53 protein-coding genes, 3 tRNA genes and 3 pseudogenes (2 of these 59 cut by a window edge) are annotated in these 55403 nt (G+C 64.9%); 20 read left to right on the top strand and 39 right to left on the bottom strand.

The window, feature by feature from the left end; genetic code table 11:
• Positions 1–1552 carry the start of a PAS domain S-box protein gene (locus tag CHINAEXTREME_RS11475; protein WP_007143688.1) on the bottom strand. 1634 nt of this gene lie to the left of the window's left edge, so the window shows 1552 of its 3186 coding nt (coding positions 1–1552); the start codon lies at positions 1550–1552; its stop codon lies off the left edge, out of view.
• Between the two features lie 283 nt (positions 1553–1835).
• Between CHINAEXTREME_RS11475 and CHINAEXTREME_RS11470 the strand changes: the two genes are divergently transcribed.
• Entirely contained in the window at positions 1836–2768 is a 933-nt protein-coding gene (locus CHINAEXTREME_RS11470) for an SDR family NAD(P)-dependent oxidoreductase (protein ID WP_007143687.1), read from the top strand.
• Positions 2769–2814: 46 nt separating this feature from the next.
• On the opposite strand, the gene CHINAEXTREME_RS11465 is transcribed toward CHINAEXTREME_RS11470, so the two are convergent.
• Together CHINAEXTREME_RS11465 and CHINAEXTREME_RS11460 are read right to left on the bottom strand one after the other, a co-directional pair.
• Complete coding sequence (locus CHINAEXTREME_RS11465) at positions 2815–3168, bottom strand: 4a-hydroxytetrahydrobiopterin dehydratase (protein WP_007143686.1); 354 nt, start codon at positions 3166–3168, stop codon at positions 2815–2817.
• Between the two features lie 313 nt (positions 3169–3481).
• Positions 3482–3883 (bottom strand): response regulator, encoded by a 402-nt coding sequence (locus CHINAEXTREME_RS11460; RefSeq protein WP_007143685.1) that lies wholly within the window; start codon positions 3881–3883, stop codon positions 3482–3484.
• A gap of 231 nt (positions 3884–4114) precedes the next feature.
• Between CHINAEXTREME_RS11460 and CHINAEXTREME_RS11455 the strand changes: the two genes are divergently transcribed.
• From CHINAEXTREME_RS11455 to CHINAEXTREME_RS11435, 5 genes and pseudogenes are all read left to right on the top strand, one after another.
• On the top strand, positions 4115–4717 hold the full coding sequence (locus CHINAEXTREME_RS11455; protein ID WP_007143684.1) for a class I SAM-dependent methyltransferase: 603 nt from the start codon (positions 4115–4117) through the stop codon (positions 4715–4717).
• 73 nt (positions 4718–4790) lie between these two features.
• A pseudogene (locus CHINAEXTREME_RS11450) lies at positions 4791–5846 on the top strand (sensor histidine kinase); the annotation flags it as partial.
• A 289-nt stretch (positions 5847–6135) separates the two neighbouring features.
• On the top strand, positions 6136–7176 hold the full coding sequence (locus CHINAEXTREME_RS11445) for a hypothetical protein (protein ID WP_007143682.1): 1041 nt from the start codon (positions 6136–6138) through the stop codon (positions 7174–7176).
• 191 nt (positions 7177–7367) lie between these two features.
• Entirely contained in the window at positions 7368–11018 is a 3651-nt protein-coding gene (locus CHINAEXTREME_RS11440) for an AAA family ATPase (protein ID WP_007143681.1), read from the top strand.
• Positions 11011–12357: a hypothetical protein gene (locus tag CHINAEXTREME_RS11435; protein ID WP_007143680.1), complete on the top strand. Its 1347-nt coding sequence runs from the start codon at positions 11011–11013 to the stop codon at positions 12355–12357. Before CHINAEXTREME_RS11440 ends, CHINAEXTREME_RS11435 begins: the two co-directional genes overlap by 8 nt.
• Positions 12358–12481: 124 nt before the next feature.
• Here CHINAEXTREME_RS11435 and CHINAEXTREME_RS22545 read toward each other — a convergent pair.
• The 3 genes and pseudogenes from CHINAEXTREME_RS22545 to CHINAEXTREME_RS11420 form a co-directional block, all read right to left on the bottom strand.
• Positions 12482–13590: pseudogene (locus tag CHINAEXTREME_RS22545) on the bottom strand (tyrosine-type recombinase/integrase).
• A gap of 157 nt (positions 13591–13747) precedes the next feature.
• Positions 13748–13822 (bottom strand) — tRNA-Glu (locus CHINAEXTREME_RS11425).
• 202 nt (positions 13823–14024) lie between these two features.
• On the bottom strand, positions 14025–15494 hold the full coding sequence (locus CHINAEXTREME_RS11420; RefSeq protein ID WP_007143679.1) for a helix-turn-helix transcriptional regulator: 1470 nt from the start codon (positions 15492–15494) through the stop codon (positions 14025–14027).
• Positions 15495–15672: 178 nt separating this feature from the next.
• Here CHINAEXTREME_RS11420 and CHINAEXTREME_RS11415 point away from each other — a divergent pair, with 178 nt between their 5' ends.
• Positions 15673–16251 carry an MBL fold metallo-hydrolase gene (locus tag CHINAEXTREME_RS11415; protein ID WP_007143678.1) on the top strand — a complete coding sequence of 193 codons (579 nt, stop codon included), beginning with the start codon at positions 15673–15675 and terminating at the stop codon, positions 16249–16251.
• A gap of 54 nt (positions 16252–16305) precedes the next feature.
• Here the strand turns inward: CHINAEXTREME_RS11415 and CHINAEXTREME_RS11410 are convergent, their stop codons facing one another.
• The 10 genes from CHINAEXTREME_RS11410 to CHINAEXTREME_RS11360 all read right to left on the bottom strand — a co-directional run bounded on the left by CHINAEXTREME_RS11410 (position 16306) and on the right by CHINAEXTREME_RS11360 (position 24986).
• Complete coding sequence (locus tag CHINAEXTREME_RS11410) at positions 16306–17139, bottom strand: hypothetical protein (RefSeq protein WP_007143677.1); 834 nt, start codon at positions 17137–17139, stop codon at positions 16306–16308.
• 1 nt (position 17140) lies between these two features.
• A complete protein-coding gene (locus CHINAEXTREME_RS11405) occupies positions 17141–17413 on the bottom strand; it encodes a DUF5827 family protein (RefSeq protein ID WP_007143676.1) in 273 nt (90 codons plus the stop codon).
• A gap of 95 nt (positions 17414–17508) precedes the next feature.
• Positions 17509–20709: an FAD-binding and (Fe-S)-binding domain-containing protein gene (locus tag CHINAEXTREME_RS11400; protein WP_007143675.1), complete on the bottom strand. Its 3201-nt coding sequence runs from the start codon at positions 20707–20709 to the stop codon at positions 17509–17511.
• Between the two features lie 186 nt (positions 20710–20895).
• Positions 20896–21498 carry a superoxide dismutase gene (sod, locus tag CHINAEXTREME_RS11395; RefSeq protein WP_007143674.1) on the bottom strand — a complete coding sequence of 201 codons (603 nt, stop codon included), beginning with the start codon at positions 21496–21498 and terminating at the stop codon, positions 20896–20898.
• A 202-nt stretch (positions 21499–21700) separates the two neighbouring features.
• Complete coding sequence (locus CHINAEXTREME_RS11390) at positions 21701–22099, bottom strand: DUF7344 domain-containing protein (RefSeq protein WP_007143673.1); 399 nt, start codon at positions 22097–22099, stop codon at positions 21701–21703.
• 309 nt (positions 22100–22408) lie between these two features.
• Positions 22409–22873 (bottom strand): nucleoside-diphosphate kinase, encoded by a 465-nt coding sequence (gene ndk / locus CHINAEXTREME_RS11385; RefSeq protein WP_007143672.1) that lies wholly within the window; start codon positions 22871–22873, stop codon positions 22409–22411.
• Complete coding sequence (locus CHINAEXTREME_RS11380) at positions 22873–23223, bottom strand: 50S ribosomal protein L24e (protein ID WP_007143671.1); 351 nt, start codon at positions 23221–23223, stop codon at positions 22873–22875. Before CHINAEXTREME_RS11380 ends, ndk begins: the two co-directional genes overlap by 1 nt.
• 3 nt (positions 23224–23226) lie before the next feature.
• Complete coding sequence (locus CHINAEXTREME_RS11375; RefSeq protein WP_007143670.1) at positions 23227–23451, bottom strand: 30S ribosomal protein S28e; 225 nt, start codon at positions 23449–23451, stop codon at positions 23227–23229.
• Between the two features lie 11 nt (positions 23452–23462).
• Complete coding sequence (gene rpl7ae, locus CHINAEXTREME_RS11370; protein ID WP_007143669.1) at positions 23463–23825, bottom strand: 50S ribosomal protein L7Ae; 363 nt, start codon at positions 23823–23825, stop codon at positions 23463–23465.
• Between the two features lie 249 nt (positions 23826–24074).
• The gene (locus CHINAEXTREME_RS11360; protein ID WP_007143668.1) at positions 24075–24986 is read right to left on the bottom strand and encodes a DUF7351 domain-containing protein; all 912 of its coding nucleotides are present in this window, start codon (positions 24984–24986) and stop codon (positions 24075–24077) included.
• Between the two features lie 185 nt (positions 24987–25171).
• On the opposite strand from CHINAEXTREME_RS11360, the gene CHINAEXTREME_RS11355 reads away from it, so the two are divergent.
• Entirely contained in the window at positions 25172–26143 is a 972-nt protein-coding gene (locus CHINAEXTREME_RS11355; RefSeq protein ID WP_007143667.1) for a CPBP family intramembrane glutamic endopeptidase, read from the top strand.
• A 65-nt stretch (positions 26144–26208) separates the two neighbouring features.
• Complete coding sequence (gene tmcA / locus CHINAEXTREME_RS11350; RefSeq protein ID WP_007143666.1) at positions 26209–28512, top strand: tRNA(Met) cytidine acetyltransferase TmcA; 2304 nt, start codon at positions 26209–26211, stop codon at positions 28510–28512.
• Positions 28513–28517: 5 nt separating this feature from the next.
• Here the strand turns inward: tmcA and CHINAEXTREME_RS11345 are convergent, their stop codons facing one another.
• Positions 28518–29255: an SDR family NAD(P)-dependent oxidoreductase gene (locus CHINAEXTREME_RS11345; RefSeq protein ID WP_007143665.1), complete on the bottom strand. Its 738-nt coding sequence runs from the start codon at positions 29253–29255 to the stop codon at positions 28518–28520.
• A 182-nt stretch (positions 29256–29437) separates the two neighbouring features.
• On the opposite strand from CHINAEXTREME_RS11345, the gene CHINAEXTREME_RS11340 reads away from it, so the two are divergent.
• Genes CHINAEXTREME_RS11340 through CHINAEXTREME_RS11330 form a run of 3 tightly spaced genes read left to right on the top strand, consistent with a single transcriptional unit; the run spans position 29438 to position 30761 of the window.
• On the top strand, positions 29438–29923 hold the full coding sequence (locus CHINAEXTREME_RS11340) for a DUF456 domain-containing protein (protein ID WP_007143664.1): 486 nt from the start codon (positions 29438–29440) through the stop codon (positions 29921–29923).
• Between the two features lie 58 nt (positions 29924–29981).
• Positions 29982–30161: a hypothetical protein gene (locus CHINAEXTREME_RS11335; protein WP_007143663.1), complete on the top strand. Its 180-nt coding sequence runs from the start codon at positions 29982–29984 to the stop codon at positions 30159–30161.
• Between the two features lie 30 nt (positions 30162–30191).
• Complete coding sequence (locus CHINAEXTREME_RS11330) at positions 30192–30761, top strand: GNAT family N-acetyltransferase (RefSeq protein ID WP_007143662.1); 570 nt, start codon at positions 30192–30194, stop codon at positions 30759–30761.
• 54 nt (positions 30762–30815) lie between these two features.
• Here the strand turns inward: CHINAEXTREME_RS11330 and CHINAEXTREME_RS11325 are convergent, their stop codons facing one another.
• Positions 30816–32579 (bottom strand): glutamate--tRNA ligase, encoded by a 1764-nt coding sequence (locus tag CHINAEXTREME_RS11325; protein WP_007143661.1) that lies wholly within the window; start codon positions 32577–32579, stop codon positions 30816–30818.
• 104 nt (positions 32580–32683) lie between these two features.
• The gene (locus CHINAEXTREME_RS11320) at positions 32684–33946 is read right to left on the bottom strand and encodes an NRAMP family divalent metal transporter (RefSeq protein ID WP_007143660.1); all 1263 of its coding nucleotides are present in this window, start codon (positions 33944–33946) and stop codon (positions 32684–32686) included.
• 428 nt (positions 33947–34374) lie between these two features.
• Between CHINAEXTREME_RS11320 and CHINAEXTREME_RS11315 the strand changes: the two genes are divergently transcribed.
• Complete coding sequence (locus CHINAEXTREME_RS11315; RefSeq protein WP_007143659.1) at positions 34375–35130, top strand: sulfite exporter TauE/SafE family protein; 756 nt, start codon at positions 34375–34377, stop codon at positions 35128–35130.
• Positions 35131–35226: 96 nt separating this feature from the next.
• On the opposite strand, the gene idsA3 is transcribed toward CHINAEXTREME_RS11315, so the two are convergent.
• The 5 genes from idsA3 to mvk all read right to left on the bottom strand — a co-directional run bounded on the left by idsA3 (position 35227) and on the right by mvk (position 40114).
• Positions 35227–36309, bottom strand: a complete 1083-nt coding sequence (idsA3, locus tag CHINAEXTREME_RS11310; protein WP_007143658.1) for a geranylfarnesyl diphosphate synthase — start codon at positions 36307–36309, stop codon at positions 35227–35229.
• Between the two features lie 17 nt (positions 36310–36326).
• Positions 36327–37676 (bottom strand): ribonuclease J, encoded by a 1350-nt coding sequence (locus CHINAEXTREME_RS11305; protein WP_007143657.1) that lies wholly within the window; start codon positions 37674–37676, stop codon positions 36327–36329.
• Positions 37677–37903: 227 nt separating this feature from the next.
• Complete coding sequence (locus tag CHINAEXTREME_RS11300; protein WP_007143656.1) at positions 37904–38380, bottom strand: nucleotidyltransferase domain-containing protein; 477 nt, start codon at positions 38378–38380, stop codon at positions 37904–37906.
• Position 38381: 1 nt separating this feature from the next.
• Positions 38382–39131: an isopentenyl phosphate kinase gene (locus tag CHINAEXTREME_RS11295; RefSeq protein ID WP_007143655.1), complete on the bottom strand. Its 750-nt coding sequence runs from the start codon at positions 39129–39131 to the stop codon at positions 38382–38384.
• Positions 39128–40114: a mevalonate kinase gene (mvk, locus tag CHINAEXTREME_RS11290; protein ID WP_007143654.1), complete on the bottom strand. Its 987-nt coding sequence runs from the start codon at positions 40112–40114 to the stop codon at positions 39128–39130. The genes CHINAEXTREME_RS11295 and mvk overlap by 4 nt, the downstream gene beginning before the upstream one ends.
• A gap of 136 nt (positions 40115–40250) precedes the next feature.
• On the opposite strand from mvk, the gene CHINAEXTREME_RS11285 reads away from it, so the two are divergent.
• Positions 40251–41174: a thiamine-phosphate synthase family protein gene (locus CHINAEXTREME_RS11285; RefSeq protein ID WP_007143653.1), complete on the top strand. Its 924-nt coding sequence runs from the start codon at positions 40251–40253 to the stop codon at positions 41172–41174.
• Positions 41175–41229: 55 nt separating this feature from the next.
• Here the strand turns inward: CHINAEXTREME_RS11285 and CHINAEXTREME_RS22435 are convergent, their stop codons facing one another.
• From CHINAEXTREME_RS22435 to CHINAEXTREME_RS11220, 14 genes are all read right to left on the bottom strand, one after another.
• A complete protein-coding gene (locus CHINAEXTREME_RS22435) occupies positions 41230–41355 on the bottom strand; it encodes a hypothetical protein (protein WP_007143652.1) in 126 nt (41 codons plus the stop codon).
• Positions 41356–41589: 234 nt separating this feature from the next.
• Entirely contained in the window at positions 41590–42390 is an 801-nt protein-coding gene (gene rpsB, locus CHINAEXTREME_RS11280) for a 30S ribosomal protein S2 (RefSeq protein ID WP_007143651.1), read from the bottom strand.
• Positions 42387–43592: a phosphopyruvate hydratase gene (gene eno / locus CHINAEXTREME_RS11275; protein WP_007143650.1), complete on the bottom strand. Its 1206-nt coding sequence runs from the start codon at positions 43590–43592 to the stop codon at positions 42387–42389. Before eno ends, rpsB begins: the two co-directional genes overlap by 4 nt.
• Positions 43589–43774, bottom strand: a complete 186-nt coding sequence (locus tag CHINAEXTREME_RS11270) for a DNA-directed RNA polymerase subunit K (RefSeq protein ID WP_007143649.1) — start codon at positions 43772–43774, stop codon at positions 43589–43591. Before CHINAEXTREME_RS11270 ends, eno begins: the two co-directional genes overlap by 4 nt.
• A 1-nt stretch (position 43775) precedes the next feature.
• Positions 43776–43970: a DNA-directed RNA polymerase subunit N gene (locus tag CHINAEXTREME_RS11265; protein ID WP_007143648.1), complete on the bottom strand. Its 195-nt coding sequence runs from the start codon at positions 43968–43970 to the stop codon at positions 43776–43778.
• A gap of 12 nt (positions 43971–43982) precedes the next feature.
• Entirely contained in the window at positions 43983–44381 is a 399-nt protein-coding gene (locus tag CHINAEXTREME_RS11260; RefSeq protein WP_007143647.1) for a 30S ribosomal protein S9, read from the bottom strand.
• On the bottom strand, positions 44375–44830 hold the full coding sequence (locus tag CHINAEXTREME_RS11255; RefSeq protein ID WP_007143646.1) for a 50S ribosomal protein L13: 456 nt from the start codon (positions 44828–44830) through the stop codon (positions 44375–44377). Before CHINAEXTREME_RS11255 ends, CHINAEXTREME_RS11260 begins: the two co-directional genes overlap by 7 nt.
• The gene (locus CHINAEXTREME_RS11250; RefSeq protein WP_007143645.1) at positions 44827–45180 is read right to left on the bottom strand and encodes a 50S ribosomal protein L18e; all 354 of its coding nucleotides are present in this window, start codon (positions 45178–45180) and stop codon (positions 44827–44829) included. Before CHINAEXTREME_RS11250 ends, CHINAEXTREME_RS11255 begins: the two co-directional genes overlap by 4 nt.
• A 231-nt stretch (positions 45181–45411) precedes the next feature.
• Positions 45412–45496: transfer RNA gene (locus CHINAEXTREME_RS11245), tRNA-Leu, on the bottom strand.
• 175 nt (positions 45497–45671) lie between these two features.
• Complete coding sequence (locus CHINAEXTREME_RS11240) at positions 45672–46421, bottom strand: DNA-directed RNA polymerase subunit D (RefSeq protein WP_007143644.1); 750 nt, start codon at positions 46419–46421, stop codon at positions 45672–45674.
• Between the two features lie 3 nt (positions 46422–46424).
• Positions 46425–46814, bottom strand: coding sequence for a 30S ribosomal protein S11 (locus CHINAEXTREME_RS11235; RefSeq protein WP_005579703.1), 390 nt, complete (start codon positions 46812–46814; stop codon positions 46425–46427).
• Between the two features lie 3 nt (positions 46815–46817).
• Positions 46818–47339: a 30S ribosomal protein S4 gene (locus tag CHINAEXTREME_RS11230; protein WP_007143643.1), complete on the bottom strand. Its 522-nt coding sequence runs from the start codon at positions 47337–47339 to the stop codon at positions 46818–46820.
• Positions 47340–47341: 2 nt separating this feature from the next.
• Entirely contained in the window at positions 47342–47857 is a 516-nt protein-coding gene (locus CHINAEXTREME_RS11225) for a 30S ribosomal protein S13 (RefSeq protein WP_007143642.1), read from the bottom strand.
• A 72-nt stretch (positions 47858–47929) separates the two neighbouring features.
• Positions 47930–48012, bottom strand: a tRNA-Ser gene (locus CHINAEXTREME_RS11220).
• 206 nt (positions 48013–48218) lie between these two features.
• Here CHINAEXTREME_RS11220 and CHINAEXTREME_RS11215 point away from each other — a divergent pair.
• The 4 genes and pseudogenes from CHINAEXTREME_RS11215 (at position 48219) to CHINAEXTREME_RS22615 (ending at position 51960) form a co-directional block, all read left to right on the top strand.
• Complete coding sequence (locus tag CHINAEXTREME_RS11215) at positions 48219–49205, top strand: DUF4129 domain-containing protein (protein WP_007143641.1); 987 nt, start codon at positions 48219–48221, stop codon at positions 49203–49205.
• Positions 49202–51226: a DUF58 domain-containing protein gene (locus tag CHINAEXTREME_RS11210; protein ID WP_076738728.1), complete on the top strand. Its 2025-nt coding sequence runs from the start codon at positions 49202–49204 to the stop codon at positions 51224–51226. Before CHINAEXTREME_RS11215 ends, CHINAEXTREME_RS11210 begins: the two co-directional genes overlap by 4 nt.
• A pseudogene (locus CHINAEXTREME_RS22620) lies at positions 51213–51563 on the top strand (hypothetical protein); the annotation flags it as partial. The gene CHINAEXTREME_RS11210 and the pseudogene CHINAEXTREME_RS22620, both read left to right, overlap by 14 nt.
• Positions 51532–51960 carry a DUF7519 family protein gene (locus CHINAEXTREME_RS22615; RefSeq protein WP_449289598.1) on the top strand — a complete coding sequence of 143 codons (429 nt, stop codon included), beginning with the start codon at positions 51532–51534 and terminating at the stop codon, positions 51958–51960. The pseudogene CHINAEXTREME_RS22620 and the gene CHINAEXTREME_RS22615, both read left to right, overlap by 32 nt.
• A 97-nt stretch (positions 51961–52057) precedes the next feature.
• Here the strand turns inward: CHINAEXTREME_RS22615 and moaA are convergent, their stop codons facing one another.
• Positions 52058–53050, bottom strand: a complete 993-nt coding sequence (moaA, locus tag CHINAEXTREME_RS11200; protein WP_007143638.1) for a GTP 3',8-cyclase MoaA — start codon at positions 53048–53050, stop codon at positions 52058–52060.
• A gap of 124 nt (positions 53051–53174) precedes the next feature.
• Between moaA and CHINAEXTREME_RS11195 the strand changes: the two genes are divergently transcribed.
• Together CHINAEXTREME_RS11195 and CHINAEXTREME_RS11190 are read left to right on the top strand one after the other, a co-directional pair.
• Entirely contained in the window at positions 53175–53426 is a 252-nt protein-coding gene (locus CHINAEXTREME_RS11195; RefSeq protein ID WP_076738727.1) for a hypothetical protein, read from the top strand.
• A gap of 729 nt (positions 53427–54155) precedes the next feature.
• On the top strand, positions 54156–55403 hold the 5' portion of the coding sequence (locus CHINAEXTREME_RS11190) for a Cdc6/Cdc18 family protein (protein ID WP_007143636.1). The gene runs 105 nt beyond the window's last position; 1248 of the gene's 1353 nt are visible here — the first part of the coding sequence; its start codon is at positions 54156–54158; the stop codon falls past the right edge of the window.

Below are 55403 nucleotides of genomic sequence, written 5' to 3'. Positions count from 1 at the left end.
TCCGCTCTGTGACGTCCCGGAAGTACACCGAAATACCGGATTCGGAGGGGTAAAGATTCGCTTCGATCCAGAAGTCGAGTGGCTCGTAGTAGAGTTCGTAACTGGTCGCTTTCTGTGAGTTCATCGCCGTGTGGAAGGCGTCCCACATTTCGTCGATCTCGGCGGCAGCGGGGAGGACATCCCAGAGGCGTTCCTCGAGGAGTTCCTCCTCGGAGCGCTGGAGGAGTTCCTCGGCACGCTCGTTAACCAGCGTGAATCGGAAGCCTTCGTCGACGGCGAAGAACGCGTCGGAGATTCGACCGAGGATCCGCTGGAGTTCGGTTTCCAGTTCCTGTTCGCGCCGCCGTCGGTCAGTCATGTCGCGGGTGACCTTGAGATACCCACGATGCGTTCCATCGTCGTCCCACACGGCGGTGATCGTCACGTTTGCCCAGAACTGCGTGCCGTCCTTGCGGACCCGCCACCCTTCGTCCTCGGTCGAACCGGTTTCGAGTGCCCGCTGGAGATTCCGTTCGGGAACACCCGCCGCTTGATCCTCGGCCGTATAGAACCTCGAGAAGTGTTCGCCCAGGATGTCCGATGCCTCGTAGCCTTTGATCTCCTTGGCGCCTTCGTTCCAGCTGATGACGTTCCCCTCGATATCGAGGCGGAAAATAGCGTACTCCTCGACGGCGTCGACCAGTGATTGGAAGCGCTCTTCCGTTTCGCGAAGGGCGTCTTCGGATCGTTTGCGCTCCGTGATATCGTAGTAGAGTTCGATGCGCCCACCGGCGTATTGGCCGGATTCGATCGGTTCACTGTAGTGCTCTAGCCAACGCTCCTGTCGGTCGTTGCCCGGAGAGATGCGGAATTCAAACCGTTCGACGTAGTCATTGTCATTGTAGGTCGACAGAATTCGATCGGCAAATTGTTCCGAGTCCACGATAGCCTCCTGTGCGATTTCGGTGACGACCTGTCGTTTGTTCCGGCCGATGAGGTCGTCCCGATCGAGATCGAAATGCCGGCAAGCAGTTTCGTCGACCCAGGCGACGTCGAACCCGTCGTCGAGGATGAAGACGCCGACGTTCGCTTCGTCGAGCACGTTCGTAATCGCGTCGTAGGAGGCGTGTGCTGACGCCAACGAGTCCAGTCGTTGCTTCGTCTCGGAGATGTCGCGAGCGACGCCGATAGTCCCCTGGAACTCCCCGTCTTCGATCAAGAGACTGATCCGCAGTTCGCACGGGACCGCCCCTCCGTCGGCAGTTTGTATGGCGAGTTCGAAGGTGGCGATCCCGCCCCTGTTCGATTCGAGTTGGCTCGTGATTCTCCGTTCGATTCGTTCGATGTCGCCATCGGCGAGGACGAGCGAAACGTGCTCGCCGAGAAGTTCGTCACGTGAGTAGCCGGTCGTTTCCGCGATCACGTCGTTGACGGCGACGAAGTGACCCTCGCGATCGAGCTGGTAGATTCCATCGTCGATGGTATTGACGAGCGTCCGGTAGCGTTGCAGGGCTACGTTTGCATCGGCATCCCCCCAGAACGCCTCTTCAGACGAGCCCGATCGTGTACTCATATCCCCATGCTTGCGATAGAGGCTGTTAAAGTGCCCGCTACACACGGACAGCAGACAGGGGAACAGCTTCTTGACTTCGTCTGGTGACAGTGAGACCTCTTCCGCGCAGTTTCTTGAACCAGTAACCGACGACGGCTGGCGTTGAATCCAACGACACCGAACTCCGATCGAAACTCGACGGAACGATCTTCGGAGGCGCGTTCACCAACTCGGTGTTCGGTTCGTCCTCGTGCTCGGTCCGGTTAGGGAGTGCCGTCTTGAGAACGGAACTCGTTGTCGCGGTATGAACGATCGTCCGGAGGGACTCGCAGGCGTGGGTCACGTAAATTGTAGCGGGCAAACCGCGCTGATTACGGGTTCGACGAACGGAATTGGGCGTGCTGCTGCCCTCGCGCTCGGCCGACTCGGCGCTGATGTAGTCGTTCACGGACGAGATGTAGACGCTGGCGAGTCCGTCGTCGATGAACTGGAGACGATCGGTGCCGAGGCGACGTTCGTCCCTGCTGATTTCACGGATATCGATGCCGTTCGGGAACTCGCCAGGACAGTTCGGGAGGAAACCGATGGTCTCGATTACCTGTTCAACAACGCTGGCGGGTATTTCCGTACGGGTCGACTCACTGATCAGGGTGTCGAGTACACGTTTCACATCAATCACATCGCACCGTATCAACTGACCGCGGACCTGATCGACCACCTCACCGACGATGCCTGTATCGTCACGACATCGTCGGCGGCACACCGCGGCGTATCGCTCGACCTGGATCGTGTCGAAACGGTCGAGTCGTACTCCTCGATGCGGGCTTACAGCCACTCGAAACTCGCGAATATTCTCTTTTCGAGGGAACTCGCCCGTCGGGTCGCTGCCCAAGGTCGATCGATCAGATCGAATAGCGTCCATCCAGGTGCGATTCCGGGAACCGACTTCAGCCGGTTCCTGCCACGACCGCTTCCGGCGCTCGTCTCCGCGCTCGACGTGGTTCCCGGTATCACGTCGGTTGCCGATGGCGCTGCTGAACTGCTGTATGCTGCTCTCTCGCCCGAAGCCACGGCCGTCACTGGCCAGTATTTTGCGAAGCAGTCGACCAGAACACCTTCGCGGGCGGCCAGGAACGACGACGCTGCACGCCGTCTGTGGGAACGAAGCGCGACCCTCCTCGACATCGACGAACCGCTTGCGGAGGTCGGAGAGAGTGTCAACCCGCCATCGGAATGACCGACTCGAGGGAGTATTGAGCTGTTGAGACGCTTCTCAGTCGGTTTCAATCTGGAGCGTACGCTTCGTGAATCCGATCCATGCGCGCCGCCATTACGAAGTCTGTCTTGTGCAGTCCGTCGATTTTGTGCGTCCACATTTCGACTCGCACCTCGCCCCACTGAAGATGAATGTCTGGGTGATGCCACTCTTTTTCCGCGAGTTCCCCGATCTCGTAAGTGAACTCGAGTGCGTCGCGGAAATTTTCGAACGGATACACTCCTTCGAGATGATGGTCGTTGACCACTTCCCAGACATCATCGTCGATTTCAGTTAGGTAGCCGGCATACTCTGCCTCTGTGAGTGGTTCGTCCTCTGATGTACAGGCCTCACATTCCTCGTCGGCAAGTGACGGTACCATGCCCGTACGTTCGACGGGTTCGGTACTTGTGTGTTTGTCTAGCACAGAAGTCTCCCCTACGGAGGACACAGTTCTATCGATCAGTTGGTTCGCGGTTTACTGCGTGTAAACTCGACAGTCACCGACTGCTGTACTCACACTCTCTGTTCAGTAGACGTCTTCAGACGGAACCTGAGTGGAACGTTCAGTTTCTACTGACTACGGGGCGGGAATGCGACATGGAATGAAAGTCAAGTTTCGAAGGTAGTGATCGTTCAGTACAGGTCAAGAAGTTGTCGTAGAGACCGTCTTCGTCAGTTATCCTGCATAACTGCTATAACCGGAACTGATCGAACGACCGAATTACCTCAGCGAACTCGCCGGGATCGACCGGCTTTTCGAGGACTGCATCTTCGTCCGTGTCGTGACAGAGATCGCGGGATTCAGTGAGGGTCTCGTCCACTCCGGTCAGGACGATCACTGGGACGTGTTCCAGTTCGGGATGGTGTTCGATTTCATGTAGAACGTCTTCACCGTCCACTCTCGGCAGGATCAGGTCGAGCAATCCGATGTCCGGTCCGGAAGCGTCCTCGTACTCGTTGCGTCGATAAACGAAGTCGAGGGCCGCTTGCGAGGGCCGCTTGACCCTCAGTGACCGTTGGAGTGTGTTTGCGATGTTGCCGTCCGAGAAGGATTCTTTTATGAGTTGAACGTCGCCGGGATTATCCTCTATCAATAGTATTGCCGCTTCTGATTCCCCTCACCCATTATCGTGGAGAGGAACCCCGGTGACCAATCGAAGGACGCCGACCTGAACAGCCCGGTTGCTTAACGCGGCTCATAGCCGGCTCCCGACTCGAGACGCGAACGAAGCTGTTACGGTGTCAGACGCTGAGTTTGTCCCTCGTCGAACACCTTCGTTCGACCGGGAGCAAAGACTGATGCAGTCTTCGCCACTAGTCGGTGTGTGGAGCGGGACCAAATCCGCCGCGCGTGGGACGAGATTGCCCGGACCTACGCCGAGCGTCGAAACCCGGATGGCTCCGACGCAGCGCTCATCGAGGACTTGCTTGTCGACTGTCCGCCGGAGCCGCTGGTTATCGATATCGGGTGCGGTGATGGAGCCAGAACCCTCGCCAATCTTCCGGCAGGGAGCGTCGGCGTTGATCTCTCCCGGGCAGGACTTCAGCTGGCGGCCGACACCGTCCCGTCGACGGCACTCGTGCAGGCGGATATGGCCAGCCTGCCGGTGGCGGAGAACACCGCCGATGGAATGACGGCCTACCACGCCGTCTTTCACGTGCCACGAAGCGACCATCCGACGGTGTACCGCGAGTTTGCTCGCGTACTGAAACCGGGCGGCAGACTACTGATGACGCTTCCGACCGGGCGCTTCGAAACCGTTCGCAATGGGTGGATGGGTGGGAAGATGTTCTTTTCAACGCCCGGTCGAAAACGGACCCTCGAGCAATTAGCCGAGGCCGGCTTCGAGATCATGGATACGAGAACGGTCACTGACCCACTGGGAACCGACAGCGAGTTCGTCTTTGCCGACAACACCTGCGGCTGAACCGTCACTGTCGTTCGCGGCGTCTCTTGACCAGCAGTTGACCTGCGCCGTGTGGATCACGTCGTTTGAAGCCCTCGAGGAGTCCGAGCGGCGCTACCGGACGCTCGTCGAGCACTTCCCGAACGGGTCGGTCGGCCTGTTCGACGAGGACCTGCGGTACACCGCCGCCGGCGGTCAGCTCTTCGATGACCTCGATTTCGATCTCGATCCGGAGGACCGAATCGGTGAGCAGTTTACCGAACTCCATCCGCCGGAGATCGTCGAAGAGGTACAGCCCTACTTCGAGGCCGCACTCGACGGCGAACCGAAATCTTTCGAGATAGAGTACGCCGACCGCCACCTCTATGGAAACACGCTGCCCGTCCGGGACGTCAACGACGAGGTGTTCGCGGGTATGCTCGTAATCCAGGACGTCACCGAGCGTCGGGAGTACGAGCGCATGCTGGAGGAATCCAACGAGCGTCTCGAACAGTTCGCCTACGCGGCCTCCCACGACTTGCAGGAACCGTTGCGGATGGTCTCGAGTTATCTCCAACTGCTCGAGAGCCGATACGCCGACGAATTGGATGAAGACGGCGAGGAGTTCATCGAGTTCGCAGTTGTCGGTGCCGACCGGATGCGCGACATGATCGACGGTCTGCTCGAGTACTCCCGCGTCGAGACGGAGGGCGACCCCTTCGAGCCCGTGGATCTCGATGCGGTGCTCGACGACGTGCTGACGGATCTCCAACTCCAAATCGAAGAGACGCATGCCCACATCACCGTCGACGACCTGCCCACCGTCCAGGGTGACGGCGAACAGCTCCGCCAGGTGTTCCAGAACCTGCTGGACAATGCAATCGAGTACAGTGGCGACGAGCCGCCGCGGATCCACGTGTCGGCCGACCACGAGGGGTCGAAGTGGTGCATCTCGGTGCGCGACGAGGGGATCGGCATCGATCCGGAGCAGCAGGACCGCATCTTCGAAGTATTCCAGCAGTTACACTCCCGCGAAGAACACGCCGGCACGGGGATCGGCCTGGCGCTCTGCCAGCGGATCGTCAAGCGTCATGGCGGCGAGATCCGGGTCAACTCCGAACCCGGCGAGGGGACGACGTTCTCGTTTACACTGCCGGCTATCGATACGTGAGCGCCCCGTGCTGCCTGCTCACTTCCCTCTCGAACTGAACATCGAGGCTACTGACTATGCGCTCTGTATTCAGCACAACTATTGAAAACTATCACTGGGTGAGAAATTCAACACACCGGATGATCTATTCTCGCCCTTCTCCCTGGGGTTGCACGTCGGCGGAATCAGGTTCCCGAATATGCATACGAACGCCTGCCAAAACGAGCCTGGAATTCTTCGCTTGAATCGATGTGCGAGAGAAGAATCCCAGTACCCAAAGTATATTTGACTAATAGATGATCTCCGTGTAATGTATCTCTATTCGCCGGACGAGATCGACCGGGAGCGAGCGAATCACCAGGCGGTGATTCAGGGTGCGGACGACATCGACGTGAAACGGATCGGGAATCTCGGTGAGCTCGCGTTCGAGCAGTTCTGTCGAGAGTACCTTCCAGTCGAGATGTGGGAATGGCAGAACGAAGCGGCAATTCGGCGGTGTAACCCAGAGAGTTTCTCTGGCCACGATTTCGAGGTGTTCGGGTACGATGTAGACGTGAAGACCTCGAGAGACGTCTCGGCGTTTCGGCCATCGAATCTGCTGGAGAACGATCCTGACGACGACATCATCGCGATGGTCTGGCATCGGGACAACGAGGATGCCCTGATCCTGTTGGGATGGGAACGCACTGAGACGCTCAAATCGAAGGTCAGTACCCAGGAGGCATATTCCGGCGAAGGGCCCGAGAAACTCGCCCACCTGGCTGCCCGGCCGATGAATGAGTTACACGACTTGGGCCCGAACACAGCTCATCTCAATCAAAAACCGGAGAACCCGTTCTCACCCGGCGATCGTGTCGTAAAGCAAGGAGACGGTGATGCTTCGGTCGCAGTGGTCGTTGAGGTATTGCCACCGGAGAAAAATACGACAGCTTACGGGCAAGAGATGGATGGGGAAGCCGTGAACGTCGCGTTTCCGAATATGCTCGATAACGGTCCTGGGAACTGGAGAGAGATCCATCCGGCGAAGCTAGCTTCGTATTGTGACGATCAAGATATCAAGCTCTATACCTACAAACACACGAATCTCGAGTATCCTGAGAACCCTTTCACCCCAGGAGACTACGTCATCAAACCAGATTACGACGACCCGGATCTAGCAGTGGTTCTCGAGGTTGCAGAGGAGTCCGACGATGACCGAGAGATCACTATCGCGTTTTGTAAGCATCTCGAAAAAGAACTCGGCGAACAGCACGACGTAAATCCGACCGACCTCAGTTCGCGTTGCGAAGAAGCGGGTATCAAATCCTACTCTTACACTCATGATGAGTTGCGGTTCGAACACCAATACTGACGGCATCTCGGTTCCCTCGTTGGCTGAGGCGTTTCACCGAGCTACGAACTCACTGTCGACGGCGAATTGAACATATCGATGTCGACTTCTTCGAAGAGGAGACTGTTATCATCAAACTGTATTGTAGAGGACGAAGTTGACATCGGTGTAAACAGGATTTATAATACGGTGCTGTGACGTGTTACGAAAGAATGACGGACGATCGTCGGATGTCTACCGCACGGTTCTACGGTGACCTCGCGGAGCGATCCGAGATTCTGGCTGATTTGCTCTCGTTTCTCGAGTCGGCTGGCGAAAACTCAGACGGCGTTCCTCGAGACGACGTCGTAGACTGGATCGCCGCCAGGACGAACGCTGAAGACCCTGACGCCATCGAACGACGACTGCAGTTCCTCGAGCAATTGGACCTGCTCGAGAGCACGGATGCTACATACAGCTGTACCCGAATTGGACGGTGCTATCTCGAGGAACAGGACCCAGCGGTCCTCTACAACGCCCTTCGAACCACGGTCAAAGGGTTCGACACGATCCTCGCTGCACTCACTACTGAACCGAAAACCGATGAGGAACTCATGGAGTTGCTCGTGGAGACCTTCGAGGAGTGTCAGATGGAAACGCCCGGCGTTGCGAGCCGCCATCGTGAGTGGCTGCAGACGACCGGCTACGTCGATCGAAGCGACGATCAGATCCATCTCACCGCAGCCGGTGAAGCAGTCGCCGAACAACTACACGGGGTTTCGAGTGTCGACCTCGAGTCTGACACTATCTACGAACGCCGCGAACTGCACTCGGCATATGGCGGCAGCATCCAGGGAGGAATCGCTCCCTCGAGGGACGAACCGGTCGTCTTTCTCTTTAGCGGTGGCACCGGCGAAGAACATGGCTACCAGGATAAACTCCGCTCGGATGGCACGATAGTCTACACGGGCGAAGGCCAGGTCGGCGACATGGAGATGGTCCGGGGCAACCGAGCGATTCGAGATCATCTCGAGGACGGCCGCGAGTTGCACTTTTTCGAGATGGAAGACGATGGCGTCCGCTACATCGGGCAATACCTCTATGCGGGTCACTTCTACGAAGGACTCCCAGACTCGGAGGGGAACACACGACGTGCAATTCGGTTCCTCCTTGCGCCAATTCGGGACGACGAACTCCCAGCCGAACGCGGGACTCGAGAGAGCACCGATTCTAGCTCCATTCAGACGGGTGCGAACTCGAACCTGCAGCAGTTTGCCGATCCCTCGGTGTACCAGGTCCCGATCAAGACGGGTGATGGCCCCATCCGGACGAATTTCGAGCGGACCATACTCGAGGACGTTCCCCGCGACCAAATCACCGATACCTACGAGCCGCCGATCGACGGGGACTCCGTTCGAGTCTGGGGGAACCAGGAAGACGAGCCGGCCGATGAGGGCGATTACCTCCTCTTCGCTGATCGAGAGGGACGCCGTGGCGGGTCGTATACACTCCTTGCGCAGATCACCCACGCCACAGTGTTAGATGACGATGTAGCAGCCCAGTTCACTAACGCAGTCGGCTGGGGCGATGTGACCGATCAGGTCTTCCCGCATGTAATGTTCCTCGAACCGATCTACGAAGCCAAGCTCGATCGAGCGCAGTTCTGGGATCTGCTCGGGTTCAAGGGCTGGCCCAACGATACGTTCAGTGCCATCAATTTCGATCGCGGTGGCTCAGGGTTCTACGAGGAGTACGATTCTGTCTCCCTGTTCATCGAGGTGATTCAGGGCGAACAGCTTTATCCTGACGGGGCTGCCGGGGAATACGACTCGTTAGACGCGGCCCTCGAGGATATTCGGTCTCGTCTCTCGGCAGAAGACAAGTCCTGGTTCCAGACTCGAGTCGGGGACTCCTTCATCGAAGAGTGGTCGGAGGCGCTCGAGGGGTTCAGGCCATCCGATACTGTCGACCGGTCGACCGCAACGAAACTCGATCAGCTTCGGATCGTCTACCGGACTCTCGAGGCGGATTTAGCCGAGAAAGCGTCTGCCCTCGGCAGTGGAACACTTGGTCGGTTTTCGCCCGCTCAGACCCTCTTCTTGGGCTGGGTGCGACTTCGCCAGGAGGAACTAGATCTCGGGGGTGGTCTCAACCAACCTCGACTCAACAGTGTGCTCAAAGATTCATACGAGGTTGGTGATCCATCCCGGGTCCAACCATCGGTTGAAATCGACCATCCACTAACGACGCACCTGCGAGACCAGGAACCGACTGTCTACAAGTTTACCGCGCCGCCAGAGTACTGGCTCACGGCCATCGAACACGGATCGCTCTCGTTCGAGCCGGAACATCGCAATCGCTGGGAACAGCTCGAGAAGGGTGACGTCGGGATTCTTCATTCACGAACCGAACCTGGAAAGGAGGAACTCGATTCCCAACCAAGCGGTGTAATCGGTGCAGTCGTCTTCGGCGAAACCACTGAGAAACCCGACCCATGGTGGTGGGAGGAATACGAGACCGATGCGGACTTCTCGATGATCGCCGGCTTCGATCGGCTCTTCCTTACCGGGGACGTCGACGCTATCGACTTCACAGAAGGGATCACTGCCAAAGAGACAGCACAAGTCAATCAAGAACTGGCTGCCCTGACGGCCAATTGCTTGTCGATCGAGGAGGCCAATCGACTCTGTGCGAATATCTCCGGAAAGGAGTTCCCCGCGCAATCGATGTATGGGACTTTCCGGACAGAGGACGGTGAAATCGATTACGAGCGTCCCGCTGCGTTGATCGAGGGGATGGCTGAGGACCTACAGGAGGTCTCACCGATCAATCCTCACCAGGACCTCGAGTGTACGCTTCCGACGGACATCCTCGAGGGGCTTCACTTCGAAGATGGACGCGGTGAGCAGATTCTCGAGCAGATCGCGACAGCGCTGCAATCCGGTAAGCACGTCTTCCTTACCGGCCCGCCGGGAACGGGGAAAACGGAGATCGCCGAACGGGTCTGTGAGTATCTCGTCGAGCATCACCCTCACTTGTACACGGATTTCGAGATGACGACAGCCACTGCTGACTGGTCGACGTTCGATACCGTCGGCGGGTATATGCCGAACGAATCCGGTGAGAACGGTGACGACCTCTCCTTTACACCCGGTATCGTCCTCAACCGGCTCAAAGATCTCGAGAGTGGGACGCAGTCGAATGAACTCCTCGTGATTGACGAACTCAACCGAGCGGATATCGACAAAGCGTTCGGGCAACTCTTCACGCTGTTGTCCGGCCAATCGGTGCAACTGCCGTACACGGTCGATGGGCGAGAAGTGGAACTCACGACGTATGCGGACCTCGAAGGACGTCCTGCTGCAAACCAGTACGTCGTTCCCAACTCGTGGCGGATCTTCGCTACGATGAACGCCTACGACAAGACGTCGCTGTACGAGATGAGTTACGCGTTCATGCGACGGTTCGCGTTCGTTCGCATCCCTGTGCCCGAACTTCCGGAGGGAACAGGACAAACAGAGGGTGGACGAACGGTCGAGGACGTCGTGCTCGAGTATGCCGATGCGTGGGAAATCGAAGCGTCCCGTCCCCAGGCGTGGGCAGTCGGCCGTGTCTGGCAAGCGACCAACCAGGCGATAGACGAACGAGCGATCGGGCCCGCAATCGTCGAAGACATCCTCCGATACATCACGCATCACCCGGAAGCGGACCTCGACCAGCACCTAACGCAGGCGGTCATCAGCTACATTTTCCCGCAGTTAGAGGGGGTGCCGAGACGTGAGAAGATCGTTCGAAGGCTCGCGGCTGTCGACGAAATCAATGGCGATCTGCTCGAATCGGCTGCCCAAGAGATGCTCCAGGTGACGCTTGCCACGAATGAATAGGGACGCCCTCCTCGAGCAGCTCACCGAGGACATCCTCGCCTACGCGAAGCATGGCTCCTTCCCGGAGCAGGAGTTGGCCCGGTCGATCAAGCCCGAGCAGTTAGACGAGCGGTTCGAGGAATACGAGTTGCTCCTGGATCTGCACTTCATTCTCCAGAGCGACGTCGTCGAGTTCTTCAGGGAACTGCCAGCGCATCTGCGTAGTATTCGGACCGAGACACAGACGACGTCTCGAACGCGGCGGGGAACGGTCGATGGGCGAATCAACTGGGGGAAGACGATCAAGAAACGGTATGCGGAGCATCCCCGCGACAGGTCGCTTTTTGTCTGCGAGAATCGATCCGAGGACTACGACATCCCCGAGAATATCGTTCTAAAGCGGTTGATTTCCGTCGTCCACGAGACGATTCGAGAAGCCGAGGAGTACCTCCGGGGCGATTACGAGTGGGTCACGGAGACATGGAAGGGGAGCGACGAACTGGTTGATGAACTCCAGCGTATCGTCGAGCGAAACGTACACGTCCGGCGGATCCGCGAGCCCGATACCTATGAGCCAACCGAGCGGATGCTGACGACGGCTGCCAATTCGCGCCACGAGGTGTATCGGGATGCGGCGTCGTTGCTTCGCTCTCGAGAGCGGTTGTTCCGAGGGGAGCCCAACGCGATCCGGCAGTTGCTCGAAGAGACCGCTATCGCACCCGACGATCAGGACACGTTGTTCGAGCTGTTCGTCCTCTTCCGGTTCGTGGCGACTCTCGAGGAGATGCGGGAGACCCAGCCCGAGTTCAAAACGATCGCCACGGATCGACAGGAACTGGCGCGGTTCAAGGGCGAGAAAGAGATCGTCCTCTACCACGATAACTCGGCCCGGGATCGTGAGCTATCGTTTGTGGCGGTCCCTGATGAGGACAAAGCGGAGTTATCTCGGACGGACAAGGTCCAGGTTGCCGCACAGGAGATTGCTGGCAACTACTTCGGAAAGGACTACCAGAATCACACGGGTCGGCCTGACGTGATCGTCCTCGAGGTCATTTCGGAGGACGAGAACGAGCACGAGTACCTGATCGTCGAGGTGAAAAATAGTACGCGGGAGGAGACGATTCGCCAGGGGATCAAGGAGACGCTCGAGTATCTCGCGTTTTTGCGGGTGAACGACGAGTTCGTGTTTGGCGAGGAAGACGGCGAGTACTTCGGATCGGGGTGGAACGGGATGCTGGTCGTGCAGGATCTTGATCGGGAGACGGCGTCTGTAGAGGGCCAAGGTGAGCAGGAGATTGCCATTCTGCAGGCTTCTGAGTTGGAAGCGGAGTTAGAGTCGGTTTTACATGGAGTGATATAAAGGAGTCAATCGAACGCGGAGCGCTTCCGATAAGGCAGCCTCTCGTCGTTACTCCCCCCGTCAGTGGAAGGAACGTAGGGTTTTGCGAAAATAACTAGTTCGGGGCAGCGATCGTTCGCGTTCGTTAGCCTATCCGGTCGAGGGCGTCTTGCCGGTCCTCGACGGGTACCTGATCGTACTTCATGGTCGTCTCCGGACTCTTGTGACGAAGCTGTGTCTGTGCGGCCGCAAGATCCTCTTCACGAGTCATGTACGTCCCCGTGGAGTGCCTGATGGTGTACCAGCTCATCTGTCGATCTTCGTAGTCGATGCCAGCGGTGTCGCACAGATCGTGGAGAATTCGTCGCAGGGCGGCAGCGCCGTACGGGTTTCCTTCTCGCGTCAATCACAACTCGCCTCGCCTCTCGTACACATCGTACGTCGCACGCTGATCGAGCCACCGCTCGAGCGTGGTGATCGTGCGACTACTGAGGCCGACTCGCCAGTTGTCCTCGTTCTTTGAGCTGTCCTCGATGGGGGTTCGCAAGATCCCGTTATCGAGATCGACCCACTGTACTACGGCTCGACCTCGATCGGGCGCAGTGCGGCGTCGAGACTGACGCTGACGAGACTGGGGATCTTCCAGTCGTTGGCCCGTTCCCAGTCCTGTTTCGTGATCTCGTCGACTGGTTTCTCGATTCGCTGAGCGAGGTACGCCGCGATCTTGCTCCGTTCACGGGGTGAGACGTTGTTGTACGACGGAACGCTCCCGTACTGGAGCGCGGCTTCTCGGACGAGTTGGCGCTCCTGGAGCGTGAGGTAGTCCCGGGGTGTCGTCGTTCTGCTATCGGAGGCGAACGTGATCGTCGGCTCCCACTCGTCGCCGCCCCGCTCGTGGGCGCGCCATTTGAACAGCATCCGAACGGCCTTCTGACACAGGTCGCGGTGCGTGTCGCTGCAGTCGGCGTAGGCCAACTCTTGCATCCACGCGTCGGCGTGTTCGTGGGTAACGGCGGTGGTGTACTGTTCTTCTTCGTCCCACGCGTACCGGTAGAACTGGTCCATTCGGTAGATGCGGTTCTTGACGGTACTCTCCGCGTATCCCTTGGCCTTCTCGGGGTCGATGCCGAACGTGAGCAACCACTTGATCGTCGCTTCCCGCTCGGACCGGTAATCCACCAGTTGACGCTCGCTGAGGCGGTTTGCGGTCGGCTCCGGGACGACGGCGAAGTCGCTCAGGTTCACGCCGACCACCGGTGGGTAAGTCCTGCGAATCGGATTGCAGGGTAAATCGTTCTAATCGCTGTACAGCGCCGGGGTGACCAGACCTTCTGAATCGAATTGCCTTCGAGCCACATGGGTACATGATGATAGCACGGGCTCGAAATCAGGAGACGGCGGCAGAAAGGAGTGCTCCGACGGGGATTCGAACCCCGGTCATTGCCTCGAGAGGGCAATATGATTGGCCGGACTACACTATCGGAGCGTTCCGCGAGTGCATCTTATCGTTACGCGGTACGATGTTTAAGCATTCCGTTTCGAACCGAACTTGGTTCGAGATAGCACAGGACTAAACGGGAGACGGGAGTCGACTCTCGGCGGACGACGAACAGCGAAACGGACTCGAGCAGAGATCGATAGTCCAGACGCGTATGGAAACGGTGGAAGCCGTACGCCACGAACCGGCGTTATTCCTCGAACGGCGATTTCGTCGCTTCCGGTTCGAAGCCCTCGAGGCTGATAATGTTCTCGCGGCCGACGCGGAGTTTGCTAATAGTATCTTCCTCCTCCATGTCGGAGAGCAGCATGCTGACCTTGGATTTGGACCAGCCGGTTTCTTCGACGATGTTGACCTGTTTCATCCGGCCACCGTTCTCCCGGATGAGTTTGACGACACGGTCCTCGTCGGTAAGGAGTTCGTCGTCGGGTAAGGGCTCTGTCGTCGCGTCGTCGCTCCCGCTCGAGGCGGATGCGGAACCGCCCGATTCCGTCGCAGCCGCCTGCGGCGGAGCGTCGCCAGCTTCCGACGTCCTCGTGGGGTCGGGGTCGGGGTCGGGGTCGGGGTCGGGGTCGGGTCCGCTGGTAGTCGAATCGGCACTCGACGGCGCGTCCGGGGCGTCCCCGTCGGAGCGACGTCGATACCAGACGATAGCGCCCGCCGCGCCGAGCACTACGGCGAGCGCGATTCCTGCGGTGAGTAGCCAGGAGCCGTTGTCGCCGCCGACGGACGACATAGGTGGTGAGTCGGGCGTCGTGCTGGCCCCCGCACTACCCCCGTCGCCGGCCGGTTCGAGGACGACGCGCGGACGCCCATCGATGAATTCCCGCTCGCCGGTCCAGCTTACGGAGTCCGCGTTCTCGAGGCTCTGTCCGACGTACCGCCCTTCGGGTTCGACGGTTCGGAACTCGAGGTCGTCCCCGGGCTGGACGACGATCGACTGGTCTTCTGCGATGTAGATGCCCTGGAAGACGTCGCCGACGACGATCCGATCGCCGTCGGTGTCCTCGCTGTCGACGGTCTCGGCGAACCCGATCCAGGTGAACGACATCTCGACGACGCCGACCGGGTTGAGGCCCTCTTCGACGTATGCGGAACGATCGAAGTCGGTCGCCTCCATCTCTCGGTCGGTGGCCTCGGCACCGGTGTCGGTCATCGCTTCGGCCTGGTTGACGAACCGTTCGTAGAGCGGGGGAACCTCTCCATCGCTTCCGTCGTCGCCGCCCCCATCCGAATCGGCGTCCGAGTCGGCGTCGGAATCGGGGTCGAACTCCGCCGCGAACTCCTCGAAGTTCGTCCGCTGTTCGGCGGCGTCGTCGCCACTGAACCGCTGTTCGTACCTGAAGGTCCACGTCGCGCTCCCGTTTTCGTAGACGGTGATTTCGAACGACGTCGTATCGAAGTTCCGGGAGTCGATGTTCGTTTGCCCACCGAAGTCGGCCGCTGAGGCTACTGGCTCGGCCTGTGTGGACTCGAGGTCGGCCGTCGTGGGTTGCTGTCGGTCCAACGAGTGGGGCTGGGCGTCGGCGACAGGTTCGGACGGCGCGTCCGACGCGATGCCCCCGCCGGCACCATCGGTCGCCATCGCCGGGCCGCCGAGGCCGACGATCCCCAGGAGAATCGCGAACGCGAGCAGTCCGACGAAGGCCGGCCGGTTCATTCGTTTTTCACTACGTGCCGTAGCTAAAAATGCTTGTGAATACGCGGATCGTCATTTGGATCGTCCACCTCCTCGAGTTCTCGGAATACGATTGCTCTCTACCGACTCGAACGACTCCGGTCCTACGTCACGTTCCGGGGTCGACACGCACAAACCGGTCGACGCCGTACTCGAGCGCATGATCGACAACCTCGCGCAGGGCGTGCAGGCGTTTACGAGCAACGTCTTTCTGGTCGACGGCGACCGGACGGTCCTGATCGACGCGGGGGCGAACTTCGACGTCGTCGACGCGGTCCGCTCTCGAGTCGACGGTCTGGACGCCCTCCTTCTGACACACACCCACCGGGATCACGTGGGCAACCTCGAGGACGTGAAGTCGGCCTTCGACGTCGACGCCTGGGGCTACGATCCCTCGATCGAGGGGGTCGACCGCGAAATCGCCGACGAGGACCGCGTCGCGATCGGGAACCACGAGTACCTCGCGCTCCACACGCCCGGCCACAAGGACGATCATCTCTGTTTCTACTCGGCCGAGGCGGGGGTGCTGTTCGCCGGCGACCTGGTCTTCCAGAACGGTAGTTTCGGCCGGACGGACCTCCCGGAGGGGGACCGCGGGACGCTGATCGAGAGTCTCGACCGCGTCCTCGAGATCGTCGACGAGGACCTGTCGGAGTTACACACCGGACACGGACCGAGCGTGACGACGGAGCCGTACGATCACGTCGAACTCGCGGCGCGGATGGCGCGCCAGGTCTGAAAGGTGCCAGGCCTGAAAGGTGCCAGGCCTGAAAGGCGCCAAAGGGGAACGGAGTTATCGCTCGCGCGCGGCGGCCAACAGCGCGTCGTAGGCCTCCCCGTAGGCGTCGGCGATCCGGCCGGGATCGGCTCGCGCGTCGCTGCCGAGCGGCGGCAACCGGACGCGGTCGAACGGCTCCAGGTAGTCGACGACGTCGCCGACCCGTTTCTCGAGCGCGCCGTCGACGGGGCTCGAACTGGCGATCTCGCAGGCCCGACAGTACCGATCCCCGCGGTAGAGGGTCGCCCGGCCGGGTTCGACGACGGCCACCGCGGCCACGGCCGCCGGATCGAGCGACGCGAGCGGGAGCGCGATGTCACCGTAGGATTCGACGACTGCGAGGTCCCGTGCTTCGATCTCAGTGGCGAGATCCTCGAACGTCGGGACGTACCGCTCGGCCGAGACCTCGTTCAGTTCCTCGACGGTTTCGACGGGGATTGCGTCTTCGAGCGGCAGGGAGTCGGCGACTGGGTCGGGAACCTCCGCGGTGGCGTTCCGGACGTAGGTGACGTCGTCGCCGTCCGGACGACCGACGCGGTCGACCAGGAACTCCCGGTCCGCCCGGCCCAGCAGGCCGGACCCGCCACCCGGGGCCGGCCGCCAGAGCCGGTGCACGGGGTTTAGGTCCTCCGGCCCCCGACCCCGCCCCTCGGCGTCGGCGAGTCGCTTGGCGTCTTTCCCGTAGAGACGGCCGTCCGCGATTGCGTGCCGGCAGTCGTCGTGGTCGAACCAGTAGTCGTTGCCCGCCCGCGGCTTGTAGCCGGTCCCGCCGGTCCGTGCGAGCAAGCCCACGGAGAAGGTGGTTTTGCCGGCGTCGACGCGGTCGGCTCCGACGACGAGCAGCAGCATCCTATTCGTCGGATTTCAGCCCGTAGTAGCCCGGTTCGTCGTCGTTGCGCGGCTCGGCGACGACGAGTTCGTCCGCGTTGATCATGATCCAGGGGATCGCCCAGTCTAACAGGACGTCCTCGGTCTCGCGTTCGATCTCGGCGTCGGGTTCGAGGCCCTGCAGGAGGCGGGCGATCTCGTAGACGGTGTACATCTGCTCCGGCTCGAGGAGTTCCTCCGGCGTGTAGAAGTCACACGGCGGGAGACTGTCGAACTCGGATTTGGGAACTGGCATAGCGGGTAGTACCGGATCGGCCCACAAGACCGCACCGATACGCAACGAGCTCCGGCGATCAATGGGAACTGCCCCGCCGTTATCGGCTCCGCGAGTCACGCCGCATCGAGCGCGCGGGCGAGCGCCTCGACTGGATGCTCCGGCCGCGACCGCCCCTCGAAGTCGCCGATCTGCGTTCGACAGGAGACGCCGGGTGCGACGACATCGGCACCGTCGCTCGCCTCGAGTTTCCTCCGGAGGAGGTCACCGATCGACCGGGAGAGGTCGTAGTGTTCCGCCTCGTAGCCGAACGAGCCGGCCATGCCACAACAGGTCGAGTCGACGGGTTCGACGCGATAGCCGGCTCTCCGGAGGACCCCGACCGCGTGGTGGTCCGCGCCGCGGGCCTTCTGGTGGCAGTGTCCGTGGTAGGTCAGTCGTTCCCGGCGATCCGGGTCGAAGGCCAGATCGTCGTCGAGTCCCCGCCGATCGAGGTACTCGAAGACGCCGTAGCTGTTGTCCGCGAGCCGATCGACCCGACTCCGGGTGTCGTCGACCGCGTCGCCCCACCCCCGCTCGCCGCCGTCGGCGGCCGTGCCGGAGTCGGCGAGCAGCGACCGGTACTCGTCGACGACCATGGACGCGTCCGACGGCTCGAGGAAGACGACCGACCACCCCCGGTCGAGGTACGGCTCGAGATCCGCGAGCAGTTCCCGGCCGCGCTCCCTGGCCTCCTCGAGCAACCCCTGGGAGTAGGCCGCCCGTCCCGTCGACCCGAGGTCGGGGATCGCGACGCGGACGTCCGCAGCCTCGAGCACCTCGACCGCCGCCTTCCCGACCTCGGGGCTCGAGTGATTCGTGTAGGTGTCCGGGAAGAGCACGACCCCGTCGACGGCCCGGTCGGGATCGACCCGGGGACCGCGCGCGGCGAACCAGTCGACCAGCGTCTCCCGTCGGAACGTCGGCAGCGACCGGTCGGCGGCGATCCCGACCGTCCGCTCGAGGAGCCGCCGCGCGCCGGGGAGGGCCGTCGCCCGGTTGGCGACCGGCGCGAGCCGGCTCCCGACCGCGGCGAGCCGGTCGATATTCGCGAACAGCCGGTTGCGAAGCGTCGCCCCCTCTCGCTTGCGGTACTGGCCTTTCACCTCTGCCTTGAGCTTCGCGAGGTCGACGCCGGTCGGGCAGTCGCTCTGACAGCCCTTGCAGCCGATACAGAGGTCGAGCACCTCCGACTGGAACCGCTCGTCGTACAGCTCCTCGGGGTCGATCTCGCCGCTGATCGCCGCCCGGAGCAGGTTCGCCCGGCCGCGGGTCGTCGCGATCTCTTCTCCGGTGGCCCGGTAGGTCGGACACATGACGTCGCTGCCCGTCTGGCGGCAGGTACCACAGCCGTTACAGAGTTCGACGAGGTGCGAGAAGCCGCCCTCCTCGTCGAAGTCGAGTTCCGTCCGGGGCTCGAGCGATGCGTAGTCGGGGCCGTACCGGAGGTGCTTGCGGCTGTCAGTGGGGTCACCGTCACGGGGATCCCGTGACGAGCCTTCGCTCGGGTCGGTCGCGTCGCTCGCGGAGACGTCCTCGCGGTAGACGACCTTGCCCGGGTTCATGCGCCAGTCGGGGTCGAACGCCGATTTCACCTCCTTGAACGCCGCCCACAGCTCCGGACCGTACAGCTTCGGGTTGAACTCCGTGCGAGCCAGTCCGTCCCCGTGTTCGCCCGAGAAGGCCCCGCCGTGCTCGAGGGCCAGGTCCGTGACGTCCGCGGCGATCGAACGCATCGTCTCGACGCCGTCCTCGGTCTTGAGGTTCAGCACGGGCCGGATGTGCAGCGTCCCGGCGCCGGCGTGGGCGAAGTATGCTGCGGTCGTATCGTGGTCCTGGAGGACGTCCTCGAACCGCGTAACGTACTCCGCGAGTTCGTCCGGCGGGACCGAGGCGTCCTCGACGAACGGGTACGGTTTCGGATCGCCCTCCATGCTCATCAACAGCGGAATCGCCGCCTTCCGGAGCTTCCAGAGCCGCTTCTGGTCGGCGGGATCGAGGGCCTCGAGAGACTCGACGGCCGCCCCGTTCGCGACGAGGCGGTCCCGCGCGTCGTCGACCGCGGCCGGGAGGTCGTCGAACAGTTCCGAGTCGAACTCGAGCATCAGCGCCGCGGCGGTATCGTCGGGGATCGGCGCGGCGTACTCGGCGTACTCCGTCGAATCGGCGGCCAGCCGGAACACCTCGTCGTCCATCAACTCGACCGCGCTGGCCTCTAGTTCGAGGGCCGCGGGAACGGCCGACAGCGCCTCGAGCAGGTCGTCGTAGCAGGCGACCAGCAACGCGGTCTCCTCGGGGCGGGTAACGAGCGACAGCGTCGCCTCGACGACGACGCCGAGGGTCCCCTCGGCCCCGACCAGCAGTTTCGAGAGGTTGATGATCCGCTCGCCGTCCTCGCGGGCTTCGCCCGCTCGGGCTTCCGAAGCGGTAGCCCCCTCGTTCTCTCCGGGTTCACGGATCACCTTCTGGAGGTTGTAGCCGCTGACACAGCGTTTCAGGTCCGGGTACCGCTCCTCGATCTCCGCCGCGTTGTCCTCGACGACGGCCCTGACCGTCCGGTAGATCTCCGCTTCGCGGTCGTCCTTCGAGACGATCCGGTCCCATTCCTCGCTGTCGAGGACGACGTCGCGAGCCTCGATGATCGAGCCGTCCGCGAGGACCGCCGTACACTCCTCGACGTAGGCGTCTGTGATCCCGTACCGGACCGAGTGTGCTCCCGTCGAGTTGTTCCCGATCCCGCCGCCGATCGTCGCCCGGTTCGACGACGCCGGGTCCGGAGCGAACTTCAGCCCGTGGGGCTCGAGCGCGTCGTCCAGGTCGTCCTGGACGACCCCGGGCTGGACGACCGCCCGACGCTCGTCGGGATCGATCTCGAGGATCACGTCCATGTGTCGCGAGAGATCGAGTACGACGCAGCCGGGACCGACGGTCTGGCCGGCCAGCGAAGAGCCCGCACCCCGCGGGAGGATCGGCACGCCGTGGTCGCTCGCGACCTGGACCGCCGCCCGGACGTCGTCGACGTCCCGCGGCAGGACGACGCCGGCGGGCTGTGCTCCATATATGCTCCCGTCGGTCGCGTACAGCACTCGCGTATACTCGTCGAAGCGGACGTCCCCGCGGCAGGCGTCCCGGAGGTCGGCGGCTAACTCCGCTTGCGCTTGCCCGCTCGCTCCCCCTCGTGGCTCCCCCTGGTCGGACCTCGAGCCCGTCTCCACGTGTCGATTCGAACCCGTTCGCTGTTCGGGATCGCCGACGGCGTCGGTGTTCTCGACGGCCATACCGGCCCCTCAACAGCCGTTGACATAAACCATGGTAGTCAATCACAGTGGACGAAGGCAGCACACGCGGCGAGGCGATAGAACCGTATCGAGAGGGACCAGCACTCGAAACACTGTGTGGGAAACGCGAGACACATCGCTCCCGTCGACCGCTCGAAAGAAAATCGGGGTTGACTTACTTGTCGCTTACTCGAAGTGGTCGAGGCACTTCTGGTACTCCTCTGCGGCCTTGTCCCAGTCGACGACGTCGAAGAAGGCGTCGATGAAGCTGCCGCGGTCCGGACCGTAGTCGTAGTAGTAGGAGTGCTCCCAGACGTCCAGCGCGAGGATCGGATGGGAGCCCCAGAGCGCACCCTGGTCGTGTTTGTCGACCGCGACGTTGCGCAGTTGCTTCGCGACCGGATCGTACACCAGCAGTGCCCAGCCACCGGCGGCACCGGCTGCGGCCTCGAACTCGCCCTTCCAGCCCTCGTAGGAGCCGAAGTCCTCCTCGATGCGGTCGGCGAGGTCGCCCTCGGGTTCGCCGCCGCCATCGGGGGACATGTTCTCCCAGAACAGCGTGTGGAGGTAGTGTCCACAGCCGTTGTGGGTAACGTTCGAGAGCGCGCCGGGCGTCGAGTCGAAGTCGCCCGACTCGCGGTTCTCCGCGAGGGTCTCCTCGGCGGAGTTGAGGCCGTTTACGTACCCCTGGTGGTGGGTGTCGTGATGCCAGGTGACGACCTGTTCGGAGATCGCCGGTTCGAGTGCGTCGTAATCGTATGGGAGCGGTGGTAGTTCGTGGTCAGTCATAAGTACACACCTGTGACGTTTCTAACGGTATCACTCCTGTTAAACGTTGAGGAGTGAAACGGTATCATGTCTCACGAGATCGGTGTTCGAGTGGTCCGAACTCCATCGCGATCCACCACGAACTCGGTCTTAAACCTTTCAGCGCGCTCGAGCATCCGGGCAACCGGGCTTCGAGCGCCGTCGCTCGGTGTCGCTGCTCAGGCTACAATTCCTTGTGTTCGGCGTGCTCGAGCCACTCCTCGAGCGACGGCTGGCTCCAGTAGCGGACCGTGTCGCTTCGCTGATCGTGTTCGACGACACCGATCTCAGCGAGTTTCGGCAGGTGGACGTGTCGGAGTTCCGTTCGGATCCCCTCTTTGCGTTCCGACTCGGTTTCCGGCCCGCCTGTGCTCGCGCTCTCGCCGCCGGTCGAGTCCTCTCGGCTCTCGAGGGCCGCGATGTGATCCGTGAGTTCGCCGACGGTCGCCACCCCGTCGCCCCGGTCGTTGAGATAGTACAGCGCGTATCGGCGACGACGATCGGACAACAGGTCGAAAACCCGGTCGAGCGACGGCGTCACGTCGGCCGTGCGAACAGCCGACGCTCGTTCGGTTTCACGCATCCCCAAACCACCTACCGTGAGTTACCATTCGAAACCACCAGCAGCCTCTACTGCAGCCGACACATTAGATGTTACGTCTACCGAAATCTCGATCTGTATTAAATGATCTACTATCGGCCGGAATTATAACCCGGTAAATCGACGATCGACTGTCGATCAACCGGCCGCTTCCGGCGTGATACGGATTCTGTAACCGCCAGCAGGCACTCTTCGGGGAAGAACGTGAGATGGATCGACGGAAGAGTATCCGTCGAGTGTGAGAAGGCGAGTTCGAGTTCGAGTGTGACTGTAAGTACGAGTACGACTAGCTTACTCGTAGAGCCACTCTGCGTCGTGTTGCTCGTAATCGATCAGTTCGTCCTCGTCGAAGTGGATCGCGATCTCACGTTCGTTGGCGCCCTCGTCCTCGTGGTCGGCCGCGTGAACGACGTTCCGACCGAGGTCGAGCGCGTAGTCGCCACGGATGGTGCCGGGCTCGGCCTCGAGCGGGTCGGTCGCGCCGATCATCTGGCGGACCTGACGGGTCGCGTCCTGGCCCTCCCAGACCATCGGGACGACCGGGCCCGAAGTGATGAAGTCGACGAGGTCGTCGTAGAACGGCTTGTCCTCGTGTTCGGCGTAGTGCTCTTCCGCCCGTTCGCGGGGCATGTTGATGACCTTGATACCGACGAGCTTCAGCCCGCGGTCCTCGAGTCGGGAGATGACCTCGCCGACCAGGCCGCGCGCGAACGCGTCGGGCTTGACCATCACGAAGGTGCGTTCGTGCTCGCCCATCAGGCCTCACCCTCGGCTTCGGCGTCTTCGGTCTCGTCGACCGTCTCGTCCCCGGCGGGCACGTCTTCTTCTTCGTCTTCCTCGCCTTCGTCCTCGTCCTCGACGACCTCTGTCTCTTCCTCGAGGTCCTCGGATTCGGCGGCCTCCTCCTGGTCGGGCCCCGCAGGACCCTTGCCGGCGCGACCTTCCGCGGTCCACTCGAGGTCGCGGGGCTCGCGGCCGAGCTTGTAGTTCTTCTCGGCCTTGGAGTCGACGAAGTGGAGCACGGTGCCGTCGTTTTTGACGTACATGATGCCCGTGCCGGGCTCGATCTCTTCGCCCGTGTAGTCGCAGGTGCGTTTCTCGACCATTGGTTACTGACCTCCGATGGCGTCCGCCTCGCGGGCGGTCTCGCGAAGTTGGAGGACGTCCCCTTCGCGGACCGGCCCGAGGCAGTTCCGGGTGATGATGCGTCCCTGATTCTCGCCCTCCTTGATCCGGCACTTGACCTGCATGGCCTCGCCGTGCATGCCGGTCTTGCCGACGATCTCGATGACCTCGGCGGGCGTGGATCCGGTTTCTTCCTCTTCAGCACTCATCTCTGATCACCTCAGTCGAGGTCCTCGACCTTGTCGGCGATGTCTTCGACGTCGCCGGAGGCCTCTCCGGCGTCGACGATCGCCGCGGCGGCCGAGCCGACTTCGAGACCGGCAGCGTGGCCGACGTCGTCCTGGGTCTCGATGAAGACGACGGGGATGCCCTTCTCGTCGGCGAGGTCGGGGATGTGCATGACGATCTCTTCGGGCGAGACGTCTTCGGCGACGTAGACGAGCTCGGCGTTGCCGCGCTCGATCGCCTTCGTCGTTTCGTTGGTTCCTTTCTTTACTCGTCCGGTGTCTCGTGCGACCTCGAGCGCCTCGAGGGCGTCGTCGGCGAGGTCGGCTGGGATGTCGGTTGTGACGTAGACTGACATTGGTTGTTCACCTCTCCTACGCGTGGGCTCGCGCTCCCCTGCCGTCCGGGGCGCTGGTCACCCCTGGCCGAACTGAGTTCGGCGGAAGTCCTGTGTGGCTAGGAGCATCATCAACCCCGCGTAGGGTGTACTACGGAGTAGCGTTGCCCCCCTTAAAAGCGTGTTCAAACGCGCGAGGGGGTGAGAGCCGTCCGCACGGTTCCGGCACGCTCCCGTGATGACGATCCGGTCCGGTGGTCCGGTAATCGGTTACCCTCCGTTCCCACCACCGTCGTCGCCAGCGCTCTCCCCGGCCGGTCCCTCGAGCCGGGTTCGGCCCGCGGCGACGTCGAAACCCAACTGGAGTTCGTCACCCTCGAGCCGAACCCTACAGCGGAGCCGCGGCGGATCGCGGCTCACCACCGTCGAGTCGACGGAACCCCCGTCAGCGAGCAGCGGGCTCCAGGGTGGTATCTCCCGGGCGTCGATCCCGTGCTCGTGGAGAAAGGCGACGACGGCCGGATGATCGAGGAGGAAGACGCCCGGTGCGCCGAACCCGGCGACTCCGCAGTGGCGACAGCGATACGTCACATGGGGGCGCTCGGCCGGCCCCTCCTCGAGCGTGCCCTCCGTCGTGCCGTGACACAGCGGACACACTCCCCGTCGGACGAGCGACGTGTGGTAGTGGGCGACTGCCGTCGCCGCGGTCACCAGTTCGTCGGCCGAACGGCGCTCGAGTTGGCTGCGGGGCATCAGAATCTGGGCCGCAGCGTGGTCGTTCGCACACGCGATGCGCAACAGGCCGTTCTCGTGGCGACACTCGAGGGGTTCGTCGCACTCCGGACAGGGCCCGACTTCCTTCGCGACGGTCCGCAGTTCGTGTTCCTCGTAGAACCCCGCCGCGAGCACGCTCGCGAGGTACGCGCCGCGTTCCGTCAGCCGGTAGGTTCCCCGTTCGGTCCGCTCGACGAGCGTCCCCTCGAGCGGCTCGAGGTGGTAGGAGAAGTTCCCCGTTTCCCGGCCCTCGACGCGCCGCCTGAGTTCCGAGAAGGACAGGTCACGACCGTCGCGGTCGTCCCCCAGTCGAGCCGCGAGTTCGGCGACGATCCCCACCCGCGTCTCGTTGGTGAGCAGATCGAAGACCCCCGTGCGGTCGGTCCACCGCGTTCGATCGTCGGCCATCCCCTGGACATCTAATCTCGAGAACAATAATACGCTACGGCTCAGTTATACGGGCCGAGCGTCCGCATTCGAGATCAGATGCGACCGTCCATCCGCTACCGGATCGTTCCCCTGACCGACCGACCGGCCGGACGGCGATCAGCCGACTCCGTCCCGCCCTCGGCCCTTTCGCCGGTGGTAGACCGATGACCGAACCGAGCCGCCTGCGCCGTCTCGTCTCGAGGATCGTCCGTGGCCGGGACGACCCCCGCCCACGGGCTATCTGGCGGATCGCGGTTCCGCTCTTGACGGTCCTGGTGATCGGGGCCGGCGTCGTCCCCGGCGTCCTGTCGGCCGCGTTCGGCCTCGAGCCGGCACCGCCGTGGGCCGGTCTCCTCTCGAACGGGTCGGCCGCCGCCGTCGCGGCCCTGGTTCTCGTCGGTTCGGCGCGGGCGCTGGATCGGCGACCGATCGCCGAGTATGGGTTCGACGCGTCCCGGGAGTGGGGACAGCAGTTCGGGATCGGCGTCCTCTTCGGGGGTGCGGTGCTCGGGTTCGCGTACGGGATCGGCTACGCGGTCGGCAGCGTCAGGATCGAAGGGGTCCTCTCCCCCGGATCCGTCGGCTCGCTTCCGCTCGGTATCGCCGCGTTCGCCGTCGTCTGGCTCTGCGTCGGCTTCTGGGAGGAGGTCGTCTTCCGAGGGCTGTTCGTCACGAACGCGACCGAGGGATTGGCCTCCCGATCGCTGTCCCCGTGTGCGGCCACCGTCGGTGCCGTCGTCGTCTCCTCGGTCGTCTTCGGGTCCCTCCACGCGCCAGCGTCGGCAGTTCCCGGGAACGCCTCGCTCGCCGGGATGCTCGTCGTCTGGACGCTCATGGGCGGACTGCTCGCGGTCACGTACGTCCTCACCGGTCGACTCGCGGCCCCGATCGGCGTTCACTTCGCGATCAACTTCGCGGCGAACAACATCCTCGCCGCACCCGTACCGGGACAGCCGGCGACGCCGACGATCGTCCGGACCGCCGTCACCGGCCCCGGCCTGTGGCACCCCATCGGCGGGCTGCCGATGGTGATCGCAGTCGCGGCTGGCTACGCCGTCCTCGCGGGCTGGTGGGTCCGACAGCCGGACGGCACGCCGATGGGCTGGCCGAACGCTCCCGGTCGGACCGACTCGTAGCGGCCCCCGCTTCTCGCCCCTCGCGGTTCCGGTGCCTATTACTCTCGAGGCGCGAAGGCGAACGTATGGACGACGTCGCGGACCTCGCGGCGGCGCTCGCCGCGGAGGCACGAGATGCGAACGAGCGCCGGGCCCTGGTCCTCGCCGGTGATCGCGAACGCGGGTACGAGGCGCTCGAGGCGGTCCTCGATTCGCTCCCGGTGCCGATCACGAGCACCACGCTCGTCGGCCCCGAGGACCGACTGCGCTGCGAGCAGATCGAAGGCGTTCACGCGAGCGAACTGCTCGGAACGACTCGCGATATCGTCGCCATCGACGCCCACGACGGACTCCGCCCGAACGCCCTCGGGAAGGTCGTCGGCGCCGTCGACGGCGGCGGCCTGCTCGTGCTCCTGACCCCGCCGCTCGAGGAGTGGCCGGACCGTCGCGGGTCGTTCGACGAGTCGCTCGCGGTCCCGCCGTTCGCGCTCGCGGACGTTTCGGGCCGGTTTCGCCGGCGGCTCGTCGATACCCTTCGGGACCATCGGGGCGTCGCGATCGTCGACCTCGAGGCCGGCCGGATCGCGGACGACGGGCTGACGGATCCCGCGCCGCGCCTTCCCGAAGTCGACGCCGATGCCGTCGACCCGCGGTCCGACCCGTCGTCCGACCGTCGGTTCCCGGCCGCAGCCTACGAGGCCTGTCTCACGAGCGACCAGGCCGAAGCGGTCGAGGCCTTCGAATCGCTTCGCGCGGGCGAGGAGGAATCACGCCGCGCCGTCGTGCTCGAGGCCGACCGCGGGCGCGGGAAATCCAGCGCCGCGGGGCTCGCGGCCGGCGCGTTCGCCGCCGACGGCGCGGACGTGCTCGTCACGGCCCCCGACGCGCGCAACGCCCGCGAGGCGTTCGACCGGGCCGGCGAACTCTGCGAGACGCTGGGGGTCGCCTCGAGCGTCGACGGCCGCCACGTCGAGACGACGGCGGGCGGCCGGGTCCGGTTCCTCGAACCCGCCGCGGCCGTCGACGCGGTCGGGGAGGCGGACGTCGTGATCGTCGACGAAGCCGCCGCGCTGCCCGTCTCGCGGCTCGAGGCGTTCCTCGCGGCCGACGCCGTCGCGTTCGCGACGACGATCCACGGCTACGAGGGTGCCGGCCGCGGGTTCTCCGTTCGGTTCCGGGACCGACTGGCTGGAAGCGATCACGAGGTGACCGAACGGACCCTCGTGGAGCCGATCCGCTACGCCGCGGGCGACCCCGTCGAGGTATGGGCCTTCCGGGCGCTGTTGCTCGACGCCCGGCCGCCGGTCGAGCCGCTGGTCGAGGACGCCGCCCCCGACAGCGTCGAGTACCGGCGACTCGAGCCCGTGGACCTGCTCGCGGACGACCGCCTCCTGCGGGAGGCGTTCGGGCTGCTGGTGCTCGCCCACTACCGGACCGAGCCCAACGACCTCGCGCGCCTGCTCGACGCGCCGAACCTCGAGGCTCGCGCCCTCGTCCACGACGGCCACGTCGTCAGCGTCGCCCTCCTGGCTCGCGAGGGGAACCTCTCGGCGGAGACCCGCGCCGAGATGTACGAGGGCGGCCGCGTGCGCGGGAACATGCTCCCGGACGTGTTGACCAGCCAGCTCCGGGACGAGGAAGCGGGCGCCCCCGCCGGACTGCGGGTCGTCCGCATCGCGACCCACCACGCGGCGCGCTCGCGCGGGCTCGGCTCGGCGCTGCTCGAGCACGTTCGCGACGAGTTCGCGAGCGACGACGACTCGAACATCGACTGGCTCGGCACCGGCTTCGGCGCGACGCCCGGCTTGCTCGAGTTTTGGCGCGAAAACGGCTACCGGACCGTTCACGTCTCGACCACCCGCAACGACGCCAGCGGGGAGTACTCGGCGCTCATGCTCGCGCCGGTCTCCGGGGCCGGGCAGCGGCTCCGCGACCGCCACGCCGCGTGGTTCGCCCGGCGGTTCTCCGCGCTATGTACCGACTCGCTCGCCGACCTCGATCCCGACGTGGCCCGCGCGGTCCTCCGGAGCGTCGACGCCGACGCCGCGCCGCCGCTCGAGGTGAGCGACCACGAGTGGCGCGTGGTCGGGGGCGCAGCCTACGGCCCGGGGCTGTTCGACGTCGACCCCGGCCCGTTCCGCCGGCTGATCGTCCGGTACTTCGTCGAGGACCCGGCCGACGTCGACCTCACGCCGCGGGAGGAGCGGCTGCTGGTCCTCCGCGGGCTCCAGGGGCGGGAGTGGCCCGCCGTCGCGGACCGGCTCGAGTACCCCTCCGCGGGGCAGTGTATGCGCGCGCTCGGCGATGCGGTCCGGCCGCTGGTCGACCGATACGGGGTCGAACGCGGAGTCGATGCGGCCCTCGAGGTCCGGGAACGGTTCGGGGAATAGCGCGTTCAGGACAGCGCCCGCCGAAGAATTGCGTTCGGCACCAGCGACAGCGTCCACGCCACGAGCCGCCACCGCCGCGTGACGTACGCGTGGGTCTTCTCCTTCCGTATCGCGCGGACGATCTGCTTTGCTGCCGTCTCCGGGGAACACTGCCAGAACGAGCCGTAGGACATCTCGGTGTCGACGAAGCCTGGTTCGATCGTCGTGATCGTCACGTCCCCGCCGGAGCCGGCCTGTCGGGTTCGCAGTCCCTCGAGGTAGCGCGAGACGAACGCCTTCGAGGCGTTGTACGCCTGCGTGCCGCCGTTGCCGAACCGACTCGCGACCGAGGAGATGCCGACGAGGTGCCCGCCCGTCTCGCCGGCACGGCCGGAGCGTTCCTCGAAGTACGAGATCGCCGCCGTCGCGATCGCCGCGAACCCGCGGACGTTGACGTCGATCGTGCGCCGTTCGGACGCCCACTCGAGGTCGTAGTTGACGTCGGCGACGCCGGCGCTGACGACCACGAGGTCGACCGACGGCATCGCCTCCGCGAGCTGGAAAAAGCCCTCGCGGGCGTCCTCGGGGTCGGTGACGTCCATCGTCGCGACGTAGGACTTGGTCGCCAGTTCCGAACCGATCCGTCGCATCCGTTCCGTCCGTCGGGCCGCCAGCCCGACCACGTAGCCGTCGTCGGCGAGTTCGCGAGCCAGCGCTTCGCCGATGCCGGACGAACCGCCGACGATGATCGCGCCGTCTGCCATGGGTGGACGTTCAGCCGACGGAAGGTAATCGTATCGACTCGAGAGACGGTCCGCTCTGCGGAGGGGTAGAGAGGTGTGAGCCGTATCCGTCCTCGAGGTAGCGGGGTTCGGGCTCGGGGCTCAGCCTTCCCCCTCAAGGTGCCGACAGCACGACTTTGGCGTCGGCCCACGTTCGTCGGGGTATGGTCGACGCGATCACGGTCCTCGCGGTCGCCTTGCTCGTCGCCGCCGTCGCCGGCACCGTCGTGCCGCTGGTCCCCGGGGGTCTGCTCTCCCTGGCCGGCGTCTACCTCTACTGGTGGCACTCCGGCTTCACAGAGCCCGGCGCTCTCACGCTCGCCGTCCTGACGTTGCTCGGCGTCTTGACGCTGCTCGTCGAGTTCTTCGGCGGCTCGATCGCGGCGAAGGCCGGCGGCGCGTCGTGGGGAACGACCGCCGCCGCGGCCGCCGTCGGGATCGTCCTCATGGTCGTCACCGGCCCGATCGGGCTGCTCGTAGGGCTGTTCGGGACGGTCTTCGCCCTCGAGTTCGTCCGCGACGGCAACGTCGACGAGAGCGCGCAGTCGGCGCTGTACGCGACCGGGGGCATGCTCGCCTCGACGGCCGCCCAGGCGCTGCTGACGGCGACGGTCCTGTTCGGCTTCCTGATCGCCGTGTTCCTGCTGTGAGCGTGGGCGGGGACGGAACCGGGGAAAGGCTCAACTCGTGGCTCCCGTTCACACGACTATGGAGTGTTCCGAAGCGGAGTGCCAGCGGCCCGCCGCCGTCGAGTTACACATCCCGTGGGCCGAGAACCGGTACGTCTGTGCCGCTCACGCACGGGTCCTCGGTCGGCAGGACGGCGTGGTCGCCGATCCGCTCCCGGAGCGGGCCGACGACCTCCTCGAGTCGGAAGGACAAGGGTAAGCCGGCCTCCGCCGAACGTCGAGTACAGACATGGAGATCCGTCGACTCCCCGCAGACGAAGCCGCCGTCCGTCGCTATCTCGAGAGGCTCTGGGTGCCCTTCAACCGCGAACTCGAGGGAATAGCCGAGGGGTTCGCGCTGGCCGACGACGTCGATCCCGTGGAGTCGGAACTCGAGTACCGGCTGGACCGTCTCGAGGAGGACAGTTACCGGGCGTGGGTCGCCGTCGACGCTGACTCCGGTCACAGTCGCGCTCGCGGTCGTGGTCGCGAGCAGGAGCCCCTCGCGGAGGTAGACGGCGAGTTCGCCGGGTTCGTCGCGACCGAGGTCGACGAGCCCCCGTCGACGTTCGACCGTCCGGATCGGCTCGTCATCCGTGACATCTACGTCGGAGAGCCGTACCGCGGGACGGGGCTGGCTCGCGAGTTGATCGATCGAGCCAGGACTCGAGCGCGCGAACGGGGCTGTTCCGAGTTCGCGCTCGAGGTCGACGTCGAAAACGAACGGGCGCTCGCGTTCTACGAAAAACTGGGGTTCGAGACCGTTCGGCGGACGATGGTGGCTGACGTCGACGCCGACGTCGGTGACGGAGCGGAATAGCGGTCGGTCCCCTCCGACGCCCCTCCGACGACTCGAGGCGATCCGTGGCCGCGATCAGGGATGCGTGTAGTAGGCGACCGTCTCGTCGTCCTCGTGCCGATCGATCCGGGCGAAACCGACTCGCTCGAACTGAACCATCTCGTCGCTCTCGAGGTCGGCGACTCCGGGTTCGGCCCGACCCGACACGTCGCCGGTCATCGTCCGCATTCGGACGGGAACGCTCTCCTCGGCGGGGGCCCAGTGAACGACGTCGACGTCGCCCTCGCGGACGACCTCGATGTCCTCGCCGGTGTACTGGAGCCTATCCCGGGTGTACTGGAAACAGCCCAGCCCCTTCAGCCAGACGCGGCCCTCGCGGTCCGGGACGTCCTCGGGCTCGAGCAGGACGGCGTCGCCGACGGGGATCTCCCGGACGCCGCGGTCCTCGTGATCGGGGTGCAGCGGCGGGTTCGCCTCCTCGGGGGGGCTGCCGCCAAGCGGGAGCTCGGTCCCGTCGCGGACGAGGAACCGGCGGTCGGTCTCGTCGTCGATCAGTTCGCGGTTGTTGGCGTAGATCGAACTCATCGCGAGGTCGACGTCGCTGGTCGAGGTGCCGAGTTCGACCATGGCGTCGACGATGGCCTCGCCGCGGATCCCGCGTCGGCGGAGGCTCTTGAGCGTCGGCGCGCGCGGGTCGTCCCAGCCGTCGAGTTCGCCCTCCTCGATCAGTTCCGAGATGGTGGAGGTGCTCATCTTCACGTCGTAGGCGTCCAGTTGGACGTGGCCCCAGTGGACGACCTCGGGGTACTCCCAGCCGAAGTAGTCGTAGACGAACTGCTGGCGCTTGGCGGAGTCCTGCAGGTCGATGCCGCGAATGATGTGGGTGACGCCGGTCAGCTGGTCGTCGATTCCCGACTGGAAGTCGAGCATCGGCCAGCAGCGGTACTCGCTTGCCTCCTCCCGTGGGTGTGGCGTATCGATCATCCGGAACGCGACCCAATCCCGGAGTGCGGGGTTCTTGTGCTCGATGTCGGTCTTGACCCGCAGGACCATCTCGCCGCTCTCGTACTCGCCGTCGACCATCGCCTCGAACTCCTCGCGGACGGTCTCCTCGTCCTTGTCGCGGTGCGGACAGGGCTCGCCCGCGTTCTTCAGGTCCGAGAACTCCTCGCCCGAACAGGAGCAGGTGTAGGCGCCGCCGAGCTCGATCAGTTCGCGGGCGTGGTCGTAGTAGATCTCGAGGCGGTCGCTCGCCCGATAGACCGCGTCGGGTTCGAACCCGAGATACTCGAGGTCCTCGAGGATGGCGTCGTAGGCCTCGAGGTCGGGCCGCTTGGTCTCGGGGTCGGTGTCGTCGAACCGAACGCAGAACCAGCCGTCGTAGCGCTCGCGGTAGGTACCGATGACGGCGGGCATCCGGGCGTGGCCGACGTGCCAGGGGCCGTTCGGGTTCGGCGCACAGCGCATCCGGACCTCGTCGTACTCCTCGGCGTCCTGATGAGTTTGCGAGTCAGGGCTCGCGGAGCTCGGCTCCGCGGCGTTCGGGAGGTCCGGGAGGTCGTGTTCGTCTTCCTCTTCGGCCTCGATCTCCTCGAGTTCGTCGGGGGCGAGTTCCTCGAGTCGCTCCCGTTTCTCCTCGTAGGGGAGGTCGTTGACCCGGCCGACGACGCCGCCGATGACGCCCGGAATCTCGTCGCCGTGCTCGCGGAACTCGGGGTTGTCGCCCATCAGCGGCCCCATGATCGCGCCGACGTCGGCGTCGCTCTCGTGTTTGACTGCGTTCAACAGCGCGTGTTTCTCGGCCTCGCGCTCGACGCGCTCGCGCAAATCGTCGTTCATTATCGAGCGGTATTCGTGCCCGGACCAAAACCCCCGCGGTGTCGGCTCGCCGATTCCGGTCGCGCGCCGAGCCACGAACCCTCGGGAACGGGATCAGGAGCGGCTCAGAACCCGCCGCCGGTGATCAGGTCCAGGAAGTCCTGCATCGACAGGGCGGCGAGCACGATGGCCAACAACACAAGCGACGCGTTGACGACGTTCAGCTTCAACGAGTTGCGGTACTCGCCCATCGTCTCGCGGTCGTTGACCGCCCAGAACAGCAGAACGGCAGCGACCGGCAACCCGAAGATCCCGTTGTACATCGGGAACAGGATCACCATGTCGACGACCGAGAGGTCCAGGATCCGGCTGATCATGGGCGAGAGTACGCCCACGCCGGTCAGGCTCGCGAAGACGATTTTGAACAGCCGGTCGCCCTTCTGGACGTCCACTCCGGCCGCCTGCGGGACCATGTACGCGGGTGCCCACATGATCGGGATAATGCTGTTGAACGCGGCCGCGATGACGCCGCCGACGAACAGCACCATGGCCCACACGCCCAGCACCTCGACCAGCGCCTCGCCGGGCGTGATGAACGTCTCGAGTTGCGTAAAGCCCATCGGGCGCAGGAGCGCCGCGGCGGCGATCAGGATCGCGATCGTCGTTACGCCGCCGACGGCGTAGCCGATCGCCAGGTCCTCCCGCGCGTCGGGCAGATCGCTCTGTTCCGTCCACCCCTTCTGGTGGACGAGGATCGACTCGAGGAAGAAGTTGGGCCACAGGGCGGTCGTCCCGAGCAGACCGGCGGCCATCGCAAGCGCGCCGAACGTGTCCATCGTCGGGACGAACCCGACGGCGATGTCGCCGGGATTCGCGCCGCTCGGAAGCGCGACGATCACGTAGATGACCATCAGCGACAGCATCATCCCGATCATCACGTTCTCGACGGTGTCGTAGTTCAGCAGGCCGACGCCGATCGCCGCGAACGTCGTCACGACGGCGATCGGTTGCCAGCCGATCGCGCCGCCGAGCAGGAACGAGACGCCCGCGCCGACAGCGGCGACGAGACCGAGGGTCCACGCGATACAGCCGATCGAGAGGAATACCGCGATCGCCGTGGCCCCTGGCCGGCCGAGTTTCTCCCGGACGAATATCATCAGGGGCTCGCCGTGGATCCCCAGTCGGGCGCTCATGTCCTGGGCCATGAAGCCGAGCAGCGCGGCGCCGACGACGGCCCACAACAGCGTGTAGCCGTGCATCACGCCCGCCTGGCTCGCGATGAACACCGATCCGGAGCCGAAGTAGCTGGCGACCATCACGAACGCCAGTCCGTACTGCTGAACCTGTCCGGCGACGTAGTCGACCGAAGAGATATTGCGGATACTCATCCGTCGGCCCTCGCCGTTCGGCGGTCGATTCGTCGCAGGTGTCGGACGCTGACGAACGATTTCCGTGGGGATTCGATACGCTGTGCCTCGTCGGAGTGTGGGTGTATTCGTGTCATGGAGGGTCGTATGCCCGATCCCGAAAATCGGACGAGTGCGGGCGTCACTGAGTGTAGTCCACCTACAGCCAACGGTCGGGGAGATGAGTGTCCACGCCCGGAATATTCAACCGGCACCTTTCGAAACGCCGTACTGCGGCGGGGTCCGGAAGCCGGTCGGATCGCCCCATCGATCCATGGTCGATCGGGTCCAGCCCTCGCCGTTCGGGAGTACGGAACCGGCCGCGAAACCGCACGGGAGGACCGGAAGACCCGCCCACACCAGCAAGGAAAGCCGTTAACCGACCGAGTCGGCTATCGGGCGTCGAGACCGTGGTCGTCACCCTCGAGGTGCTGGTCGCCCTGCTCGCGCTTGCCTTTCTCGGCGGCGTGATCGTCGCCACGATCGGCCCCGGCGGGATCCTCATCGTCACTGGACTCTACCTCCTGACGTCGCTCTCGAGCGACGAGGTCGCGGGCACGTCCAGTGCGATCTTCACCGTCGGCGCGGTGTTCGGCAGCGTCGTCTACGCGCGGTCGGGCGAGATCGACTGGCCGATCGCGGGCGCGGTCAGCGCGGCCGCCGCCGTCGGCACGTGGCTCGGCGTCCGGGCAAACGCCTACCTCTCGCGGCGCGCCTACGGGTTCGTGCTCGCCGCGCTGCTCGCAGTCGTCGGTGCAAACATCGTCTACCGGGAACACCGCGACCTCGAGCCCCGCCTCGAACTCGGCCGGGACGGACGCGGTCTCGCCGCGTTCGCCGGGATCGGGCTCGTGATCGGCGTCTTCGGCGGCCTCCTGGGGATCGGTGGGGCCGCGCTGTCGGCCCCCGCGCTCGTCCTGGTCGGCGTGCCGATGCTCGTGACCATCGCCGTCACGCAGATCGTCGTCGTCTTCACCGCGCTGTTTACCTCGGTCAACTACCTGCTCCGGGACGCGGTCGTCGCGTCGCTGTTCGTGCCGATCACGGCCGCCTACCTCGGGGGCGTCGGCCTCGGCTGGTGGCTCGCCCACCGGATCACCGCGGATCGGCTGAAGCTCGCGCTCGGGGTCGTGCTGATCGGGCTGGCGGTCTCGCTGGTGGTCTGAATTTAAAAGGGAGTCAGCTGGAGCAGCCGCTCGAGACTCCGGGACTCGCTGTCGCTGTGTCCGAAAAGAACGACCGGCGCGGCGTCGGCGTCGGCGTCAGTAACCGCGCTCGATCAGGTAATCCGCAAGCTCCTCGAGCAGGTGTCGCGCCTCGTTGTCCGGCAGGACCTCGAGTCGCCGCTTGCCCTGGTCGACCAGGTCACGTGCCTTCTCGTTGGCGTAGGAGATCGAGCCCGCCGCCTCGAGTTCGGCGACCGCGTCGTCGATCTCGGCCTCGGTGACGGAGTCGACGTCGTCGGTGTCGACGAGCGAGTCGACGTCGACGCCCTGATCCCGGGCGTGGACGGTGATCAGCGTCTGCTTGTTCTCGACGAGGTCGCTGCCCCGCTGTTTGCCGAGCTGATCGCTCGGGACCGTCAGGTCGAGCACGTCGTCCTGGATCTGGAACGCCCGGCCGATGTCCAGCCCGTAGCCGTACAGCGCGTCGACGGTCTCGTCGTCCGCACCCAGCAGGATGGCCGGCAGACAGGCAGACGCCGCGTACAGCACGGCGGTCTTCTGTTCGACCATCTCGAGGTACTCCTCGGGGGTGACGTCCGTTCGTTGCTCGAAGGTGACGTCGAGCGACTGGCCCTCACAGATCTTCGTGCAGGTGGTCGCGAGGACCTCCAGCGCCTCGACGCTCCGGGACGGCTCCGCGCCGGTCCCGAGCATGATCTCGAAGGCCTTCGAGTAGAGCGTGTCGCCGGCGAGGATCGCCGTCTCGAGGTCGTATTCGCGGTGGACGGCGGGGACGCCCCGTCGGAGGTCGTCGTCGTCCATGATGTCGTCGTGGATCAGGGTGAACGACTGGATGACTTCGACGCTGACGGCGGCGTCCATCACGTCGATGGTGTCGGTCGCGTCTGCGTTCGCGTCCGCATTCACGTCGTCGTAAAGCGTCGGGAACTCCCGGTAATCGGTCGACAGCGGCTCGACGTCGGCCAGCGCCTCCGCGGTCGTCAACAGGACCGTCGGCCGGAGTCGCTTGCCCCCGGCATCCAGCAGATACCGGGACGCCTCGTAGAGCCGTTCGGGTTTCTGGACCGGCAACTCCTCGGGAATCGCCTCGTTGACTCGACGACGACGCTTCCGGACCGCTTCGAGCACCGCCTCCTCGCGTGCCTCGGGGGTTGTCATATCGATGGATGTCAGTATCAGTCCACGAGCTGGATCAGGTTACCGTTGCGCGTCGCGTGGAGGTCCCGCCCGAGCGCGTAGCCCTGGTTCTCGGCGAGGTCGATGTACTTCGCCAGGTGCTCGAGGTCCTGGTGGGCGGGGATGACGTTCTGGGGCTGCAGAGCGTCCAGCATCTCGTAGTGGCCCTCCTGGTTCATGTGCCCCGAGACGTGGATGTCGTCGTAGATACGAGCGCCCTGCATGCCCAGCAACTTCTCGGCCTGGTAGCGCTGGCCCTCGTTGGTCGGCTCCGGGATGACGCGGGCCGAGAAGACGACCTTGTCGCCGCCCTCGAGTTCGTAGGGCGTCTCGCCGCGGGCCATCCGGGTGAGCATCGCGCGTGGCTCGCCCTGGTGGCCCGTGACGATAGGCAGGAAGTTCTCCTTGCCCTCGTTCATGATCCGCTTGAACGTGCGGTCGACGGACTTGCGGTGGCCGAACATCCCGAGGTCGGTCGGGAAGTCGACGAAGTCCAGCCGCTCTGCGGTGCCGGAGTACTTCTCCATCGATCGGCCGAGCAGGACGGGCTGGCGACCGATGTCGTCGGCGAACTCGACGAGCGATTTGACGCGGGCGATGTGGGAGGAGAACGTCGTCGCGACGATGCCGCCGTCGTAGTCCTCCATGCTGTAGAGGGTGTCACGGAGGTGCTCGCGGGCGACGCTCTCACTGGGGGTCCGACCCTTCTTCCCCGCGTTCGTACAGTCCTCGATGTAACAGAGGACGCCCTCGTCCTCACGACCGATCTCGCGGAACCGCTCCATGTCGATCGGGTCGCCGATGACCGGCGTGTGGTCCATCCGCTTGTCGAGCCCGTAGACGATGGCGCCCTCGGGCGTGTGAAGGACCGGGTTGATCGCGTCGATGATCGAGTGGGTGACGTTGACGAACTCGAGTTCGACCCCGTGGTCGCCGATCGTCATCGTCTCGCCGGCGTCCATCTTGACGAGGTCGTTCTCGACACCGAACTTCTGTTCGCTCTCGATCTGCTGTTTGACCAGCTCGATCGTGAACGGCGTCGCGACGACCGGCGCGTCGTATCGGTGGGCGAGCTTGCTGATCGCTCCGATGTGGTCCAGGTGACCGTGGGTGGGGACGATCGCCTGCACGTCGCCCTCCAAGTCGCTCATGATCCGATCGTCCGGGATCGCTCCCATGTCGATCAGATCGAGACTGTGCATCCGCTCGGTTTCGACGTTGTCGTGGATCAGCACCTGCGAGAGGTTCAGACCCATGTCGAAGATGACGACGTCGTTCCCGGCGCGGACGGCAGTCATCTGCCGTCCGACTTCCTCGTAGCCGCCAATTGTTGCGATTTCGATTTCCATGGTTCGTTGTACTGAAAGCCGTGATCGACTCCAGCGTATCGAAACGGTCCGCGGACTGTCGATTACGGCCCCGGCGTCTTACAGCGCGTCGGCCATCCCGCTATGCGTTCGGAACCGCAGCGATCGTCCCGCGACAACCGTCGCGGAACCCGAACGCACTTGCCCGCGGGTTTCGGTATCCATCCCTACACGCCCGGGTGTTAAAAACGCAGTGGGTTGGTCGTCGGCTACGCCGAGTCGGTCTCGGCGTACTCACAGAGCAGTTTCGCGCGCTCGGATCGCCCCAGCCGCTCGTAGGCCTTCGCCTCGTACTCGAGCGAGAGCACGGGGACTCGCGTCCCATCCGCCATGGCGAACGTTCGGTGGGCGGCGACGTCGACCGGGAGTTCCCACGTTCCGTCGGCGTCGCGCTTCTGTACCGCGCCCATGATCTCGACGCGGACGCCGCGGCGTTCGAGGGCGCCGAAGTGGGAGCGAATCCGATCGCCCTCCTCGAACGGGACCGGGTCGACGACCGACTCCGGGAACCGGTCCGCGATCCCGTACGCGCCGTCTTCGGTCGTCTGGACGTCGACGTCGTTCGGCTCGACCGGAACGCCCTGGAGGGCGAAGGCGGTACTCCCGGTGAGCGCCCACTCGAGATGCTCCGGAAGCCGCTCGGTGAGCGTCCGAACCACCGCGAGATACCGCGACTCGAGCGCCATCTCACTCGATCGTCGTCCCCGGGTTCTCGCCGGCGAGGAACGGCTCCAGTCCCTCGAGCCCGAAGATCGAGGCCTCGGCCTCGAGTTCGAGCAGCGCCCGCACCTTCGCGGCCATCCCGCCGGTGACGTCGGTCGCGTCGCTTTCCCCTAACACGTCCGCCGCGTCCTCGAACGCCACGATCTCGTCGATCACCTCGTCGTTCCCGTCGAGGACGCCCGGTACCGTCGAACAGAGGCCGATCCGGTCGGCCCCCAGTTGGCGGGCGAGGTCGACCACGAGTTCGTCGCCGCTGACGATCGTCGCACCCGTTCCGGCGTGAGCGATCACGTCGCCGTGGAGGACGGGCACGAACCCCTCCCCGAGCAGCGTTCGGACCTGCGTCGTCGGCAGGTCGAGGTCGCCGTCGTCGTCGCGGGAGGCCGTCGAGAGCGGGTGAACCGGTACCGCCTCGAGGTCCCGCTCGTGGAGCCGACCGAGGACGAAGCGGTTCAGCGTCCCCATCGCGCCGTGGATGTCCATCACGGCTCCGGCCTCGTGGGTCCCTTCGGTCGTGGTAACGCCGTGTTCGCTCGCGTTGTGGTGGCCGAAGCTCCCGCCGCCGTGGACGATCACGAGCCTTTCGTCCTCGTCTTCGTCGTCCGCAAGCGCCGTCTCGATCGCGTCTGCCGCCCGCTCGAGGGCGTCGCCGTCCAGCGTCTCCGCGCGATCCTTCTCGGTGATGACGCTTCCGCCGAGTTTGAGGACGATCATTCGAGCCGCTTCACCCCCTCCTCGGCGAGTTCCGCGCGGAACGCCTCCTCGCAGCCGGGGGTAAAGGACAGCGCGGTCTCGGTCTCCTCGGTCGGATCGAGGGCGACGATACAGCCGCCCCCGCCCGCGCCGGTCAGCTTCGCGCCGTAGGCGTCGGCGTCCCGGGCCGCCCAGACCATCGAGTCGAGCGACCGGGAGGAGACCCCGAGTGCCGACAGCAGGCCGTGGTTGAAGTCCATCAGTCGGCCGATTTCCGCGACGTCGCCGTCGGCAAGCGCCTGCTCGCCCTGCCGGACCACGTCGCCGATCGCTTCGACTGTGTCGGCAGCGAACTCGTACTCCTCGCGCAAGTTCCGGACCCCGGCGACGAGTTCGCCGGTGTCGCCCGCGCCGCCGTCGAAGCCGATCACGATCGGCAGGTCCGGCGCGTCGATCGAGCGACAGTCGTCGCCCTCGACCCTGACCGCGCCCCCGGTCGCCGAGCAGAACGTGTCCGCCCGGGAGGCCTGGCCGTCCTGGACCTCGTACTCGGTTCGGTAGGCCCGCTCGGCGAGTTCGTCGATCTCGAGGGTAACGTCGAGTTCGCGGGCCGCGGCGTCGATGGCGGCGACGACGACCGCCGCCGACGATCCCAGCCCGGCACCCAGGGGGATGTCGCTCTCGATGGTCACGTCGAAGCCGACGTCGTCCTCCCCGGTCACGTCCCGGACCTGCTGGATCGCCTCGTCGACGTAGCCCATCGCCGCGCTGACCAGCGATTCCGACGCGTCGATGTCGGGCCGCCCGTCGGCGGGACCCCCGTACTCCACCGTGAACCCGTCCAGGCTCAGGTCCTCCGCGTGGACCCGGAGTTTGCTGTCCGATCGCTGCTCGACGCCGACCCGCGCCCGTACCTCGATGGCACACGGGACGGCTGGCTCGCCGTAGACGACTGCGTGCTCCCCGAAGAGATAGACCTTGCCGGGGGCGCTCGAGACTGCCATAGGCGGGCGTTCGCACGACGACGGTTAATAGCTATCCTCTCGCAGCGGGCCGGATCCGGCCCCGGGTGCTTCGGGAGCCGGTGGGCCTGTAGCCGGACTTAAGCCACCGCCGTCCGAACCTCCGACGAACCAAACCATGTCGCTTGTCCTGCCGAGCGAGATCGTCGTCGACCGATTCCTGCCGACGGTGCGTGCGATGCTGGCGACCCGGCTGGCCGACCGCGGGATGACCCAACAGGAGATCGCCGCCGAACTCGGCGTCACCCAGGCCGCCGTCAGCAAGTACGTCAGCGGCGAGGGCGGCGGCGACGACCGCTTCCGGAACCACCCCGAAACCGTCGCGACCGTCGACCGTATCGCCGACGGCCTCGCCGGCGGCGAGATGGACGGCTACGACGCGCTCGCCGAACTCCTCGCGCTCGTACGCACCCTCGAGGACCGCGGCCCGGTCTGTGAGATCCACGAGGAGGAGATGCCCGAACTCCGGGGCCTGGGCTGTGACCTCTGCGTCCGCGGGCTCGACCCGGACGTCCGGGCCGAACGCGACGTCCTCGCGAACGTCCGGACGGCCGCGCGGACCCTCGCCTCGATCCCCCGGATGGCCGACTACATCCCTAACGTGGGCACCAACGTGGGCATGGCCCTGCCCGACCCCGACGACGAAACCGACGTAGCCGCCGTCCCCGGCCGGATCTACGCGATGGGCGGCCGGATCGAGATCCCCGCAAATCCGGAATTCGGCGCGTCGAAACACGTCGCCACCGCGGTACTCGCGGCAAACGCCGTCGATCCCGACGTCCGCGGCGCGATCAACGTCGCCACCGACGACGCCCTGCTCGAGCGGGCCAGGGAAGCGGGGATCGAACCGCTCGAGTTCGACGCCGACTACGAGGACCGGGGCGACCACCTCCGGGAGCGGTTCGCCGAGCGCGGGACCGTACCGCCCGTCGCCTACCACCGCGGCGCGTTCGGGATCGAACCCGCGACCTACGTCTTCGGCGGGACGGCCGTCGAGGCCGCGGAACTGATCGAGTCGCTGGTAGCGGACGACTCGCGGTGAACGCGGAGTAATCGGGAGCGAAACGGAAAAGAACGGGTAGCGGAAAACGGCCCCTTCAGACCAGCCCCACGAGCACTCGATACGGGATTCCGAGCGCGAAGATCCCGATCAGCGCCGCCGCCGCGAGCAGGACTACCGGCGGAATCTTCTCCTCTTCGAACTCGAAGACGTTGTCGATCATCGTACTCGTGCCGGACCTTTCTCCGGACCCAAGGTAACTCCTTCCCTTCGCCCTCGAGCGGGAGCCGGACGTCCCGGCTCGAGTTCGGGTTCGGGTTCGGCTCAGAAGACTCGAGCGTCGCCGTAACCGGCCGTTACAGCAGATACCGACGGCTGGTGGGCTAGCAGAAACGGAAACGAACGGACGAACGGACGAACGGATCGAAACAGGACGATAAACGGCGAACTGAACGGATTAGACTCCGCTCTCGAAGTCCTCGAGGGAGTAGGACGGCTCCGCGCCGCGGCGGTCGAGGACCTCGTTCGCGAGCAGCCAGTAGACGACCGAGAGGGCCTTGCGACCCTTGTTGTTCGTGGGAACGACCAGGTCGACGTTGCTGACCTGGTTGTTCGAGTCACACATCGCGATGACCGGGATACCCACCGTGATCGCTTCCTTGACGGCCTGGGCGTCGCCGATCGGGTCAGTGACGACGAGCACGTCGGGTTCGATGTAGCCGTCGTACTTGGGATTCGTCAGCGTGCCCGGGATGAAGCGGCCGGTGCGGGCGCGAGCGCCCACGGCCTCGGCGAACTTCTCCGCCGGGAACCGACCGTACTGGCGACTCGAGGTGACCAGGATCTGTTCGGGCGAGTAGTTCGAGAGGAAGTCCGCGGCCGTACGGATGCGCTGGTCGGTCTTCGAGACGTCCAGCACGTAGAGACCGTCGGTCCGGACGCGGTGGATGAACCGCTCCATGTCCTTGGTCTTCTGCTGGGTCCCGATGTGGACACCGGCGCCGAGGTAGTCCTCGACGGGGATGAGCAGGTCTGCCTCTTCGTCGGACATCACGTCGTCGTCGAGGGCAGGCCCCGCGTCTTCCTCGGTTTCTTCGGCGTCGGCGTCGGCCTCGGCGGCCTCGGCGTCGGCGGTCTGTTCCGCTGGCTCGACGTCGTCCTGATCGGCGGCGGGGCCAGCCCCTTCGGCCGGCTCCTCGTCGATCTCCTCTTCGGCGGCGTCGAGCCCTTCCTGGGTTGCGTCGTTGTCGTCTGTCATGTCGCGTCGTCTGCGATTCTGATGAGCTCGTTGAGCTTGGCGGTTCGCTCGCCGCCGACGGCACCGGTCTTGATGAACGGTGCGTCGGTCGCGACGGCGAGGTGTGCGATCGTCGCGTCCTCCGTCTCACCGGATCGGTGGGAGACGACGGGATCGTAGCCGTTCTCGATCGCGAGTTCGATCGCGTCGAAGGCGTCGGAAAGCGTCCCGATCTGGTTGGGCTTGATCAGGATGCTGTTCCCCGCGTCGCGGTCGATCCCCTCCCGGAGGCGCTCTGTGTTGGTGACGAACAGGTCGTCGCCACAGATCAGCGTCTCGTCGCCGACCTCGTCAGTCAGCTCGGCGAAGGCGTCGTAGTCGTCCTCGTCGAGGGGATCCTCGACGTAGACCAGATCGTACTCGTCGACGAGTTCGGCGACGTACGCGATCTGTTCGTCGGTGTCGCGGCTCTCGTCGCTGTACTCGTACGTTTCCGAGTCGGAATCGTACAGCTCCGCGCCGGCGACGTCGAGCCCGAACCCGATCTCGAATCCGACCTCGTCCTCGACCAGCGAGACCGCCTCGTCGACGATCTCGAACGCCTCGGCGTCGTCGATCGACGGTGCCCACGCGCCCTCGTCGCCCTTACCGCAGGCGATGTCACGGTCCTCGAGCAGGTTCGCGACGGCCTCGTGGACGGCGGCGTTGGCGAAGACGGCGTCTTCGACGCTCGGTGCACCGACGGGCGCAGCGAGGAACTCCTGGATGTCCGTCGCGTCGGCGGCGTGTTCGCCGCCGCCGACGACGTTCCCCAGCGGGATCGGGAAGTTGTCCCCGCGGAAGGTGCCGCCCAGGTGCTGGAACAGCGGCGCGCCCAGCACGTCGGCGCCGGCCTTCGCGGCGGCCATCGAGATCGCGACCGCGCTGTTGGCACCGATCTCGGAGAAGTCGTCGGTTCCGTCGGCCGCACGCAGGATCGCGTCGACCTCGCGCTGGTTGCCGGCGTAGGCCTCGCCGACCAGCCGGGGAACGGCGTGTTCCCGGGCCGCGGCGATCGCCTCGCTCGGCGGGCGTTCGACAGCCTCGTACTCGCCGGTGCTTGCGCCGCTCGGTGCGGCCGCACGGCCGAAGCCGCCGCTTTCCGTGAGCACGTCGGCCTCGACGGTCGGATTCCCGCGTGAGTCCAGCGTCCGGCGGAGTCGAACGTCGGTGATCAGCGTCATTTCCGATCCTTCCCTCGCTTGACCGTAAAGGGTAACACGCCAGCGTCGTACTCCTCCGCCGCGATCAGGATCGGCTCGGCTCGATCCGTCTCGATCAGCACGGGTGCCCCGTAGGACACCTGCAGCGCTCGAGCGCCGAGGATGCGCGCCTTTTCGTATCGGTTGTGTTGTTCCTGTTGCATGTTACTGGTACGGGGAGACGACGTCGACGAGGTCGGTGTGACTCACGAGCATGCGCCGACAGCAGTAGCGGTCGACGCCGAGGTCGTCGAGCACTTCCTGGGGATCCTCGTCGCCTTCGTTCGCTCGCTCGTCGAACTCCTCCCAGTGCTCGCCGACGACGTTGCCACAGGTGAAACACCGAACCGGTACCATCATATCTGAATCACCTTAGCGGTAGGACTTCTGGTAGCGCGCCCGAGCGCCCGGGCCGCCCCACTTCTTGGGTTCGGACTGTCGAACGTCGTTGACCAGCAGCGACCGGTCGAACTCCATGAACGCGTCGCGGAGTTCGGCGTCGTTCGTGTGCTGGACGATGCCGCGAGCGATGGCGGTGCGGACGGCGTCGGCCTGTCCGCTGATGCCACCACCCTCGACGTCGACGTCGATGTCCACTTCGTTACGGAGCTCCTCGCCCGCGATGCGGAACGGCTCGAGCATCTTGAGCCGCGACATCTCGGGCTCGACCAGCTCGACGGGCTGGGAGTTGATTCGCACGCGACCCTCGCCGTCGCGCACCGTTGCGCGAGCGACGGCGGTCTTTTTCTTGCCGCTCGTGTTCGTTACCATGTGACGTTAGCACCGAGTTGTTCGGAGACTTCGCCCAGCTGGACGAAGCGAATGTTCGAAAGCCGGTCCAGCGACGTGTCCTCGAGCACTTCGGCGTCGCGCTCGTCGTCGCCCTCGTAGGGGTTCCCGACGTAGACGCGGACGTTCTCGAACGCTTCGCGACCGCGGGGCTTCTTGTACGGAAGCATCCCACGGATCGAGCGCTTGAAGATCGTGTCCGGTCGCTTCGGGTAGTACGGTCCGCTGTCGGACCCGAGCTGGAGTCGCTTGCGGTAGGTGCCGAAGACGTCTTCCTTGTCGCCAGTGATGACGGCGTCCTCGGCGTTGACGACGGCGACTCGCTCGCCGTCGAGGGCCCGCTGTGCGACCTGGCTCGCGACGCGACCGAGAATGCAGTCCCGGGCGTCGACGACGACGTCCGCGTCGAACTCTGCAACGTTTACACTCATCGAATCACCCGCACGTTGGATCCGTCTGGGTTCTCTTCGAGCACCTGCTCGAGCGGTACTGGTTCGCCGACCTGGTCGATCTTCGTCTCGGCCGACGAGGAGAAGTCGACGGCGGCGACGGTGACGTTCTTCTGTAGTGCGCCCGATCCCAGCACTTTGCCGGGAACGACGACGGTCTCTTCTTCGCGTGCGTATCGCTCGATCTGGCCCAGGTTCACCTCAGCGTGGGTGCGCCGGGGCTTCTCGAGACGATCCGCAACGTCTCGCCAGACGTCGGCGTCCTCCTCGCGGGACGTCGACTTCAGCTCGGCGATGAGATCGGTAAGCCTCGGATTAGTCTTGCTACTCATTGGTTACCTCCAAATCTGCAGTGAACGCCGACGGAGCGTCGGCGGTCGTGATCGTAATCGTAATCGTGGTCGTAGTCGACCGTGGAATCGATTCGAGAGAAGTGATGCAGGGAGCAGGATTTGAACCGCCGGGAGACGGTCGGTCTCGCGAATGCTCGACCGCTGCGACTCCCGTGGCTCAAACCTGCACGTTCCATTTTTGCGGCTCTTCCGTTGGTCGAGCCGAAAAAATGCAGGGAGCAGGATTTGAACCTGCGGACTCCTACGAGACAGCGCCCTGAACGCTGCGCCGTTGGCCTAACTTGGCTATCCCTGCTCGCACTTCCGTGTACCCGCCGCCCCTTCAAACCCCTTTCGATTCCAGTGGACGAAGCCGCCGGGGACGCGGTCGCGCCAGTCTCGTGGCTCACGGCGCAGGCGCTGCTGTGTGCGTCCTCGCGGTCGGCTTCGGCCGGTTCGGGTCGGGGGCGTCGGTTCATACTTGTGTTATGTTATAGCTGTACGGCTTCTTCGAGATCGGTCGCGCGCGCCTCGATCGAGTCGGCGGCTCGCGTCACCAGCTCCTCGACGTCGAGCGAGCCGTCCGTCTCCACGTGGAAGACGAAGGCGTTCGGGACGTCCTCGACCTCGACCTCCTTGCCCGGATACCGGTTCGAGAGGTCGTGGTCGAATTCGCTGGTGGGAACGAGCTCGCCGTCGTCCTCGATGACGCCGCGGACGATCCGACTCTCCTCGTCCTCGAACTCCGGCAGGTCGCCGACGACCTCCACGCGCTGGAGGTGTCGGTAGCCGATCGCGACCCCGCCCTGGTGTTTGGCGTGGTCTTTCCCGTGGTCGAGCACGGCGTCGGCTTCGGCCTCGAGCCGCTGGTCTTCCTTGAGCTCGATGATCGGGACGTTCTCGTCCGCGGGCTGGACGAGGTCGTCCTCGGAGACGAGGTCGCCCGAGTAGGCGGTGGCCGGCCCTTCGACGTCGATCGAGAGCGTGACGGTGTCGTCCTCGCCGAACTCCCCTTCAGGAGGGGTCGTCAGCGGGACGAGCCCGAGTCGCAGGGCGAGTTGCTCGTCGAACATGACCGACGAGTTCTCGATGAACCGGACGGTATCGATCGCCATCGTCGGCACGTCGGCGACCATCGCACGACGGATGCCGTTGGCGAATCCGGGCGAGATCCCGCGGACGAGGAAGCGCGCTTCGCGTTCCCCGTGTTCGACGAACTCGACGTCGTACTCTTCGCTCATGATCTAGTAGCCGCCCTTTCCTTTCGGTGCGCGCGATCCGTCGTGCGGGATCGGCGTGACGTCCTCGATGCGTCCGATCTCGATGCCGGAGCGGGCCAGGGCACGGATCGTCGCCTGGGCACCCGGCCCGGGGGACTTCTGGAGGTTACCGCCAGGGCCGCGAACGCGGACGTGCAGTCCGGTGATGCCGGCAGCCTTGACCTCCTCGGCGACGGACTCGGCCATCTGCATGGCCGCGTACGGCGACGCCTCGTCGCGGTTCTGCTTGACCGCCGTCCCGCCGGAGGACTTGGCGATCGTCTCCGCGCCCGTGAGGTCCGTCACGGTCATGATGGTGTTGTTGAACGATGCGTGCACGTGGGCGATGCCCCACTTTTCGTCGTCCTGACTCATGGTTTACTGACCCTCCGCGCGCTCTGGGTGGAGTTCGTCCGCGAGCGGACTGTTCTCGTCGAACGCGACGAGGTCCTCCTCGTCGACGTCGACGACGTACGACGGGACCCGGTGGCGCTGGCCGTCGACCGTCACGTGCCCGTGCGTGATGAACTGTCGGGCCTGTTCGGTCGTGTTCGCGAGTCCCTTGCGGTAGACGACCGTCTGGAGACGGCGCTCGAGAATGTCCTCGATCTCGAGACCGAGGACGTCGCCGAGTTCGTCACCCTCGTCGAGGATGCCGACGCGCTTGAGGCGGCCGACGAACTCCTCGGAGCGTTCGATGACGGTTTCGTCTCCCTGGGCCTGGCCGAGCAGGTCTCGAGCCTCGCGCCGGTAGGAACGAAGCTCGGACTGGGCCCGCCAGAGTTCCTCCTTGTTCTTGAGGCCGTAGCGGTCGATGAGGGAGTGTTCGGTGGCGATGCGCTCACCCTGGTAGGGGTGATTCGGCGTCTCGTACTGTTTGGTGTCGGTTCCGAGTGGCATCGTTATTCACCCTCCTCCTCGCCGGCTTCGGCTTCTTCTTCGCGGATCTCTTCGACGTTGACCCCGATGGTGCCCTCCGTACGACCGGTGGACTTGGTCCGCTGACCGCGAACCTTCTGCCCGCGCTTGTGTCGAACTCCCCTGTAGGAGTCGATCATCTTCATCCGGTTGATGTCGTGCTGGCGGGTCAGCTCGAGATCGTTGCCGATCTCGTGGGTCGTTTCGCCGCTGTAGAAGTCCGACTGGCGGTTGTTGAGCCAGTCAGGAACTTCGTCCGCGTAGTTCTCTACGAGTTCGACGACCTCGTCGATGACGTCGTCGTCGAGTCGACCGAACGTCGCCGTTCGGTCGACGCCCGCTTTCTCGGCGATGAGTCGGGCGGTTCGGCGACCGATCCCGTTCATCTCCGACAGCGAGCGCTCGACCGACTTCGTCCCGTCGAGGTCGGTTTGACCGATACGGACGAAGTACTGAAGGTCTTCGTCCTCGTCTTGCTCTTGGGGTTCTTCCGCGCTCATGTATCGTGTATCTGTGTCTGGTCTGCAGGCGTTGCAAATGCGACTGGCAGAAAGCCAGTCCGGTAAGTCCGACGTCGTGGCGGGGATTCGAACCCCGGAGGCTTGACGCCACATGGTTAGCAACCATGCGCCTTGGGCCGCTTGGCTACCACGACACCGTGTGCGTTCCTATCATCGCCCTCTCGGACTCGGGGATCGCTCCCCTACACGTATCGCACCAGAACGTACCCCCGTCTTGTACTTAAGCGCAACGATACTCCCGGGCGGTCGCCCGCCCATCCCACGCGACCGACTCACGCCTGCGAACTGGTCACACTCCGGTTGCCTTTATTATCAAGGGGCTGCTACGAGCGGATGACAGGTGCCCCGAAATCGCCGCCCCCTCCTCGTTCGACTGGTCGCCGCAGTCGCCGGAATCGTCGCCATCGGGCTCGCAGCCGCGACGGTCGAGTCCCCCGTCGAGATCGGCGGCTCCGGCGGGATCGGCTCCACGGAAGGGCAGAGTTCGCCGGGCGGAATCGAATCCCCACCGGAACAGGACCCGCCCATCGAACACGTGGAGGTTCCCGCGTTCCTCGAGTATCTCATCGCCGCGTTGCTCGTTCTGGCCGCGGTTATCGTCGTCTGGTACCTCCTGACCCATCGTCGTGATGCGCTTCGCGTGCTCGCGTTGTCCCTTGTCGTCATGCTGGCTGTCTATCTCTTCATCCGGTACGCCGATCCGATCTTCCCGTCGTCGATGGCCCCGGGCGGCGAACCCCTCAAGGGGAGCAGTGGTGACGGCTTCAGCGAGGACGGCGACGGGACGCCGGCGGTCGAACCGCTGCTCGCCACCCTCGCGGTCCTCACCGCCATCGTCCTCGGCGGGTTGCTTCTCAGCCGGCGCGACGGCGAAACCGACGCTGCGGCGGCCGAGACTCCCGACGGCGAGGACGAGCGACCCGGCCAACACGTCGCGGCCGTCGGCAACGCCGCAGGACGGGCGGCCGACCGAATCGAGAGCACGACCGACGTCGACAACGAGATCTACCGTGCCTGGCGGGAGATGACCAGCCCCCTCGAGGTCGACCGGCCGGACGCGAGCACCCCCCGCGAGTTCGCGGCCGCGGCGGTCGACGCCGGCCTCGAGCGGAACCACGTCGAGGAACTGACGAAGCTGTTCGAGGACGTCCGCTACGGGAGCGCCGAGGCGACCCCCGAGCGCGAGCAACGGGCAAAGAGCGTGCTGCGGCGGATCGAAGCCGCGTACGCGGAACGGAGTTCGGTTTCGGAGAGCGGCGATTCAGTTTCGGAAAACGTGGACGGGACCGGCCCCGGCACGGACGGCCGCTGGGGGTCGGAACGATGAGCGTCGATCGCCGGACCGTCGGGCTCGTCGCCGGCACGGTCACGCTCGCCGCCGCTGTCGCAGTCAGCGCGGGCCTCGTCTCGCTGGACCTCTCGGAGGCCCTCGTCGTCCTCGTGGCGGTCCTCGCGGGTGCGATCGGCCTCCGGGGCCTCCTCCGACGACGGGGAGTCCGCTCGCAGTTCGACACGCCCGACCCCGAGCGTACCGCCGCCGTGCCCGTCCCCGGAGAGAACCTCACCGACGCGGTCTCGTCGTTCCGGCGGCTCCGCGGCGGCCACGCGCCGGCGACCAGAGGCCGGCGACTCCGGGCCGGCCTCCGCGAAGCGACGCTCGCGGTCCTCACCCGGTTCGACGGGGAGTCGCCCGAAAGCGCCGAAAAACGCCTCGAGGACGGTGACTGGACGGACGATCCGATCGCGGCCGGCTTCCTCTCCGATCGCCTCGAGCGGCCGGATCGGTCGCTTCGATCGCGCGTCGGGCACTTCCTCGAGCGCGGGTACGAGACGGAGTTCCGGCGGGGCGTTCGCCACGCGGTCGCCGCCATCGACGGGGTGGGATACGAGAGCGGCGAGAGCAACGACGACGATGACGACGGCGGGGGCCCGTCGCTGCCGGCGTACGACTACGGCCGGCCGGCCGCCAGTGAGGAGCAACGGCGGACGACGACGGACGACGTCGACGGGATCGAGAAGGGCCGCCGTGCCCCCACCGAGTACTGGTCGGGGATCGGCATCGTCGCGTTGCTCGCCGTCGGCGTCGGTGCCGCCGTCGAGTCGCCGGCAGTCCTCATCGCCGGGGTCGCCGGCGTCGGCTACGCCGGCTTCGCCCGCGCGTTCGAGCCCCCCGAACTCGCGCTTTCGGTCGAGCGGACGGTCAGCGACGACGAGCCCGAACCCGGCGACGAGATCGAGGTCGCCGTCGAGATCACGAACGAGAGCGGCCGGTTCGTCCCCGATCTGCGGTTCGTCGACGGGGTCCCGCCCGGCCTCGTGGTCACCGAGGGGACGAGCCGACTGGGCACTGCGCTCCGGCCCGGCGAGAGCGTCTCCCTCGAGTACACCGCCTCCGTCGGCCGGGGCAGCCACGAGTTCGACCCCGCGCTCGCGATCGCACGGGACGTCTCGCAGTCGACCGAACAGGAGTTCCGGATCGAGAGCGAGACGACCGTCGTCTGCGAACCGGAGATGCGCCCGCTCGCCGCGGCGGTACCGTTACGGGCGACCGCGACCGCTTTCGCCGGCCGGCTGACGACGACCGAGGGCGGGGCCGGGACGACGTTCCACTCCGTCCGGGAGTACCGTCCGAACGACCCGCTGTCGCGCATCGACTGGAACCGCCGGGCCAAGACGGGCGAACTCACCACGCTCGAGTTCCACGCCGAACGGTCGGCCCGCGCGGTCGTCCTCGTCGACGCGCGGAAGGCGGCCTACCTCGCGCCCGCGCCGGACGCGACCCACGCCGTCGACCGGTCGCTCGCCGCCGCGGGCCGGATCGGTGCGAGCCTGCTCGAGGCCGGTCACTCCGTCGGTCTCGCTGGGCTGGGCCCGGTCGGTTCCGACGACGACCCGCTGCTGGGAACCGACCCCTGCTGGCTCGCGCCCGCCTCGGGCCGACACCACGAACTCGAGTTCCGGGAGCTGCTGGCGTCACACCCGCAGTTCGACGCGGTCGCGCCGGAGCGGGAAACGCCGTGGCTGACCCAGCTCCGGACGCTGCGCCGTCGGCTTTCAGCCGAGACCCAGATCGTCCTCCTGACGCCGCTGTGTGACGCCGGGTCGGCCGACATCGCCCGCCGGCTCGAGGCTCGCGGCCACCCGGTCACGGTCGTCAGCTCCGATCCGACGGTCGGCGCGCCCGCCGGCCAGCGGCTGGCGCGAGTCGCCAGGCGAGTGCGCCGGTTCGACCTGGAGCGGGCCGGCGTGCCGGTCATCGACTGGCCGGTCGACGAGTCGATCGACGACGTGTTCGCGCGCCGGGCCGGCGCTCGGACGGGCACCGCGGTCGGAGGTGGGCTCCGATGAGCGATCCGGTCGAGACCCGTCCCGACGAGGCGAACGGCGACGCTGCGGGGGCCGGCACGAACCACGGTCGGCAGGAACCGGACGCCAGGTCAGAAAGGGAACGGGGTGCCGGACCTTCCTCCCCATCCGACGGGGACGATCCGACCGAGGCGAGCCGCGGCGCAGCGGACCTCGACCTCGACCTCGATCTCGAGGAGGGAGTCGAACTCACGCGCAAGCCGAGGCCTCGAGCGCCGCCGCCCTCGTCGCGGCCGCCGTCGCGACGCTCGCGGCCGGTCTCGTCTCCGTCACTGCGGTCGCGATCGGTGTCGCGGGAGTCGTCCTCCTCGGGACCGCGCTCGCGGTCGGACACCGCGGGACGGCCGACGCGGGAGCGGTTCTGGTGTTCGCCGGCGTCCGGCGGCGCGGCCGCGGTCGAGCCGACGCTCGTGGGGGCAGTCGCGACCGTCCTCGCCTGGGATCGCGCCCAGGCCGCGATCGACCTCGGCGAGCAACTCGGCCGCGAAGCGCGGACCCTGCGATTGGAGGCCGTCGGGCTGGCCTCGAGTCTCGTCGTCGGGCTCGCGTCGGCGACCGTCGGCTACGCGATTTACGTCGTCGGCAGCGGCGGCCAACCCGTTTCCGCGCTGGTTCTGCTGTTGCTCGCGGCGGTATTGTTGACGGTCGGGCTGGGTTCGAAGCGAAAACGGGGCGGCAAGTGGGGCTCGAGCCGGCGGGGGCCACGCAGGCGATAATCGATAGTCGTAGTGGGACGTTCGACCGATGTCGATAGTCGTAGCGGGACGTTCGACCGATGTCGATAGTCGTAGTGGGACGTTCGACCGATCGGTTCTAGGCTCGCACCGACTCCTCGAGGTACTTCTCGTTGATCTCCCACTCGCCGTCGCCGTTCCTGATCATGTACTCGCCGTAGTAGGGAACGCGGTTTTCGACGGTCTTGCGGAACGTGTCCCGGATCTCGGGTTTGGACATTTCGCCCATCGAGCGGAGGTCGTCGTTGCGGTTGAGACAGCCCTTGAGATAGCCCTCGTGGGTAACCCGAACGCGGTGGCAGTTCGCACAGAAGTTGGGGTTCTCGACGGGATCGACGATCTCGACCATTCCTTTCCCCGTGTCACCGTCCTCTCCGCTCACCCAGTAGCGACGCCGATCGTGCATCTCCCGGTGCTCGATCTCGTCGGCCCGGTCGGCGAGCCAGTCGTGGACTCGCTGGATGTCGATGTTCCACTCCGGCCGACCGGTGAGCTCCGGCATGTACTCGATAAGCTGGAGTTGCAGCCCCTCGTTTTCGGCGACGTGGTCGACCATCTCCGGGACGTAGCCCGCGGTGTGCTCGAAGACGACCATATTGAGCTTCACGGGATCGAGCCCTGCCTCGAGGGCGGCCTCGACGCCCTCCAGGACCTTCTCGTACGCGCCGCTTTGCGTGACGGCGGCGAAGTCCTCGGGGTCGAGCGCGTCCTGGGAGACGTTGACTCGCTCGAGGTCGGCGTCGACCAGATCCTCGGCGCGGCCGGGGAGGAAGGTCCCGTTGGTCGTCAGCGAGACCTCCATCTGATCCGGCGTTCGTGCGATGATCTCCTCGAGATCCTGGCGGAGCATCGGTTCGCCGCCGGTGAACTTGACGGCGTCGACGTCGAACTCGGCCGCGACCTCGAGAAAGCGGACGACGTCGTCGGTGTCCATCTCGTCGTCCTGTGGGTCCATCGGGCCCCGCGTGTCGCCCAGCCCCTCGTTGTGGCAGTAGACACAGTCGAAGTTACACCGGTCGGTAAGAGAGACGCGAACCCCCGTTACTTCGCGTCCGAACTCGTCGGTGAGCATACGCTCGGATTGCAGGCGAATCCGCTTAAACTCGACGGGTATTTTCGCCCCTCCGAAACCATTTTTGGTTTCGTCTCCGATCAACGGCGTAACAGCTACCTCGACGGCTCCCGAACGCGCCCACATGGACGACGAGATGCTCGCGGACCAGCGCCGGCTGGTCGAACTCATCGAAGCGGAGGGATGGGACGTAACGGACCTCGAGATTTCGGCCTACGACAGCCCATGGGCCGACGAGGACGATCCGGAGGCGACGGTGACGATCACGGCGCGACGGCCCTACGAAGGCGATGATGACGAGGACGACGCGGACGAGGACGACGCGGACGAGGACGACGCGGACGAGGACGACGGGAATCCGTTTCGACTGAAGTGATGCAGTGCGGACGAGACGGTCGGTCCTGAAACGAGTCAGTCGGCTTGCGAACTGCTAGTGCTCGCTCGCCCGTCCTGGTTTCGTTCCCGCTCGAGACGGCCCCGTTTTCGTTTTACCAGGGACCTCCCTCACACTACATTCGAAATGAAATCTCTTTCAACAGTATCTAGAAGATCGGTCTCCCACACCGTATTCGAAATGAAATTCGGGTGGAGGTCAGCATTTCGTCGAGTATAGCAGTATAGACGGGAGAAAATCCGGTTCCAATACGAGTGGGGCGAGAATTCATTTCGAATACGGTGTCGAACCACCGATCGGCGTCTCTCGTCTTTCGTTTCAGACACCGCTCAGCACGTCTCGTTCACCAGTCACACTCCGACCAGCGTCTCTCGTCCGCCCGTTCAGATTCCGCTTAACACGTCTCGTTCTCCGTTTCATTTCGATTACGGTGGGAGAGTGGAACGCTCTTCCCCATCGATCGGTTTCAGTTGGATACCAGTCATTTCATTTCGATTACGGTGCATTCATTTCGACTCCGGTTCGCTCGAGCTTCATTTCGGACACGGGGCTTTCATTTCGATGACGGTCGTCCCGATTTTCAGTTCGACAGCGGTGTCTTCGTTTCGGCGTCGGCGGTAGTTCCGCTTCATTTCGACCATGGACTGTTCATTTCGACCGAGGCCCATTCATTTCGAAAAAGGTATTGAGGGTCAGTGAGCAGTGCCGCCAATGAAGCAGGAGTCCCCGGATGGTCGAGGAGGCGAAGACGATGACGGGGCAGCGGACTCTCCCGGCTCGTCTATCGTCGATAGTATTCTCGACGGCGAACGACGAACCGTCTTCGAGAACAAGCAACTCGTCGACTCCAACACGATCGTCGATCACAACCGGATCTACGGCCGTGACGAACAACTGGCCGCGGAAGCGCGCGCGTTTCGCGACACCCTCGACGGCGAACGGCCCCCGGATCTCCTCCTCTACGGACCGAGCGGCACCGGCAAGAGCCTCACTGTCAAAGCAGTCGCCGAGAAGGTCTCGGAACGTGCCACCCAGAACGATATCGCCTTCGACTTCGTCGCAGTCAACTTCAAGACGATGGAGTCACACTCACTGGATCGCGCCGTCTGGAAACTCGGCCATCAGACAGCCAACAAAGCCGGCGTCGAGTGGGGTATCCCGCGAAAGGGCGTCTCTACCGATGCGAAATACGTTCGGCTCTACGAGATCGTCGACCGCCACTTTGACGCGCTCGTGTTCATCCTCGACGAAATCGACGCGCTCACCGGCCGCGTCGGTGAAGACGAGCCCGCGTACTCCCGATTGCTCTACAGCCTGAGCCGGGTGATGGCCGAACAACACGTCGACACGCTCGTCTCGACGGTCGTGATCACGAACCACCCCAAGTTCCGCGAAAACCTCGACAGCAGGACCGATAGTTCGTACAATCCGACCGGCATTCACTTCTCCGATTACGACGCCAACGAACTCATCGAGATCCTCAACCGTCGACGTGACGCGTTCAAAGAGGGCGCGCTCGACGACGGCGTCATCGAACTGGTGGCTGCCTACGGGGCCAAAAACGAGGGCGACGCACGGCGAGCGATCGATCTGCTCCGCGACGCGGGCGAGATCGCAAACAGGAACGGAGAGACGGTCGTCACGGAACAACACGTCCACGCGGCCAACGATTCGGTCGTGAAAAACCGCGTGCTCGAGATGGTCGGCGGGATGACGCTCCAGAAGAAACTCTCGCTGTACGCTGCAGCAGTCGTCGCTGACGTAAACGACGGCGCTGCACCGAGTCCAGCGGTCTACGCGCTGTATCGAGAGATCTGCCAACGCACTGACCGGGACGTGTATACCCAGGAGACCGTCAACAGCCACATCAACAAGGCGGGCACGTACGGCGTCCTCGAGAGCGAGCGGACGAGCGGCGGGTTCAAAAGTGGCGTCCACCTGATGTTCACGTTCACCGAG

It is taken from the genome of Halobiforma lacisalsi AJ5, from assembly GCF_000226975.2.
GTDB classification, from domain to species: domain Archaea; phylum Halobacteriota; class Halobacteria; order Halobacteriales; family Natrialbaceae; genus Natronobacterium; species Natronobacterium lacisalsi.
This window is presented reverse-complemented; position numbering and strand designations above follow the sequence as displayed.

Coding starts and splice junctions, on each gene's coding strand:
- CHINAEXTREME_RS11380 (WP_007143671.1), bottom strand. CDS start 23,223: ATGGTCGAGAAACGCACCTGCGACTACACGGGCGAAGAGATCGAGCCC.
- CHINAEXTREME_RS11470 (WP_007143687.1), top strand. CDS start 1,836: ATGAACGATCGTCCGGAGGGACTCGCAGGCGTGGGTCACGTAAATTGT.
- CHINAEXTREME_RS11335 (WP_007143663.1), top strand. CDS start 29,982: ATGGAGTGTTCCGAAGCGGAGTGCCAGCGGCCCGCCGCCGTCGAGTTA.
- CHINAEXTREME_RS11230 (WP_007143643.1), bottom strand. CDS start 47,339: ATGCCACTCGGAACCGACACCAAACAGTACGAGACGCCGAATCACCCC.
- CHINAEXTREME_RS11295 (WP_007143655.1), bottom strand. CDS start 39,131: ATGATCGTCCTCAAACTCGGCGGAAGCGTCATCACCGAGAAGGATCGC.
- CHINAEXTREME_RS11255 (WP_007143646.1), bottom strand. CDS start 44,830: ATGAGTGTAAACGTTGCAGAGTTCGACGCGGACGTCGTCGTCGACGCC.
- sod (WP_007143674.1), bottom strand. CDS start 21,498: ATGACTGACCACGAACTACCACCGCTCCCATACGATTACGACGCACTC.
- tmcA (WP_007143666.1), top strand. CDS start 26,209: ATGGACGACGTCGCGGACCTCGCGGCGGCGCTCGCCGCGGAGGCACGA.
- CHINAEXTREME_RS11345 (WP_007143665.1), bottom strand. CDS start 29,255: ATGGCAGACGGCGCGATCATCGTCGGCGGTTCGTCCGGCATCGGCGAA.
- rpl7ae (WP_007143669.1), bottom strand. CDS start 23,825: ATGTCAGTCTACGTCACAACCGACATCCCAGCCGACCTCGCCGACGAC.
- CHINAEXTREME_RS11270 (WP_007143649.1), bottom strand. CDS start 43,774: ATGCAACAGGAACAACACAACCGATACGAAAAGGCGCGCATCCTCGGC.
- CHINAEXTREME_RS11260 (WP_007143647.1), bottom strand. CDS start 44,381: ATGGTAACGAACACGAGCGGCAAGAAAAAGACCGCCGTCGCTCGCGCA.
- CHINAEXTREME_RS11445 (WP_007143682.1), top strand. CDS start 6,136: ATGTATCTCTATTCGCCGGACGAGATCGACCGGGAGCGAGCGAATCAC.
- CHINAEXTREME_RS11355 (WP_007143667.1), top strand. CDS start 25,172: ATGACCGAACCGAGCCGCCTGCGCCGTCTCGTCTCGAGGATCGTCCGT.
- CHINAEXTREME_RS11360 (WP_007143668.1), bottom strand. CDS start 24,986: ATGGCCGACGATCGAACGCGGTGGACCGACCGCACGGGGGTCTTCGAT.
- CHINAEXTREME_RS11320 (WP_007143660.1), bottom strand. CDS start 33,946: ATGAGTATCCGCAATATCTCTTCGGTCGACTACGTCGCCGGACAGGTT.
- CHINAEXTREME_RS11405 (WP_007143676.1), bottom strand. CDS start 17,413: ATGCCAGTTCCCAAATCCGAGTTCGACAGTCTCCCGCCGTGTGACTTC.
- moaA (WP_007143638.1), bottom strand. CDS start 53,050: ATGCTCACCGACGAGTTCGGACGCGAAGTAACGGGGGTTCGCGTCTCT.
- CHINAEXTREME_RS11210 (WP_076738728.1), top strand. CDS start 49,202: ATGAGCGTCGATCGCCGGACCGTCGGGCTCGTCGCCGGCACGGTCACG.
- CHINAEXTREME_RS11325 (WP_007143661.1), bottom strand. CDS start 32,579: ATGAACGACGATTTGCGCGAGCGCGTCGAGCGCGAGGCCGAGAAACAC.
- CHINAEXTREME_RS11400 (WP_007143675.1), bottom strand. CDS start 20,709: ATGGCCGTCGAGAACACCGACGCCGTCGGCGATCCCGAACAGCGAACG.
- CHINAEXTREME_RS11240 (WP_007143644.1), bottom strand. CDS start 46,421: ATGAGCGAAGAGTACGACGTCGAGTTCGTCGAACACGGGGAACGCGAA.
- CHINAEXTREME_RS11235 (WP_005579703.1), bottom strand. CDS start 46,814: ATGAGTCAGGACGACGAAAAGTGGGGCATCGCCCACGTGCACGCATCG.
- CHINAEXTREME_RS11265 (WP_007143648.1), bottom strand. CDS start 43,970: ATGATGGTACCGGTTCGGTGTTTCACCTGTGGCAACGTCGTCGGCGAG.
- CHINAEXTREME_RS11410 (WP_007143677.1), bottom strand. CDS start 17,139: ATGCTGCTGCTCGTCGTCGGAGCCGACCGCGTCGACGCCGGCAAAACC.
- idsA3 (WP_007143658.1), bottom strand. CDS start 36,309: ATGACAACCCCCGAGGCACGCGAGGAGGCGGTGCTCGAAGCGGTCCGG.
- CHINAEXTREME_RS11285 (WP_007143653.1), top strand. CDS start 40,251: ATGTCGCTTGTCCTGCCGAGCGAGATCGTCGTCGACCGATTCCTGCCG.
- CHINAEXTREME_RS11250 (WP_007143645.1), bottom strand. CDS start 45,180: ATGAGTAGCAAGACTAATCCGAGGCTTACCGATCTCATCGCCGAGCTG.
- CHINAEXTREME_RS11300 (WP_007143656.1), bottom strand. CDS start 38,380: ATGGCGCTCGAGTCGCGGTATCTCGCGGTGGTTCGGACGCTCACCGAG.
- mvk (WP_007143654.1), bottom strand. CDS start 40,114: ATGGCAGTCTCGAGCGCCCCCGGCAAGGTCTATCTCTTCGGGGAGCAC.
- CHINAEXTREME_RS11375 (WP_007143670.1), bottom strand. CDS start 23,451: ATGAGTGCTGAAGAGGAAGAAACCGGATCCACGCCCGCCGAGGTCATC.
- CHINAEXTREME_RS11340 (WP_007143664.1), top strand. CDS start 29,438: ATGGTCGACGCGATCACGGTCCTCGCGGTCGCCTTGCTCGTCGCCGCC.
- ndk (WP_007143672.1), bottom strand. CDS start 22,873: ATGGGCGAGCACGAACGCACCTTCGTGATGGTCAAGCCCGACGCGTTC.
- CHINAEXTREME_RS22435 (WP_007143652.1), bottom strand. CDS start 41,355: ATGATCGACAACGTCTTCGAGTTCGAAGAGGAGAAGATTCCGCCGGTA.
- eno (WP_007143650.1), bottom strand. CDS start 43,592: ATGACGCTGATCACCGACGTTCGACTCCGCCGGACGCTGGACTCACGC.
- CHINAEXTREME_RS11390 (WP_007143673.1), bottom strand. CDS start 22,099: ATGCGTGAAACCGAACGAGCGTCGGCTGTTCGCACGGCCGACGTGACG.
- CHINAEXTREME_RS11465 (WP_007143686.1), bottom strand. CDS start 3,168: ATGGTACCGTCACTTGCCGACGAGGAATGTGAGGCCTGTACATCAGAG.
- rpsB (WP_007143651.1), bottom strand. CDS start 42,390: ATGACAGACGACAACGACGCAACCCAGGAAGGGCTCGACGCCGCCGAA.
- CHINAEXTREME_RS11415 (WP_007143678.1), top strand. CDS start 15,673: ATGATCGACAACCTCGCGCAGGGCGTGCAGGCGTTTACGAGCAACGTC.
- CHINAEXTREME_RS11195 (WP_076738727.1), top strand. CDS start 53,175: ATGGACGACGAGATGCTCGCGGACCAGCGCCGGCTGGTCGAACTCATC.
- CHINAEXTREME_RS11305 (WP_007143657.1), bottom strand. CDS start 37,676: ATGGAAATCGAAATCGCAACAATTGGCGGCTACGAGGAAGTCGGACGG.
- CHINAEXTREME_RS11225 (WP_007143642.1), bottom strand. CDS start 47,857: ATGAGCGCGGAAGAACCCCAAGAGCAAGACGAGGACGAAGACCTTCAG.
- CHINAEXTREME_RS11330 (WP_007143662.1), top strand. CDS start 30,192: ATGGAGATCCGTCGACTCCCCGCAGACGAAGCCGCCGTCCGTCGCTAT.
- CHINAEXTREME_RS11440 (WP_007143681.1), top strand. CDS start 7,368: ATGACGGACGATCGTCGGATGTCTACCGCACGGTTCTACGGTGACCTC.
- CHINAEXTREME_RS11435 (WP_007143680.1), top strand. CDS start 11,011: ATGAATAGGGACGCCCTCCTCGAGCAGCTCACCGAGGACATCCTCGCC.
- CHINAEXTREME_RS11420 (WP_007143679.1), bottom strand. CDS start 15,494: ATGAACCGGCCGGCCTTCGTCGGACTGCTCGCGTTCGCGATTCTCCTG.